Below are 56,821 nucleotides of genomic sequence, written 5' to 3'. Positions count from 1 at the left end.
CAGCAAAAGAACAATAAATCAAAATCACCCCAGTTCTCACAAATTTGGGTAACATTTAATTTTGAGGCAACGGGGCTGGAACACCTGCCACGGCCGTCTGCCGCAGGCGCAGAGCCGGCCGCAGCGCTGTACGGCGGTCAGCAATCTCCCGCGTCGCGAAACCCGGTGGTGCCGTGACCGGAAGTGGCCGGCGCGTTGCCGCGTGCGCTGCCCGCTGAGGCGATGCGGCTCTGAATCTCGTGCGTTTTGAAATGCTGCAACCCCGGCTGAGCCGAGGTTGCTGAAACTTCGAATGTCGTGGAATTTCTGGGAATTTGGATGCAACGGCCAAGCTGTTGCGGGAGCATTTTCTCACAAGTCCGCGATTGCAGCGCTAGGTTTCCGTTTCCAAAACCAGCGGGGTGCGCTCCGCCCGGCGCACGGCCTCGTGGTGCTCACTCCTGCCGTTCTTGCCGGCGTGCTCGCGTTTCATTCCGGGTTGCTGCTTGAACCAGGCCACGGTCTTTTCCAGGCCGTCCGCCAGACTGGCCTTGGGTTCCCAGCCCAAGATACGGCGGGCAAGAGAAATGTCAGGCTGCCGCACTTTGGGGTCATCCACCGGCAGCGGCCGCTCCACAATGGTGCTGGCACTGCCGGTCACCCGCACGATCGTCTCGGCCAGCTCCCGAATCGTCATCTCATGGGGATTGCCGATATTCACCGGCTCATGATAATCCGAGATCAACAAGCGATAGATGCCCTCGATGAGATCATCGACATAGCAGAAGCTGCGGGTTTGCGAGCCGTCGCCGAACACCGTCAACGGCTCGTTGCGCAGCGCTTGCGGAATGAAGGCGGGAATGGCGCGGCCGTCGTTGGGGCGCATGCGCGGGCCGTAGGTGTTGAAGATGCGCACGATCTTGGTGTCCACGCCGTGCGTGCGATGGTAGGCCATGGTCAGGGCTTCGGCAAAGCGTTTGGCTTCATCGTAGACGCCGCGCGGCCCGACGGGATTGACGTGGCCCCAGTAGTCTTCTTTTTGCGGATGCACCAGCGGGTCGCCATACACCTCCGAAGTGGAGGCGAGCAGGAAGGTGGCGCCCGTGTCTTTGGCCAGGCCCAGGGCCTTGTGCGTGCCCAGCGCGCCGACCTTCATGGTTTGAATCGGCAACTGCAGATAGTCCATCGGACTGGCAGGTGAAGCAAAATGGAGGATATAGTCCAAACCACCAGCGAGGTAAATGTACTCGGTGACGTCATGCTTGATGAATTTGAATCGCTCGCCGCGCAAATGTTCGATGTTCTCGGTCGTGCCGGTGAGGAGATTGTCCATCGCGATGACTTCATGCCCCGCGTTCAGGAGGTATTCGCACAAGTGCGATCCCAAAAAGCCCGCCCCGCCTGTGACAAGTGTTCTCGGCATAATTTCGGTCTCCACAACTCAATCATTCATTGAAACAGGATGCACAGCCTCGATGTTGGATGTGATTTACCCTAATACCGTCATGGCAGCCGGTCTGAAGAAGCCGCAGAAAGATTCCCTGCGGCTGCCAGGCTGGAACTTCATGCGCTGGTCAGCCAAACCATCACACACGCCCGTTTGCTTCCCGAGCCGGGAACTGCCCAGCGAGGAAGAGTTCTCCTGCCTGACGCACGGGACGCGTTGCTGCCGGCAGTTTTGCCGGCACTTTCGTGGCCGCGCCCTCAGTGCCGAATGACAAATTGTATACCAGGGCAGGCAATCCGCAACCGTGGGCAAATCACATGGGGATCATGAATGGCAGGACCGTCAAAACGGCAACTTAGGCGGGAGAACCGCAATTCCAGCCGCCCCGGCGCAGAGGCGGGGCGGCTGGGATTGCCCTCGAAATGTGTCTCATGCCGGCATGACTGTTCCATCCTCGCGCAGCCACTGGGGCGCCCACCCCAACGCCAGCAGCCGCACCGCAATGCCGGTTTTCTTTGGGCGCACGGCGAGGGTTTCCAGCGCTTCGGTTTGCGCCGCGCCTGCTCCCAGCGCCGCCACTTCGGCGTCGAACTCCGCGTTCAAATCAGCCACCTGCTGCTGCAGCATTGCGAGTGTCTCTTGCGCGCTTTGCACGTCTTGCGATTCCCGGCTGGCGCGGCTGACACTGCGCATCGCGGCGCCGGCCCGGTTGACGTTGGTGCGGCTGAGGGTTTTGCGGCCCATGAACGCGCCCAGAATGGTCGCACCCACGTCCAGCACGGTATTGATCTGCTGACTGCGCGCCTGCGCTTGCTCGCGCGCCACGCGCTCTTCCGCGCGCCGGATTTTCTCTTCGAGCGCCGCGATCTTGGGAGCATATTTGCGCCGCAATTGTTCCATCTCCGCGTCGCGATCCTGCCGCGTGAGCTGGCTCAAGCGCACGCGAAAGTCACGCTCACTTTCGCCCGGCTTGGAAATCTCCTTGTAGCGTGCACTCTTCCACAGCTCCAGTGCGCAACTGCGCTGCAACTCCGCCACAAATTCCTTTTGCCATTTGCCGTAATTCGCCGCTTGCGCCGCGCCGGCCGGCAGCTCGGCAAATCCCGCTCCGGCCTCGGCCTCGCTGCGCAGCTCCGTTTCCGTGACTTTCGCGTCAACCGCCTCCTGCCATTTCACCGCCAGCACTTCATCGGTAATCGGCATCAGGCGGCTGAGCGTTTGCATCACGTCCACACCCTTTTTCGCGTCGCTGAACTGCACCTGCGCCAATCCGAACAGAAACGGTTGATACAACAGCCGGCTATTCGCCGGGGCCTCGCGGCGCACCGGCAGAAACACTTGCGGAATGGTGTTGGGCACAATCGGCCGGCTCGCGCTGGTCGCCGGCGCGGCCGCGGTCACGCGCACGGCCGGCGCGGCGGCGGCCGGCCGGCGGCGTTCATCCATCAGGGTCTTGATCTGATTTCGCGTCAACGGGCCGGCGAGATACGACATCACCCAGCGCGTCTCGAACACTTCCGGCTGGTCTTCGTGCACGTTGTGCATCAGAAAAACCCGGTTGCCCAGGCCGGCCAGCGTTTGTTCCATCAGATTGCGGTCGAACGCACCGCCGCTGCCTGCGCCCTCCAGGCCTTCGAGCACGCGCGCCTTGTCGCGTTCGGTCTGCAGTCTTCCCAAAAACCACGTGCCGATGTTGGACAGGCCTTTGTAATCGAGATCGACCGGATTCTGCGTCGCCAGCACCACGCCCAAACCGAAGGCGCGCGCTTGCTTGAGCAACGTGAGCAGCGGCGCTTTCGAAGGCGGATTCGCCACCGGTGGCAGATAGCCGAAGATTTCATCCATGTAGAAAAGCGCGCGCAAGCTGGTGGTGCCGGACTGCGCCCGCATCCAGCCCAGCGTCTGATTGAGCAACAGCGACACGAAGAACATGCGCTCGGCATCGGAGAGATGCGCGATCGAAAAAATTGCATGCCGCGGCTTGCCGCTCGGCGAATAAAGCAGGCTCTGAATATCGAGTGCCTCGCCCTCCAGCCACGACTGAAAGCTCGGCGAAGCCAGCAGATTGTTGAGCGCCATGGCCAGTTCCAGCCGCTCTTTGGCGGGATAGAACGAATCGAGATCGAATACGCCGATTTTGCCCACCGGCGGCGTTTGAATCGCATGAATCAACGTGGCGAGTTCGAGATGCACGCCCTGCTGCCAGTAGTGATTGAGAATGGTGGAAATCAAAATGTGCTCGCGGCTCTTGATGGGATCCGCGTCGATACCGAGCAGACCCAACAGACTGGTCGCGGTGGTCGCGATGCGTTCGCGCAAGGCGTCGCTATCCTGGCGCACGGCCGCGCTGGGCGCCGCAAACGACTGCAGAATGGAAACGGGCAAACCGGCCGAGCTGCCGGGCGTGTAGATGACGAACTCTGCGGCCTCATGCAGCCGGCGAATGCGGCCGGCCTCCTGGCCCCAGGAAGCCAGTCCGTTTTTCCACAGCTCGGCCTGCTTGGCGGCAAAAGCCTCCGGCGTCAGACTTTTCTTGCGCGCATCGTCTTCATTGATCCACGGCCGGAAGTCTTCCGGCCGCAATTCCGGAAAAGTGAGCAGCAGGTTGCCGAGATCTCCCTTGGGATCGACGATCAAAGCGGGAATGCCGTCGATCGCGGCCTCTTCCAACAGCCCAATGCACAAACCGGTCTTGCCGCTGCCGGTCATGCCGACGCACATCGCGTGCGTCACCAGGTCTTTGGAGTCATACAGAATGAGATTCTCTTTTGCCTGTTTGGCGGCCAGATCATACGCACGCCCCAAATAAAACACACCGAGCTTTTCGAAATCTGTCATGGCTTGATACTGGATGCTTGATACTGGATGCTTGATGCTTGATGCTTGATGCTTGATGCTGGATACTGGATGCTGGATGCTGGATACTGGATACTGGATACTGGATACTGGTCACTGGACACTGGTTACTGATCAGTGTCCAGTGGTCAGGGCACGGTCTTACGCTACCACGGCGGTGCAATGGCCGCAGCGCTTGGCCTTGAGCGGAATCGTCATCATACATTCCGGGCATTCTTTGGTCGTGGGTGCGGCGGGCGCAGCTTCTTCCTTCTTCTTCAGGCGATTCATGGCCCGCACGATCATGAACATGGCAAAGGCAATGATGACAAAATTGATCACGGCATTGATGAAGACGCCGTACTTGATCGCAACCGCCGGCTCGTTCTGGAGATTGACCGCCAGGTTGCTGAAATCGATGCCGCCGGTGAGCAGACCCACGGGCGGCATGATCACGTCATTCACCAACGAACTGATGATGCCGCCGAAGGCCGCGCCGATGATGATGCCCACGGCCATGTCCACGACATTGCCGCGCATCGCGAATTCCCTGAACTCTTTCAACATTTTGCTCCTCCTCACAGAGAGTGATTGCAACCGCATGGGCGTGGCCGGGAAGTCCCTTGCGTCCGGCCGTTCATTCATGCCGCGCCGGCCGCCCGAGACCAGGCCGCACCGCTTTAGAAGAAGGTATAGGACACGCCGAAGCCCAGCACTTGTTTGAGCTGGCGCTTCTTCGAGAGGTTTTCATCATACAACACGCGCACGTTCATATTGACCGTGAAGAGCTTGCCGAGCTTGGCCGTGAGGGTGTTGTCCCAGTTGACATCCACCTCCTCGAGATGCTCAAACGCGCTGAACATTTCCAGCTTGGTGGTGAATAGAACATTCTCCTCGAGCTTCTGCGAGAAATCCGTCACCGACTCGATACCGGTTTCGACCCGCACGTTCTCATCGAGTGCGTTGCCGTACAGCGGCCGGAATTCTTCCGTGCCGACAATGGTCTCCTTCACCGAAAGGCCCAGACGCGTGACGAAATTGTTGACCGGCTTGTAGCCCATGCCCAGGCTCTGCCGCAGGAAGGTGGGATCAAAAGTGTCGGACACCAGCAAACGCGGCGTTTTCCCGTAGTCATAGCCATTGGCAATCTGCGTCAGTCCGTTGAAGGCAACATAGGGATTGAGATACTTGCCGACTTTGTAGGTCAGCACCGATTCCACCCGCAACTCGTCGTCACTTTTGCGCACTTCCTGATCGCCCTGTTTGACCTGGCCGTAAGCAAGTTTGCCGGTGTTCTTCCAATTGATTGTGGTTTGATTGTTTTCCCAGAGCGTTTCAATGACACCCTTCCAGGCCACCGCGTTTTCGCCGCCTTGCGTCCAGTTGCTGTAGGAATTTTGGGTCAGGGTCAACGCGCCAATGAGATTCTTCTTCCAGCCCATCGGCTCCGGCTTGGGCGCTTCTTGCGCCACCGCCGTCCCGGCCGCCAAGAGGGCAGCCAGAGTAAGGGCATGTGCCACGAGTTTTCGCATCTTGCCTCTCCTCACATGAAAGTCAACTTGATGATGGTTCGGCCCGGCGCCGTGTTGCTGCGCGGGTTTTTGCGCCAATTGTCGGCATGCAATGTACAAGTCTCGCCGCAAAAGTCAAGTCGGCAATCCGGCAGCGCTCTCGCCTGAGTGAAAGGCGAGAGGGCTGACCTCATGCCGGCTGCCCGCGGGACGCCGGTGCCAGGTCGGCCCCGGGCCTGAGGCGATACGCCGGCCGCGGCTTGCGAAAAAATCCATATGCAGCAGCACTCAAAAGGGGAAAGCAGAAAAAAAACGGCGGGCGCGATTGCCGTGGCAATCGCGAGTTGGTTGGGAGGAGGGCAGCGCCGGCGCGCCGGGCGTGCGCCGCCGGGTCAATGCAGGCGATACAGTTCAATGCGACGGTTTTTGGCGCGGCCCTCGGTGCTGCTGTTGGAGGCAATGGCATTCGCTTCGCCAAAGCCGGCGCAACGCATGCGCTCGCGACTAATGCCAGCGGCAGCGAGATAATCGTACACCGCTTGCGCCCGTGCCAGTGAAATCTGCAAATTCTGCGCGGCCTCGCCGGTGTTGTCGGCATAGCCGCGAATCTCGAACGCCAGTTCCGGAAACTCACGCAACGTGCGGCAAACGCCGTCGAGCTGCTCCCTCGACTGCGGCGCCGGCTGCGTCTGGCCCTCGGCAAATGTGACTTGGCTCAGCAGGAAGGATTGCCCAATCTCCACCCAAAAGGCCGGCTGCTCATCCGGGCAGCCATCGTTGTCTTCGTAGCCGTTGGCGGTTTCCAGTTCATTCGGGCACTGATCCAGCTCATCGGCCACGCCGTCCCCATCGCTGTCCGAGGTGAGCGCGTTGGAGAGCAGGCTGCGCACTTCTTCGCCGTCACTGAGGCCGTCACCGTCGCTGTCGCGCCGCCGGGGATCGGTGCGGTATTGCAGCACCTCCTCACCGTCCAGCAGGCCGTCGCGATCGCTGTCGGGCCGCAGCGGATCGGTGCGCGTCTCCAGCAATTCAACGCGATCCTCCAGGCCATCACGGTCGCTGTCGCGCTGGTTGGGATCGGTATGATACTTTTCCACTTCTTCGAAATCCGACAGGCCGTCGCCGTCTGAGTCCGCCTGGGTGGGATTGGTGTGATGGCGGTTGATCTCATCACTGTCGATCAGACCGTCTTTGTCGCTGTCCGGTGATCGGGGGTTGGTGCCCAGCATTTTTTCTTCATGATCCGAGAGGCCGTCGCCATCCTTGTCGACTCGTGGCTTGACTTTCGCCGGCTCAAGGCCCTTGGAGTTGAGACTCATGTTTTGCATCGCGGCAAGCGTGAAATCAAAAGAGGAGAACGGCGCGAGGAAAAAAAGTATTGGCAGGAGCAGCTCCAGACCGGCGGCGCGCACCAGGAGGGTGAATTTCGTTGGCATGACTGGCTCCGTTGTTCAGGTGAGGGCAGCCATAGATTCGTTTCCTTGAGATGCGGTGCGAGGCGTGTGGTGATTTGGTCGATTGAGAATTCGCGGTGTCGGTATCGCAAGGCTTGTGCCGGGCTGCCTGCAGAGGTTGCGCTGCAGGGAGAGGGCGTGGAATCGCAGTCGCCAAGTTGCTGGCAAAAGCGCGGCAGACTCCGCGACGCAAGTAAAATGATTCTCTGCGATTAGCCTGCGAAAATGAAAAAAGATATCTGGCTTCAGAAACTGAAGGACGTGGCGGTGGGAATGAGAGGTTTGATGCCCGGGCTGGACTGAAGTCAGCCCGCCGTTCAGGTGCATAATTGACTCAAAATTGGCCACGCGGGGTGCAACTTGCCGCGTCTGAGACGAACCAAGAATTTGTTCGCGCCAAAATGGAATTGTGCAGTACGCATCACTCTACCTACCCGAAGAAGGTTTTGCCTCTGTAATTGACCCGAAAGACGGCCTGCAGATCACAGGCCGCGAAGTCGGCCGCGCCCAAGCCAGACACCGGCAGCGCGGCAAAGCATAACAAACTTTTGCTTCAATAACAAATCCTTTTTCCCGCACACCCAGCCGCGCTCAGCTTCTGCCGCCTCAGTTCTTGCCGTAGGTGCGCGTGAGGTAGAACACGAGCTGCTCGAATTCCTCGTCGGTGACGTCCAGGCCGTTGTCGATCATACGGTCGAGCAGCGCGGTGGCGTCAGCGGCGCTGGCGGGCGGGCTTTTTTCGATATTGCCCAGGCTGTGGCATTGCGAGCAAGTTTGCTCGAACAGGGTTCGAGCCGCCGAGAGATCGGCCTCCGCCGCAGCTTGCGCGGCGGGAAGCTCCTGGGGCAGCGTTGCTGAAACCGCGGCGATCGCCGCCCGCGCTTCCTCGCGCTTGATTTCCTGCTGGCGAATGGTCATGGCGGATTTCTGCAGCTCCGGCGTAATGGCGATGAGATAGGCCGTAGCAAAGCGCTGCTCGAATTCGTTGAGCGGCTCGGCCAGCACCGCGCGTTCGGCCATGCGCGCGACCGTCTCGCGCCACTGGCCGGGCGTCTTCGGCCGCAGCAGCACGGTGCGGAGATCATGACACTGCACGCATTTCTTCAAAAGAACCGCGCGGCCCTGGCGCAGCGCCGCTGGGGTGGCCAGCGCGGCAACGGGAACCTCGGCAGGGAAACCGGCCTGCGGCAACAGCGCGGCAACGCGCGCGAGATTTTCCCGTTCGAAGGCCGGACCGCCGGCAGCGCGCTGGCTCAAGTAGTGCTCGCGCCAAGCGAAGGGCACCGAAAGTCCGATGAGCAGCGCGGTGCACACCAACAAACCGGTGCCGAGCAGCGGCGCCATTTGCGCTTCGAGGTATTTGAAGAAGCGCACGATCATGACCTTGGCGAGCAGAAGCACGCCGATGGCCATGCCCAGCATCAAATGGGCAACGGTGCGCGCCGGCAGTTCAACTTGATACTGCCAGAGGCGCGGCACCATCTGCGACATCAGATAGAGATAGATCGCGAGATAGAGATAGCCGATGGCGCGGTGCAGCAGCACCAGCGGCCGCGGCGCCGTGCTCTTCTGCTGCTGTTCATCGAAGGGATAGCCCCACAGTTTGTACATCAAGAACGTGCCGGCGAGCGAGAGCGCCAGAAAGACCATCCCGAGAATCGCGTTGCCAAGAGTGTCCATCATCGTTCTCCGTTGCTTGCTGTTGCGTGAGCACCGCGAAAGTCCTCCATCGCCGCGCCGGAGTCCTCCCCGCCGCGCGCAGGTCGGCGCGCAAGATACCCAACCGCTCCGGGAAAGTCAAGGCCGGCCATGCCAGGAGAAGCGAACACTTCCATTCATCACCATTTAATGATGTCCTCATTCTCCCGTAAATTCTTCCCGCTATATTGGCGCCACAAACAACAACCTCGCACTCGCAACTAGGAGAAGAAAAGGCTATGGCATTATTCCATCTGCGGCCGGTAAACCGGCTCAAAGAAGAGGGCAAGAGCTTTCTGCTCAAGCACGCCGGCCTCCGGCGCATTCACATCGTCGGCTGTGCGCGCTCCGGCACGACCATGTTGCATTATGCCATGATCGCCTTCAGCAATACCATTCTCTTCGACAAGGAAACAGCGCCGTGGAGCGCGCCGGGGCTCGGCCTCTGCTATACGCTGTGGCGGCAGGCGAGCGGCCGGTACGACCTCGGTTTCTTCATCACCAAGCGCCACGCCAACTGGTGGCGGCCGGCACAAATCAGCCGGCTGGCGGACTATGCGCGGCGCTATGACGTCTTCCTCATCAATCTCATTCGCGATCCGCGTGATGTGCTCACCAGCCGCCATCCGCTCGATCGCAAGCAATACTACGTCGCACCCGGATTGTGGCGGAGCAGTGTGGCCGCGGCCCGCCGCCTGGAGCAGGAGATGGCGGGATCGCCCAACTTCCTCACCGTCAAATATGAAGACGTGATCCGGCAGTCGCATCGCCTGGAGTTGCTGCTGCAGCACAGGCTGGGGCTGTGCCTGCGCCCGCATTTGCGTTCATGGCGGCGGCTCAAAGAAAACCTGCAAGCGAGCAACGTCTCCGCGCGCATGTTGCCCTATATGCACCGGCTGCGCGATTTTGACGAAAGCGCGATTGGGAGGTGGCAGCGGGATCCTGCCAAAGCCGCCTACCTCGAGCATCTCCTGCAGGCAACGCCGCACGGCGCGAGCCTGCGCGCCTATCTCGCCGAACACGGTTACGCGGATGACCGCGCCCAAGCGCCGGCCGCCCGGCCCCGGCCCCTGCTCGAGTCCGCCTGAGGTGCGCTGTTTCCTACTGATGCTCCCGCGGCGGCCGTTCGAACAGCGCAAGAGCGGCCGCCAGCCGTCTGATCCCCGGCATCATTCTGCCGTCAAATCAAGCTGTCACCAGACTTGCCGAATGTGACTCCAGGTTTGAAAGGCCAATCGCCTCAAGACCCGGCCGGCGGCAACCAGGCGGCCATCCGTCATTTTGCGCTATCCGTTTCCGGCCTTGCATTCTTGCCGGGGGCTTGTTAGATTTGTGCCGCTCTCACCGTCCGGCAGCATGATCGCCGGGCGAATCGAGTTGGCCCCATCAGCGCGCGGGCTTGGCCTGCTGCCGCTCTTTCTCCACCGGAATTCACGCGCACAAAATTTCGCGCCGCACACATTTCGCCGAGAAAGCAAGCCTCTGACCCCCTATGGTTGCAAGGATTGGCTCATGTCTGAATCCACTCGTGAAGAATTGACCCGCGTCGAGCGCGTGGCCCTGACCGCATCGCCCTTTCAGGCGCTCTATCCTCCCACCGAGAAGATCAAAACCATCGTCGTCGCCAACTTCCCCGCGCTCGGCAAGCTGGCGGCGATGCGCTTCCTCGAATGGGTGCAGCACAACCCCGGCGGCGTGATATCCCTGCCCACCGGCAAAACGCCGGAACACTTCATCAAGTGGGTCACACACCTGCTGGGGCATTGGGACAACCGCGATACCCAGGCGGAGTTGGAACGAAACGGTATTGATCCCGCCATGATGCCGGATATGCCAAGCCTGCACTTCGTGCAAATCGACGAGTTCTACCCCATCAATCCCCACCAGCACAACAGCTTCTACCATTACGTGCGCGAATTCTATATAGAAGGCTTCGGGCTTGATCCCAAAAAAGCAATGCTGATCGATTGCTCCAGGATCGGCCTGGAGAAAAACGAGACGCTGGCGAGCGTGTGGCCGGACAACGAGGTCAACCTCGAGCTGCGCTATAAGCAGGGCAAGAGCGCGCGTGAGCGCCAGCAGAAGCGCGTGCTGGAGCGCATTGATCAGTGGTGTCAGGAGTATGAAGCCCGCCTCCGCAGCCTGGGCGGCATCGGCTTTTTCCTCGGTGGCATCGGGCCGGACGGCCACATCGGCTTCAACGTGCGCGGCTCTGATCATTACAGCACCACCCGCCTGACGCCGACCAATTACGAAACCCAGGCCGCGGCGGCCTCGGATTTGGGCGGCATCGAAGTGTCGCGCAAGCGCCTGGTGATTACCATCGGCCTGGGCACGATCACGCACAATCCCGACTGCTCCGCCATCATCATTGCCGCGGGCGAGGCCAAGGCGGAGATCGTTGCCAGCGCGGTGCAGAGCGAAAAGAACATCCTCCATCCCGCCAGCGCGTTGCAGGCGCTGCCGAATGCCCGATTCTATTTGACCATGGGCGCGGCCAAGCTGCTGCAGGAGCGCCAGCACGCCCTGCTCTTGAGCGCGGCCAGCGTCGAGGACGCCGAAGTCGAACACGTAGTGGTCGATCTCGCGGTCAAGCTGCGCAAGCGCGTGATCGATTTGACCGAGAACGATTTCCTCGGTGACCGCACCGCGCACGCCATTCTCGCCAAACGCCAGCAGGAGCATCACGAGCTGACCGCACTGGTGCAACGCAGCCTGATCAGCAAGCTGGAAAAGGGCGCCAAGGCGCTCAGCCACACCCGCTTTCTCCACACTGAGCCGCACCACGATGATTTGATGCTGGGCTATCTGCCCGCCATCGTGCGCCACATGCGCGATGCCAGCAACACCCACTACTTCGTCTGCCTGACCAGCGGCTTTACCGCGGTGACCAATCAATACATGCGGCAACAGCTCGACCGGCTGGGCGAGTTCATCGACATGCCCGAGTTTGCCGCACTGTTGCGCGAAGGCTATTTTGCGCCCGACAATGATGAGGGCCGCAATCGCGATGTCTGGCAATACCTCGACGGCGTGGCCGCCAACCGCAACCGCGTGAAGGATGAAGGCACCGCGCGCCGCCTGTTGCGCAATCTCATCGAGCTGTTCGACGAGCATGATCTCAACAACATCAAAGATCGCATCGCCGAGCTGGCGCACTACTTCGACAAGCAGTATCCCGGCAAGAAGGATCCCGACTACATTCAGCGCCTGAAGGGCATGTGCCGGGAGTGGGAAGCGGAATGCCTGTGGGGTTACTTCGGCTGGGATTGCGCCAACGTCCGGCATTTGCGGCTGGGATTCTACACCGGCGACATCTTCACCGAGGAACCCACGGTCGAGCGCGACGTCGTGCCGGTGCTCCGCACGGTGGAAGACGTGAAGCCTGACGTGGTGAGCGTGGCACTCGACCCCGAAGCCAGCGGCCCGGACACCCATTACAAAGTGTTGCAAGCGATCACCGAAGCGCTCAAGCGCTACGAGAAACACAGCGGCCGCTCCGACCTGCGGGTGTGGGGCTACCGCAACGTCTGGTTCCGTTTTCATCCCAGCGAGGCCAACATCTATGTGCCGGTGTCGCTCAACATGTTCTCGGTGATGCAAAGCGCGTTCATGAACACCTTCATTTCGCAGAAGGATGCTTCGTTCCCGAGCTACGAACACGACGGCCCGTTTTCCGAATTGGCGCAGAAGATTCAAACCGAACAATATCAGCGCATCAAGATTTGCCTGGGCCGGGAGTGGTTTCACGAGCATGAGAGCGCGATGATCCGCGCCACCCGCGGCCTGGTGTTCTTGAAGGAGATGAATTTGCAGGAATTCTATCAGCGCAGCCGCGAGCTCAAGCAGGCCGCCGAGAACCGCTGAGGCGCAACCCTCACAGAAAAGGAATAAGCATGAAATTGAAAAAGATTCTCGTGTGCACCGACTTCTCCGCCAGCGCGCGGCAGGCCGTCAACTATGCGGTGAAGCTGGCTGAAACCAACGCGGCCAAACTGGTGGTGCTCACGGTATTGCCCGACTTGCTGCTTTCGGATGAAGAATTGATCATGGCGCGGGTGAGTGTGGAGAAGGTGAAGCAGGAGAGCCAGGAAAAGATCGCCGAAGCGCATGCTCAATTGGTGAAACAAATCCGCCCCGCCGCGCTGAAGAAACTGCGGCCGCAATTCATCGTGCGCGACGGCAAGCCCTTCGTCGAAATCGTCCGCACCGCAAGAGAACTGAAAGTTGATTTGATCGTTCTGGCGAGCCACGGCCAGAGCCGGATCGCGGAAATGCTGCTGGGCAGCACCACCGAGCGCGTCGTGCAAAAGGCGCCGTGCTCGGTGCTGGTGGTGCGCGCAGAACAGCATGAATTCAAGATGCCGTGAGCGCAACCGGCAGAGCGGTGCGGCGGCGGGGCGCCGCAGCCCGGCCGTGCCCCGGTTCGACCGAAAGCCCCGGGCGCGGCTGATCTTCGAAAATGAAAATACGTGAGCAGTCCGGCGCTTCTTCCGCGGCAGTGAAGATTGTTCAATTCTCCCAAATCACCCCGAGGCTCACCCGCCGGCCGACGTCATACGCCGTCGGATCACCCAGCAAGCCGCCGATCCGTCCCTGTTGATCGCGCCACAGCAAGTTGCGGCTGTCGAGCAGATTGCGCGCTTCGAGCTGCACACCGAGCCGGCCCGGGCCGAATTTGAAATGTCGGCGCAGCTTGAGATCGAGATAGTTCGTCCAGTCCAGCCGGCGATTGTTGGGGGTAATCAACTTGCCGGCGGCATTCACTTGGCCTTCATCCAACGTGTAGGGTTTGGGACTGTTGATGCGCCACACCAAATTGGCCAGCCAGCGGCGAGGCGCGCGGTATTCGAGATTGCAGATGATCGTGTGGCGCTGATCCCAGCTCAAATAGTGTTCTCCCTCCTCCACGATGCCGCCGAATTGCAGCACGTTGGCCCTGTCGCCCACCGCATAGCTCGAGCCTTTGGCTTGCATGAGGGTATAGCTCACCTGCCCGCTCCAGCGCTCGCCCTGCTGCTTTTTGAATAGAAACTCCAGTCCGTTGGCCGTGCCGTACGCCAGGTTCACGAAGCGCGTGTAGACACCGCTGGAATAGATGCCGGTGTCTTCGATCGGAATCTGGAAGAATTGCGCGTCGATGAGGTTGGTGATGTCCTTGTTGAAGCCGGTGACGCTGAACAGCATGTCCGGGCCGATCTTCTTTTCATAGCCCACTTCCAGCGCCACGGTCTTTTCGGGTTTGAGATCGGGATTGCCCACCAGCGGATTGTAGCCGGAGAAATCATATTCGAGATTGGTGTAGAGGTATTCGAACAGCGGCGCCTGGAAGAAATGGCCGTAATTGATATGGAGCTTGTCATTGACGCCCAGCGGAAACGCGATGCCGAAGCGCGGGCTGATCTGTGCTTTGCTCGCCACCGGCACTTTCTTGGTGAAGACTTGGATCTCATTGCTGTTGAGCTTGAGAATGTCTTCGATCACGGGGCGTTCGCCGGCGGGATCGAGATAATCGTAGCGCAGCCCCAGGTTCATCGCAAAGCGCTGCAGGTCGAATTTGTCCTGCAGGTAGAGCGCGGCCATCTTGGGGAAATAGCGGTAGCGCGTGTTGTAAACGTTGAAACGGAACTCCGGCGGCAACTCGGGGTGGAAGTTGGGCGGGAACGGTTCGATCTCGACGTTGTTCATGGCGAGATCGTAGTAGGTCAAATCAATGCCCGCTTTCACCTGATGGCTGTGATGCACCTGGCTGACGAAATCCAGCTTGAGGTTGCTGGTCACCTCCTGCGCGTCCTGCCACCAGGCCTTGTCCCCGCTGAGAATGAACAAGCCCTCTTCATCGAACACGAGATTGAGATTGTACTTCGCTTGCGGCCGGCCGAGGACGGATTTGAGAATGTTGTAGTAGCTCAGTTTGGCGGTGTAGAAGGTTTTGTCGCTCAGCATGTGCGTCCACGTGCCGTTGAGGCGGAAACTATCTTTGGCGCGCGGCGGCAGTCCCTGCAGGTGATGCACCCAGCGATGCTCGTAGGCCCGCCAGTCCGACAGCGACAGCAAGCCCTGCACCACCAGCTTCTGAGTGGGATTGAATGGGATGCTGAGCTTGGCATTCGCGTGCAGATTTTCTTCGATGGGGCCGGACAAAGCCGCCCGAAACGCCCGGCGCCAGCGCGTGTCGCTGGCGTTGTATTGCGCGGAGACATAATACCGCAGCCCCCAAAACAGCGGGCCGCCCAGTGACGTCTCGGCATTGTGCAGGCGGTTGAAGCCGGTCTGGTCCCACGAGCCTGGCACCTCGCCGGCCAAGTCGGTGGTGCCTTCCAGGTAATATTTCTGCTGCGCCGTGCCTTCGCGGGTGATGATGTTGACCACGCCGGACATGGCATTGCCGTATTCGGCATGAAACCCGCCGGTTTGAATCGTCATGTCCTCGATCGAAACGTTCGGCACGGTGATGCCGCGGCCGCCGGCGATGGCCTCCTGCACCGGAATGCCGTCGACGAGATAGAGCACTTCAGTCACGCGGCCGCCGCGGATGTGGCCCTCCACCACGCCCGGTTGCAGATTCACCACTTCCTCGGGCGTGGCGATCGGCAGCGCTTTAATGGCCTCGCCCTGCACAGCGTGCTGCGTGCCGGTCACATCCATCTGAATCAGCTCGCGCTCGGCGGTGACGATCACCTCTTCGCTGAAGCTGAGCGTCGTGGGCGCGAGCTTGAAATCGAGATTGGTGCGCACATCGGCGCGGATGATGACATTGGTCTTGGTGAGTTTGCGGTAGCCCATCATCTGCGCGGTGACGGTGTAAACGCCCGGCCGCAAATTGGTGATGACGTACTGGCCTTTCACGTCGGCGGCCGCGCCGAGCGGCGTGCCTTGCATGAGAATGCTCGCCCCGGGCAGCCGCTCGCCGGTTTCTTGATCAGTCACCGTGCCGGCCAAAGTGCCGGTCACGCCGGCCGTGGCCGGCCGGGCGGTGAGCAGCGCGAGACTCCAAACGAGGATCAGCGTGGCGGCTGAGCGAGAGTTGGCGCGCAGCATCATAAGTGATCCTTCAATGGAATGGTCAATTTAAGGATCTGCTTGAAACTGGTGTTGATCGCCCACATGTTCGTGCCGTCCCAGGCGATTTGATCGAGCGCTTCGCCGGGCAAAATGTAGCGATTGCGGATGCGGGCATCGTGATGCAATTGCAGGAGGCGATTGGCCGCGGAAATCCACAAGTATTTGCCGTCCCATGCCGCGCCCACGGGTTTTGACGCCGGGCTGGGATAAACGGCCAGGGCGGTGAGCGAATCGAATCGGAATTTGGGCAGTGAGTTTTTGAACATGTTCGTCAGCCACAGTACCTGCCCATCCCACGCCAGATCGGTGATCAGGCTGAGGACTTCGATGTCGAGGGTATCGCGCACTGCGCGCACGTCGAGCACTTCCAGGGATTGAGGATCGAGGCGGAAAAACCGCGGCGCGCGCACCGATTTAAAGGGATCGGGCGGGGGGAACTCCAGTGTCCAGAAGGCGCCAATGCCATCTGAGGTATAGATATGGTCCCCAATGCGCACCACCCCATAAAGGCGCTGACTGCAATCGACGAAGACGGAATCGAGCGTTATCGAATCCGGCCGAAACGGGTCAATGGGATCGATACGCTCGTAACATATGCTATCTTTCCAAAAACAAGTGCGGATGCGATAAAAGCAGGTGTCGTGGAACAGCGTGCCGAGGTGGGGCGAAACCTGCAGCACGCGCAGGTTTTCGTCCAGGCGATACATAAAGCCGCCCTTGGTATCGTAGTTGGTCATGAAGAGCTGATTGTTTTCCCACCAAATGCCGGAGGGGTTCGCAAACGGCACGTCGCCGCGCCAGGCGATCCCCAGCGCTTTGGTCAGGGCGACGTCCTGCACCACGTCACGATCCTCATACTGAAATGTGACTGCGATTTGTGCGGTGGCGTAGTTGGCTGCCGAAACCTGCAACGTGCGCGTGCCGACTTTCAATCCGGAAAAAGAATAGACGCCGTTACTGTCCACCTGGGACTTGAGATTCAGGGCTTTGATCTCGACCAGGGCGTCGCGCAAGGGCCGGTTGCTATCGATGTCACTGACGCGCCCGGTGAGGGTGAAGAGCGGATCGCCCGCGCCGGTGATCTCCGTGTCCTGGGTTTTGAAGCAGCCGGCAGCGTTGAGCAGGAGGAGCGGCCAAAGCGCAAGCCGGAGCGCGCGGCGGCGTGGGAAGGTCAGGGAAGCCATATGCTCTTTCCTGTTGCGGTTTGAACCCAAAGGCAGACATAGCAGGAGAGATTTACAGCCGGCGAAAAATCTGAAGAATCACCGAAAAACGCAATCACAATTTCAACCCCGGCGCGCCCCCACCGGCTGCAACCTCATTTCCCCGTCTTCGTAAAGAACGGCGTCCCTTTGGCGAGGAGGCTGTCATGTTTGATCTGGTCGCCCTCTGTGTTCTGATTCTGATCGCCGCCTTGGTTTTGAAAGGCCTGCTCTGGGTCGTCAAAATCGGCTTTTGGACGCTGACTCTGCCGCTGCAAATCATCGGCGGCCTGCTGGCAGTGGTGTTGCTCGCAGTGATTGCCATTCCTTTAGGGCTGCTCGCCGGCATTCTCGGTTTGATCATGATTCCCTTTGCGCTGTTGTCCGTGGGCCTGCCCCTGCTGCTCATCGTTGCCGGCCTCTACCTGCTGCTGCGGCAGTAAAGCGCGCGGCGGGATTGCGCCACCCCGGCCGCAACCCTGCCACTCATTTCTTCTCCTCCTCTGGTCTACCCTCCGGCCGGCCGGCCAGGCCGCAATAACCCAATGTCAGTGTCTCCTGCTCCTTGGGAATGGTGACCGCGCGCCACATCATGCAGTCGCTCGCCAGGCACAGGCAATCAGGATCGGGTTTGCCGCTGCCGATCTTGCGATTGATGGTCAGTGAAGTCGCTTCGTGCCGGCGAAAGCCAGCCCGCGCCATCGGGCACCATTTGTTCCTGGCATCCTTGTCGGCCAGCCACATCGCTCTTTCTCCGCTTGTTGGTGAATACCTTGAATCCTGCCAAAAATTTCCAGAAAACCGCTTGACTCGCACGGTAAACTTCTTCACATTGCCCGGACATTTTGCAAAAGTCTCATCATTTTTTCAAGGAAGTGCCCCATGACCTTTAGCCTCGAGGCAGTAAAATCCAACTGGAACGAAGTCGTAGCAAAATACCAGAAACCCGATTTGAAGAAAAGTATTTGGCAACTGCTCAACACCACCGTGCCGTTTTTCGTGGTGTGGTACCTCATGTATTTGAGCCTGGACTTTTCCTACTGGCTGACGCTGGCGCTGTCACCGATTGCCGCCGGCCTGTTGATTCGCATTTTCATTTTCCAACATGATTGCGGCCACGGCGCATTTTTCAAATCGCAAAAGGCCAATAACGTCGTCGGCTTCCTCTGCGGCGTGCTGACCATGGTGCCGTACCAATACTGGCGCAAGTCCCACGCCATGCACCATGCCGGCGCCAGCAACCTCGACCGCCGCGGCTTTGGCGACGTGACCACGCTGACCGTGCGCGAGTACCTGAAGCTCTCGAAATGGGGCCGGCTGAAATATCGCCTCTATCGCAATCCCCTCATTCTGTTCGTGGTCGGCCCGACGTTCTACTTTCTGGTGTTGAACCGCTTTCCCTCCGCGGCTTCCAAGCAGTGGATTCGCGAGCGCCGCAGTGTCTACTGGACCAACCTCGCCCTGCTCGCCCTGGTTTTGCTGCTCGGCTTCACCATCGGCTTTCGCGAGCTGGTGATGATTCACCTGCCCATCGAAGTCTTTGCCGCCACGGCCGGCACCTGGCTGTTCTACATTCAACACCAATTCGAGGACACGTATTGGGAGCACAATGACGAATGGGAATATGTCATGGCCGCGTTGCAGGGCAGCTCATTTTATCGCCTGCCCAAAGTCCTGCAGTGGTTCACCGGCAACATCGGCTATCATCACATTCATCATCTGAGCAGCCGCATTCCGAACTACAACCTGCAGAAATGCTACGAGGAGAATCCGGTTTTCCATCAAAGCGAAACCTTAACCTTCTGGCAAAGCTTGAAATGCATTCCGCTGAAATTGTGGGATGAGGAACAGCGCAAGTTGGTGGGATACCGGCATCTCAAAACTCTGCGGCAGCCGGTGGCTCGCCGTTTGAATGCCTGAGGCCGCCGGCGCAATAGCGCGCCGCGTTCCAGCCATTGCGGTGCGCGGCCAGCTCAGACGCGCGCGCCAGGGTTGAACCTGCCCTCCGGCTGTGCCGATTGCTTCAGCTCGCCCGGCCCGCGGGCGAGTTCTTGTATGCGATACTCCTTCGCCTGCAATTCCATGAGCAGCGCATGGCCGGCCGCATGCGCATCCCCGCGGCCACAGAAAAAAACATCCGCGGCAAAATAACCCCATTCCGGCCAGGTGTGAATCGTCATATGCGATTCTGCCAGCGTCGCGGTGGCCGTGAGTCCCTGCGGCTGAAACTGATGCACGGTCAGCTCGAGTAAAGTCGCGCCACCTGCTGCCACGGCCCGCTGCAATGCCTGGCGAACATGGGCGGTATCATTGAGCAAATGCGGCGGCACCTGCCAACCGTCGATGATGAGATGAATGCCCACGGGACTCATGCTTCTGCCGCCTGCCGGCATGCGCTGCCGGCGCTGAAATTCGAAACTCCAACCACGCCTGCCTGCTCCCGCGCGCGCGAATGCCGGTGATCCGGGTGAATCAAACAGAACTGCGGAACCAGTTCACCGGCAATGCCGGCGCAGCAAATCAAAAAAGCCGGGGAAGGAAATATCCGCACACTCGGCTTGCCGAATGGTGACCGGTGAAGCCGCGATCAATCCGGCAATCGCAAAGGCCATGGCAATGCGGTGATCGCCATGAGAATCGATTACCGCGCCGCGCAACCGCACCGGCCCGGTGATGATCAAACCATCCGGCAATTCCTCGACCATTGCTCCCATCGCCCGTAAGTTGACCGCCAGCGCCGCGAGGCGATCGCTCTCCTTCACGCGCAATTCCTGCGCGCCGGTGATGATCGTTTGCCCTTCCGCCTGCGTTGCCAGCACGGCCAAAATCGGAATCTCATCGATCAACTGCGGAATCTGCTGCGGCGTCACGTTTGCCGCCTGCAGCGTGCCGTGGCGGGCGCGCACATGCGCCACCGGCTCGCCACCGCTGCCGGGCAGTTCTTCGAGGTCGAGGGCCGCGCCCATCTCCTGCAGCACATGCAGCAAACCAATGCGCGTCGGATTGACGTTGACATTGGCCAGCAGCAAATCGCTGGCGGGCAGCAGCACCGCTGCTGCGATCAAAAACGCCGCCGAGGAAAAATCGCCGGGCACCGTGATCATGGCAGGCCGCAAACGGCCGGGACGGATCGTCACGGCATTGGCGGTAACGCGCAACTCCGCGCCCATGGCGGCCAGCATGCGCTCGCTGTGATCGCGCGTCGGCAGCGGTTCGATTACTGTGGTCTCGCCTTCCGCCTGCAAACCCGCGAACAAAATGCAGCTCTTCACCTGTGCCGAGGCCATCGGCATTTCATAACGAATGCCTTTCAGATTTCCGCCATGAATGGTGAGCGGCGCGGTGCCCTCCGGCAAGGATTCGAGGCGGGCGCCCATGCGCTGCAATGGCGCAATGATTCTCTGCATCGGCCGGCGGTTGAGCGAGGCGTCGCCGTGCATCATGGTGGTGAAGGGACATCCTGCCACAATACCGCTGAGCAAGCGCATCGTGGTGCCGGAGTTTCCCGCGTCGAGCGCTTGCGGCGCCGGTCGCAAACCCAAGAATCCCTTGCCATGAACGAGAATGTTGTTGCCTTCAGCTTGAATTGCAACGCCGAGTTGCCGCAAGCATTGCCGTGTGCTTTGCACATCTGCGCCGGCCGCGAGACCGGTAATGCGGCTTTCGCCCTCCGCCACCGCAGCCAGCATCAATGCGCGATGCGAAATGGATTTGTCGCCGGGAACACTCAGCCGGCCCCAAATGGCGCTGACGGGATTGATGGTCAGATTCATGAGAATGCAAAACTCGCGCGCTTGCGAGTTCCGTCGGTTGCGGTGCGGCTGCGACTCCAGGCGCGCACCGGAGTGCAGCGAATTGTGAATCGATCATTGGGCAACGCGCGCAACATACACAACCCGCCGGTTGCGCGCAAACGCTATTTCAGTTCTCCGTCTGCGGCGCAGCCTGACGGCAATGCCGCGGTTGCGCAGTGCAGATTCCCGGCTGCTAGCGCAGGCGAATGAGCTTGCATTGCCTGATTGAACGTTCGCACTGCAGCCGGCAAATATAGACCCCACTGGCAACCGGCCGGCCCTGTTCATCACAACCGTCCCAGACCTCGCGAAACTGCCCGGCGGGCCGCCGCGCTTTTACCAAAGTGCGCACCGCACGGCCGAGCGGATCGATGATGGTCATTGCAACATTGGCCGGTCGCGACAGGGAATACTCGATGGTTGTGGCGGGATTGAAGGGATTGGGAAAGTTTTGCGACAATGCCATGAGCAGCGCAGGCGTGGTGACCGCGGGAGTCGTCACGCCGGCACGCACCGCGCTGGAATCGGGCCGGTAGGACGGCAGCTCGACGACATAGGTATCCACCGAGCTCCCGCCTTCCCAGTCGCTGCCAAACAGAATGCGAGTTCCGCTCGGACTGGGCACGGCATGCGGCTCAGCCCAATAGCCCATCGGACCCAGCCGGCCGCGCGAGCGATGATGCGCGACGCGACAGACTTTGCCGCCCGGCGCGGTATTGATCAACAGAATTTCATTGTCCAACACCTCGCTACCATCGGCAGCGAATCCGACGATGGACACCACCACCCAGCCGGGGTGCCGAAAAATCAGTGCGGAAATGTACGTGCCGGAGGGCGGATAGGGATAACCGGTTGCGGGACCAACGATGACGCGGTGGCTGCCGTCGGTGAGATCATGTGCAACCAGCGAGCCGACGCCGCTGTGCTTGCCCGCAGTGTAGGCAACGGTGAAATAGGCATCATGCCCATTTGCCAACCGGCCGAGGGCGGCATGCTCGGTGGGATCAAACAGATCGAGCGTGCGTACGGTTTGCATCTCGAAATCGACGACCTCGCCTTCGAAATAGAACAGCTTTCCGCTCGGCGCAGGCGCCGCGGCTCTGCTGCAATTGCCGTGGCGAATGGCGCCCACGCGATTGCGTTGCAGATCATAGGCGAAGGTCAAACGATTTTCCGTATCGGCGAATCCAAAAATCTTGGAATCCCAGCAGGAATAGCCCGGGTCTGAGCCAAAGCTGAAACCATAGCCGGTTTTGACAATGTCAGTGAAGCTGCGCAGCGTGTCGCGCTGTCCGGAAACGACATTGTAGCGGATGAAATCGCGATAGAACGGCCCCAACTTGAAGGCTTGCGGGTAGAACAGCAAATGCGGATCGCTCGCGTGCCAGGCGACGTGTTCGAGATCGCGCGGCCGGATATCGAGCGTGCGCAAAAATCGGTAGGTGCGGCCGTCATGCAGATTGTGCCCCACGCCGCGTTGCCAAAGAATCAACAGGGATTCGTCGGCATTCCAGGCCGGCATGGTGAAATACATGGGCATGATGATGGCATTGTCGCCGGAAGTCGTGGCCTCCACGTCTGAAATGCGCCGCAGCACGGTGTGAAACTGTGGATCCACAACGGCCTGCAGATGGCCGGGCTTGGCCAGTGCCGTCATGGCGTGGGGGGCGCGGTCAAATACCAGGCCCTGCGCCAAATCATCCGCCGTGCCCGAGTCGGGCAAACAGCGGCCACCAACGCTGGCAACCGTCAGCATGCAGACGGCACAGACAGTGAGAACTGCAAATGGCGGCCGATCAAACATGTTCACCTACCTTCGCGCATGAGAAAAAAGCCGGGCTGAAGAACGGTCGTGCAGGATATGAGTGGGCATCTTCTTCAGCAGCAATTGGCAACAGCAGAACGGACGGAATCCGCCGGCGCAGGGAAATACGTCACCATGTCGCATGCTTCCTGTCAAGGAACGAAAACAGCGCGGCGTGCGGCGGCGAGAAACTCAGAATGGGAAAATGGGCGGGGCTTCGATGCTGGCTCGAGGATGGAGGAGCGAAGAAGAGTGAGTCGAGTTGATTCGCGCGACCCCGATGCGCCAATATAATCCTTGCCGGCAGCGGAACAAGAGAATTCTGTCAGCCGGCGGACGGCATCCCCCTTGCAATTGGCGGGGCGAATGGCCATTTTTGTCCGGTTTGGCCTGCTGCCGGTTGCAAGCCGTCAACGCTGCGTTTCCTTTTGGCAACTGAACCACGGTGAAACCATGAACCACTCGGCCGTGATCCTGATCGTCGATGACGATCCCCACCTGCGCGAGAGCGTGCGGGAGATTCTGGAATACCACAAATACGCCTGCCGCGAGGCGCGCGACGGCAAGGAGGCGCTGGATATTTTATCTCACGAAAAGGTGGACGCCGTGCTGCTTGATTTGCAGATGCCGCGCCTGAACGGGCTGGAGGTGCTCAGGCAGAGCATGAGCCTGAAACCGGACCTGCCGGTGATCATGATCAGCCTGCATGGCACGATTGGCAGCGCGGTGGAGGCGACCAAGCTGGGGGCCTATGATTTCATCGAAAAGCCGCTGGAAGCGGAACGCATGCTGTTGACCCTCCGCAACGCGCTACACACCAGCCGGCTGCGCGAGCAGCGCGATCACCTGCTCGCCGAAGTCAAGCAGCGTTACCGCATGATTGGCCGCGACGAAAAAATGCAAAATGTGTTTGCGCTGATCGAGCGCGCCGCGAAAGTCGACAGCAAAGTGCTGATCACCGGTGAGAGCGGCGCCGGCAAGGATTTGGTTGCGCGTGCGATTCACTACAACAGCCGCCGCGCCGAGTTTCCCTTCGCTGCCATGAACTGCTCCGCAATTCCGGAAACGTTGATTGAAAGCGAGTTGTTCGGCTATAAAAAGGGCGCTTTCAGCGGCGCGGATCACGATCATCCCGGCAGGTTGCAGCAGGCGCATCGCGGCACGCTGTTTTTAGACGAGATTGCCGACATGAGTCTGATGATGCAGGCCAAAGTGCTGCGCGTGCTCGAAGACGGCGCCGTCAGCATGCTGGGCAGTGCGGAGACGCGCCAGGTGGATGTCCGTCTCGTTGCCGCGACCAACAAAGATTTGCAGCAGGAAATCGAAAACGGCAATTTCCGCAGTGATTTGTACTATCGCTTGAACGTCATACCCATTCACGTGCCCCCGCTGCGCGAACGCAAGGAGGATATTCAACCGCTGGCGGAGTTCTTTTTGGAGGAGATTTGCCGCGGGCAGGGCCTTTCACAAAAGCGCTTTGCCGGCAATGTTTGGCCGCTGCTGCAAAATCATGATTGGCCGGGAAATGTGCGTGAGCTGAATAACGTGATCGAGCGCGCCGCCGTGCTTTCGTTCGAGCGGACGATCGATGCCACCCTGCTGCGTGAAGCATTAAAAACGCCAATGCCGCAACCGCCCGCAGCAAAATCAACCCCGCGCGAACAAACGTTGGAAGAAGCCCGCGCCGCGTTCGAGCGCGCATTCATCCTGAAGAAGCTGAATGAACATGACTGGGAAATCATGGTAACCGCCGAAGCGCTCGGCATTAACCGGACGTCGCTGTGGAAGAAGATGCAGGTGTTGGGGATAAAAAAGTGAGAATGCAAGCCAGCGTCGTCAGTATCGAAAAAATAGAGGACCCGATGAAGCAGAACAAGAAAGCGCCCCGCATACTTGTGCATTCTCTGGACCAAATTCCAAAATTCGCGTCGGAAGACGAGGAGCGCGAATGGTGGGCGACGCACGACCTGGCCCCCGAATTGGGTGAAGACGTAACGGCGCAGGAGCATGAGTTGATTCAGCGACTCAAAGCAAAATATGGATATGCGTCGCCGCGAGAGGAACACGAAAAAACCGTGTAGAAAGCGCTCTTTCACGCCTCAAACTTGCGAATGCTTTTGCTGCACCAGCATCAAGCTGTCGCGCTGGCTTGCTCCGAGACCGTGAGGCTGATGTGATATCCCAGCCGTGACAAGAAATCCTCGCAATCCCTCCAACTCAGTCCAAACGCCTTGACATCCGCCACTCCCAGACGGCTAACGATATCCCGCAGCGTATTGAAATCGCGCTCATCGAAATCCGCTTCCATGGTCGCCCACTCCGCCCAAGTTACCAAATCAGCCAGGGTCAAGCGATGCTGGAGAAAGGCGATGAGTTTTTCAGCCACTTCGCGGCGTGTGATTATCATGTTCAAGCTCCAGAGGTTCTAATGTGTCCCTTGTCAATCGGATACTTTTCGTGAATTTCGATCAGCCGGCCGAGATGATCATAAATCTCTTGATAGAACTTCATCGTCTCCTCGAAAGCATCCACCTCCTTGACATAGCGCGCGCTCCAACCGTGATGGCCTGCGACTACGAAGAAATAGCGGCGGCCGCCGTCGGGCAACTCATCCCATGCCGTAAATTTGCGCTCATTTTCGGCGCGCTTGCGTTCATCTCGCATGAAGCATCCCACTATTCTCCATGCTTCTGATTTGAACCACCTTCAACCAGATTACTCGCTTATTTTAGTGAATTGCTCACTCTATGTCAACCACTCATTTTGCCGCCACCGCCTTCAGTCACAGCCAATAAAACCGCTTGACTTCCTGCCCAATTGTCCTACTTTGCTCTCCAGTTCAGCCTCCTTGCTGACACCCAGGACTTGCGATCCCACTCGAATTCAATACTACAATCTAGGGCACATCCAAACGGGGTCATCATGGCATGCCGGCGCGCGCGAAGTCTGCTTTTGGCTTTGTGGATCAGCGGTTGCTCGCAAGTTCTTCAGCATTCAGTGGATTCGAACGACTTTCCTTTCAAGCTGGAGAGCGTCGCCGCATATGATCCCTCCGTTATTCTGGAAGATTTGAACGGGGACGGCCACTATGAGATCCTGAAAATCCATAATGCCACAGACGCCGTCACCGGCACACGCTCGAGTTTTCTGCAAATCCGGACCCACGCCGATCTCATCGTTGAACAAGTCAACTTTCCGGCGTTGATTTGGGACGTCAGATGCCTGGATTGGAATCGCGACAACAAGCAAGAATTGGTTGTGACGCTTCTGCGCAATGATTCTCTATTTGTGAGTTTTATTGCCACCGATGGCCGCAAGCTGTTTTCCTTTTTTCTTGTCAACGGCTATCCCCGGCACGAACCGGAGGGTGAACTGGAATGGGATCCTGCGATTACAGATTACCATCTTGCCGATGTCAATCAAGATGGCCGGAATGATCTGGTGACTGTAATCCGTACCGGCTTGGCTCGTGCACCGCGAGGAATACTCGTTCATTCGTTGCCGGAGGGCCAATTGCTGGCACAAAAACTGGTTGGCGCCATGATAATGGACAGTTACTGCGATGATTTCAATAACGATGGCGTCAGCGAGGTTCTGGTGCGAAGCTTTTCGCCCAATAATGGGGCACAAGCTGGAGGATTTGATGATCAACACTCCTACCTGATCGCTTTCAAGCTTGCCATCCCAATTGAGATCGTGTGGTCAAAACAATATGGCAAAACCTGGAGCCTGGTCAGTTTGAATTCTGCTGATTTTGATGGCGATAGCCGGCGTGAATTCATTGTCCGCAGCAGCACGCTTGCCGCCCAAGATCCGCTGAAGTCGAGTTTTGAAATCATTGAAGCCGGAACCTGGCGCAGCCTTCAAAAAATTGAATTCCCCGATCAGTTTCGTGGCCATGTGATCGCAGATTTCGACCGCGATGGCAAGTTCGAGATCGTAGCGCTCCGCCACCCCGACGAAATTTGGGTAATGGATCGCACCTTCCGATTGCTCAAACGCCATCAGCTTGCTTTCGGGGAATTTTCACTGGCCCTCTTGTCCGATTCTGATGGCGACGGGCTGAATGAGATTGTCGCGCATAATGACAAGACGCTCTACGTGCTGGGGCCCGATCTCGAAATCCGCGCGTTCATGAGTGGCGCAAAGTATTTGGGCGGAATGCGAAAGGAAGTCGGGGAACCGTCGTGCCTCCTCGTTGCTTTTGATGACAAGATCACCTTGCTGCGCATGACCAAGAACGAATTTCACCTGTGGTACCGCTATGGCAGGCCTGCTCTGGCAATTACCGCGCTCGTTCTTGCCGTGATGATGACCGGCGCTGTCATCCGAATGCGGGGGCGTTCACGCTTAACGGGGGCTTTACAGGATTTCGTCTTTGCAAACGACTCCCGCGGCTTGCTGTTTCTCCGGCCCGATGGCCGCATCTTGCGGTGCAATCATCGGCTCTTTTCCTGCATGCAGCAGGCTGAACCGAAATCCTTGCAGGATCGCCATTTCACCGAAGTTTTGAATCATGACGAATTGCTGGCCTTTTTGCGGGCCGCGCTGCAAGCACCTTATCATCGCCACGAAACCAAAATCACGTGTCCTCCGGAACAAAGCGAGCGCGTGGTTCATGTGATCGCGGATCCGCTGCCAATCAAAGGCCGTTCCCGGCCGCATTGGCTGGTGCAAGTGCTCGATAAATCCGTTGACTTGGAAATTCACCAGGCCAAAACCTGGGGCAAAATGGCGCAGCGTATCGCGCATGACATCAAGAACCCGCTCACCAGCATTCTGCTCACGCAGCAGCGCCTGCAAATGGAATATCGCGCGCGCTCACCGGAAGCGGCCGCGGTTTACGACGGCTACTCCGCCAGGATCATCGAACGCATCGAAGCGCTGCGGCTGATGACGCGCAATTTCATGAAGCTGGTCAATCTCGAAAAGCTGCACCTGACCGAAACGGAGCTGCATCCCTTCCTGCGCGACACCGTGCAACACCTTTCCAAGAACCTCCCGCCCGACGTTGAACTCGAGCTCAAGCTCAACGGCCAGGATGAGACGGGCAGCATGGATCCGGATCAAATCAAAGTGCTGCTCGAAAATCTCATCTCGAACGCCGTCAATGCCATGCCCCGCGGCGGCAGGATCACGATCAGCGCCAATACCACCAAAGACTTGCACCTCGTCGCCGTGGCGCCTGGGCCGCGCGATTACGCCGTCATCGAGATCAGCGATACCGGCAAAGGCATGCCGCCGGACATGCTCACCAAGATCTTCGCGCCGGAATTCACCGCCACCGAAAACGGCACCGGCCTGGGTCTCGCAATGGTCAAAAAAATCGTCGACGGCCACCACGGGCATATCGAAGTCGAAAGCACGCCTGGGCTGGGGACGGTGTTTAGTGTGTATTTGCCGGTGCGATAAAATGCCGGCGATGATCGGGTGAGGGGTTCGCTGCAAGCGCCTTTTCCCGCCGCGTTCGACTGCATCCCTCGTCATTCACACCCCACCAATGTTTCTTCTTTCCGACTCTGGCGTTGAGAAAAGCCGACATTTCGACACCTTTACTGCCTATACACGATTTCCCGCCCCCAAAACTAAACCCATTGATTTCAGACTGCTGTCGATCGCCGAATCATCGTCGTCAGCCTGGCATAAGGTTTGATTGCTCATGGGCAAGAGTCCCACAGATTGTTTACTCTTCATCAACCGTATGAATTTCGTATCACGGAGGAGCTCATGAAGCGCAACGCATCCGTTCTGGTTTTGATCATTGGGATGTTGGTCAGTTTCATCTCGCCGTCCTTTGCCTGGGACGGGCAGCGCAAGGGCTTCATTCTCGGCATTGGCGCCGGCGGCGGGCTGGCAACCTACAAGCCCTATACCACATTTTCCGATTTCGGCTCGAACTCGGATTCAGAAATGAACCGAGAAAAGAAATTTGCGCTCATGACGGATTTCAAGATCGGCTATGCGCCGAGCAACCAGGTGGCGCTCTTTTGGATAAGCAAAGTGGCCTGGTTCGGCCACACCTATGAATACGCCGACGGATCCAGCCAAAGCTACACGTTTGCCGACGGCATTGGCGGTTTGGGCGTGGCCTACTATTTCCAGCCGCAAGGCCCGTCGCCCTACCTCACTGCGGGTCTGGGATTTTCCACTTTCAGTGCGCCTTTTGAAAAGGATTTCGACGGATTTACCGGCTCGGGCTTGGCGCTCGGCGCGGGCTACGAGTTTTCCAAGCATTGGAGCGTAGAAGGTAATTTCACGTGGGGAAGTCCGAATGAGGAATATTTCGACGGCGAGGCGGGCTTCAAAACCTGGGCGGCGAGGGTGACGATCAATGTGTTGGGATATTAGGTTCAGGAAATGAGGCACCCAAATGAAACTAACCTATTCACCTTTTCCAGCAAGGGAGTATAACATGACTCATATTTCTTTCAAAAACGCCTGCGCAGCTTTTGTGGCGCTCGCTTTCATCTTGACTGTCGCCAGCTCGGAAGCGCAGGCGCAATCGCAGAAAAAGGTCGAGAAAACGAATACAATTAGTAATGTGCTTATCGTCAGCGCCCTTGTGATCACCGCTGTCGCCGTCATTCTCACGGTTACAAAAGGCGATAAAAAAGACGCTGGCAAAAAAGGCGAACAGCAAAACAATCCAGAGAAGCCAGAAGAAGAGCAGAAACCCGAGGGCCAGGCGCGGGTTGAGCCATTGGTGTTGCGCGATAAGGCGGTTGCTTTGGAATCATATGAAACTGGTTGGGGGAACTCGTTACCAGATAACGTCCCGCTCTCTCGTGCTGAAAATCAGCAGAATCTTGGCTGCTGGAGGTTTGCATATGAGGTGGAATAAAAACTCCCATCAGTGAAATGAAGTACAATGATGATGTCATCGATGCAGAAAGACGAAGCTCTTATACGCCAAGCGATGCTCTGTGCGATGGCGAGGGGTTCCAACTTTACTATAAAAGAGCTTCCAACTAACTTCACTAAGTTTCTACAGCGGATTTTCAGGCAAGCTGAAAACCGCAGCCCTTCGGGCGGCCCAACTAATCGCTTAATCAAGGGAGGTACCATGAAGTACTTTACGTACGGTCTCGTCGTCATTTCGCTGCTTAATTTGGCGGAACTTCTGGCTCAAACGACAATATCCGGGCCTATTTCTGGAACTTGGGACACAAGTGGAAGTCCTTACCTTGTAATAGACAACTGTGTTGTGCCCACCAATCAACGCTTGGTAATTATGCCGGGCGTGAAAGTGGTCATCGGACAGAATCTCAGAATCACGGTAAACGGTTGGATTGAAGCCCTTGGAACGTCGACGAATCGTATTCAATTCGTGGCGCCTAACGATACCGTATATTGGGATAAGATGGTGGTCAACTATTCTACGAGCGGGGTGACAAAATTTCGTTACTGTGATTTCATTAATTCCGGTACAGCCTTGCATCTCTTAAATAATGCTCACACAAACGAAGCAATGAAAAACGAGGTGCAGAATTGCGTGTTTCGAAACTGTACCCAAAGTGGAATTCAGGTAGAAGCGGTGGGCACTTTTAGATCAAATGGCATGCTTCCGCCTTCGGCATTTCGGCCCTATGCTAGCCCAATAATCAGCAATAATGTCTTCGACGCTACAACTGATGGTATCACGTTGTATATACAAGGAAGCCGATGGCAGCACACCATGGGGTATTGGTATACGTATGGCAATGCTTCACCAATTATTGCCGGAAACGTGTTCAAGAACCTGAGCGGTTCTGCACTTGGCATGACAAAAGGCAATATTACGGAAAATGCCTCTTTTCCAGTTTTTGTGAACAACACTTTGTGGGAGGTGAGCAGTGGGGTATTTGCGCAAGCGCCTTACGACGCAATCGTGAAAAACAACATCTTTGCCAATACCGAGATCGGTGTCAAAAGAGAAGGGGCGCTGACTTCATCGGTGACTCACAATTGCTTTTATGAGAAAAATTCCAACAACTTCGTGGGATTCCCATCATCCTATGGCACGATCGTTATGAACAATAATAACGGCACGCCATCCGATATCGGTTTCAATATCTTCTTAGACCCGCAATTTGTAAATGGACAGGATCTTTATTTGCCACAATCATCGCCTTGCATTGATGCAGGAACCAGAGATTCAACGACTTTTTTCTTGCCTGATTTCGATATCGCCGGGAATTCTCGTATTTTTGATGGCAATGGCGATGGGAGCAGCGTGGTAGATCTTGGCGCATATGAATACAGTTCACCTACCAACATTACTGAAAAGCGTGAAAGGTTGAATATGCCATCAGAACTTGCTCTCTTCCAAAACTTCCCCAACCCCTTCAACCCCGAAACCGCCATTCTTTACGAATTGCCGCAAACGAGCCAAGTCGAAGTTGCCATTTTCAATCTGCTTGGGGAGAGGATTCGCACTCTCGTCAATGAGCGGCAAGCGGCGGGGCAGCATCGCTTGCACTGGGATGGCCGCAATGAGTTTGGCAGGCAAGTGCCCTCGGGTGTTTATCTCTACCGCTTGCGCGCCGGTGAATTCGTGCAAACGCGCAAGATGATTTTGATGCAGTAGAATTACACTTTCTCGCTACAAACGGGCGGCGGGGGGCCGCCCTTTTGTTTGTCATCTCTCGCATCCTCATTCTCCCGTCCCGCCTGCGCCATGAAACAATGATTGTTTTATTCGAGAAGACGAGGTTGAACCCCGATTACTTCGATATGCTGAAAGCTTTCAAATGATGACGACGCGGGCCTCGCGCGATCATTTCCGGCTGATTATGGCTCACATGCAGCAGCAAACTCAAAAGCCACGAAATCTCTTGCACTTTGCCCCCTGCCCCTTGCTTCATCTCACATCATACCGCAAGAACACCACAAACGCGCCGGCAAATGCACCGATCGGGCAAAGCGCCAGCAATCCCCAATCCATAAGCGTGGGCGCAAGGGCTTCTGCAAAGGAATGGGCAGGCGCTTGAAAGCGCGGCAGCTCACTCAAATCCAGCGAGCCTTTGTCGCGGTCGCCGCTGATCGAAAAGCCCTTCTCAGAATCAACTGTAATGCGAATGCCGCCGAGGCCGCCGGCTTCTTTCTGCTTTTTCTCGGTGAAGGAGGTGAAGGTATTGCGGTAATTTTGCATGGCGTCTTCGTAGCGCGTCTTCAGCGTCAAATCCGTGCCCGCAAGATGCATCGCAGCAAGCTGGTAGGCCGAGGCCGGTGAAAAGCGGGAGAGCGCGAATCCCAGGCGTTCTTGCTGCGCTTTGCGGTTGCGCAAATCCTCATTCAATTTAATGGAAAAATCGTTGATCTCTTTCAGCATGGTTTTGCGCGCCTTATCTTCCTCCTCGAGCCATTCCCACTCGTGTTCGTCGCGATAGGCTTCACGCTGTTCGGGCGACATGCCTTCCATCTGCGCATCGCGGCTGCGCCAGCGCGCGGACATGTCCTTCATGTGTTTGTCCCAGCTTTCTTTCTCGAAGCGATCTTGCTGGCCTTCGATTTCAGCGACGCTGGGCACGGAAACGATTTGCCCGGCAGCCATCACGCCGGCGCGCGGGATAATCAACACAAACAAAACCCACATCACCAGCGCAAGCAGAAATGAGACAGAGGAATTGCGCGTCAAGCTGGACATCAACACGCCGAATGCAATGAAGAAGGTGAAGAATAAAATCGACATGCCAATCAGCGCCGTTACTTTCAGCCAGAAGACGCCGTCCGTGGGAACGCGGTGCAACATGATCAGTAAAATGCCGAGCAGAATCGGAATCAACAGCGGCAGCACCAGGCCGAGCCAGGAGCCGAAAAATTTTGCGAGAATGTATTGCGCGCGCGGAATGGCATTCGAGAACACCAGCTTGAGCGTGCCGCCTTCGCGCTCTCCGTTGACCGCGTCGAAGGTGAAGAGAATGGCGAACAGCGAGAGCACGACTTGTACGATGAAAACAAAATCAATGAAACGAAACACCGCAAAAATGGGATCATCGGAATAACTGCTGTTGCGCAGCTTGATGGCTTCCATCGCATTGACCAGTGACAACCGGCCGATGTCGTTGTTCACGCCGGAAACCAGAATCTGCATGGGATCGGGCTGGCGGTAGACGCGCGAGGAGATGACGCGCCAGGAGGTTTGTTCGCGCATCTCCTGCTCGTTGAGTTGTTGCGCGGCGTCATACTGCCGCACGGCGGCGCGATAATCCTGAATGCCGATAAAAATGCTCAACAGAATCAACGCCGCGCAGGTGGCAAATGTTGCGGCGAACTTCGGACTGAGCAGGATGGCTTTAAGCTCTTTTTGAATGAGGGTTGCAAGCATTTTCATTCCTTGTTTTGTGGTAACGCCTTCAGGCGTTCAACGCAAATTGCGGGCAAGCCCCTGAGGGGCGACTACGAACGAGCTACCGCAAGTCATACCGCAGAAACGACACGAAAGCGCCGGCGAAGAAAACGACATTAAAAAAAATCAACAATCCAATATCTAAAATCGCGGCTTGCAGGGCGCGCGACAGTGGCATCGCCTGATAGACGAAAGCCGGAATGGCGTGCGGATCGATGGGATTGCGTTTCTCTTCTTCACCGTCCGTCGTGCGGAACATCATGACGCGCCCACCCATCAGGCTGCCGCCGGTTTTCTCGCGAATGAACGAGGCGTAGGCCTGCTGGTATTTGCCCGCTTCCTCCAAGTAATGTTGCTTTAACACCAGAGAAGTGCCGACGAGATTCGAAGAGGCCAGCGCGAAGGCCGCCGCGGGTGAAACACGCGCCAAATTGAATGCCACTTGCTCTTGCACCGTCTGCCGGTTGCGGCGTTGTTCATTGAGGCGCACAGAAAACTCCAGCATCTTCTTCTCGCGCTCGTCTGCGATCTTTTGCATGAAGCTGTTGAATTGGTTCAGCAACTGATCGGGCTTGTCGTTGGATTCCGGCTTGAAAGCGCCCATGGCCTTGCGGTCTTGCTCCCACAACTGCGCGTGATACCGGCTCTTCTGCGAGGCAATTTCATCGACCGAAGGCACGTCCACGGCGCGGCCTGCCAGCAACACCGAAGCGCGCGGCACGATCAACACCGCTGCAATCCACACGACGAGCAGCAGCAAAAAGGAATGCGCCGAACGATGCGTGCGCGTGGAAATGAAAACGGACAACGTGAGAAATGCGCCGAAATACAACATCCCGGCGAGCACCACCAGCGTGAGCCGCAGCCAATCTTCGCCGGACATGGGAATACTCATGAGCGGCAAAAGCAACGCGCCTAGGGCAATGGGAATCAACAACGGCACGGCAAGCGCGAGAAATGAGCCGATGATTTTACCGAGAATATACTGCGCGCGGGGAATGGCGTTTGCAAAAGTAAGCTGGAGCGTGCCTCGTTCTTTTTCGCCGTTAATCGCGTCGTACGCGAATAGAATCGCAAAAAGGGAAAGCACGATTTGAAAAATGAAATCCAAATCGAGAAAACGAAACACGGCAAAGACGGGATCGTCGCTGTAGCGGCTGTCTTCGGCGCCGACTTCGCCGCGGCCATGTATCGTTGCCGTGCGGCCGATGTCGTTCGCAACGCCGGTGACCAGCGCGGCCAGCGGATGCGGCGGCAAAAAAATGCGATGATTGCGCACCATCAGCCAGTCGGTGAGGCCCTCCATCTGGCGCAGGTTTTCCGCGACCGCGGCGTCGTATTGCGCTTTGCTCACTTGATAATTCCGGCCGCCAACATAAAATGCGAGCAGAATCAACACCGCGCACACGGCAAAGGTGACGGCGAATTTCGTCGAGCTGATGATTTCGCACAGCTCTTTTATGATGATGAGTTTGAGCATGGGGAGGCCGGTTGTTGGTGGTTGAGGAGCGTTTTGTTCTTGCGCGCTTCACTTTTCGGTCGATTGTCAGTCCACGGCCTCGGCGTGACCGGCCATGTATTCCATGTAGAGATCTTCCAGATTCTCGCCGGCCAGTTCGGCGCGCGTGCGTTGCATCACAAGTTTTCCCTGTTTCATGATGCCCACGACATCCGCGATTTCCTTGGCGCGGAAAATATCGTGTGTCGACATGAGAATCGCCTTGCCCTCCGTCCGCAGCTCATGCAGCAAAGCCATGAACTCAAAACCGGCTTGAGGATCGAGACCGGAGGTCGGCTCGTCGAGTAAAATCGCAGGCGAATTTTTGAGAATGGCGATGGCGATGCCGCATTTTTGGCGCATGCCTTTGGAGAAGCCTTTCAAGCGCTTGTGATGCGCCTCTTCCTGCAAACCGACGCGTAACAGCACCCGGCGATAGTCATCCTTGGTGTAACTCGTCTGGCCGCCCAGGCGCGCAAAGAAATCGAGATTCTGTAACGCAGTGAAATTGGGGTACAGCATCACATTCTCTGAAACAAACGCGACGTTCTGTTTGGCGCGCAACGGCTCGCGATGCGTGATCACGCCCGCAATGCGCGCTTCGCCTTCAGTCGGCTCGATAAAATTGAGAAAGAGATTGATGGTGGTGGTTTTGCCGGCGCCGTTGGCGCCGAGCATGGCATAGATCTCACCGGGCTTCACCGCAAAGGAAACATGATCGAGTGCAAGCACGCCGTCTTCGTAGCGCTTGGTCAGCTTATCCGCTTCGAGCAAGGCGTGCGCACCGTGGGGAGAGGTTTGTAATGCCATCGCATCCTCAAAAGTGATAAAACTTGCTCATCCATCTACTCTTGCTCGCTTCCAAGGAGCTTGAAACGAGTAAGAGTAGGAGTAGGAGTTATTCAGAAGATCAGTCGACTATCTTCGCGACAGCCGGATGCCAAACACCACGATTCCTACCACCAGGCCGAGTATCAACGTCACCACCAAGGCCATTCCCAAAACATTCGTCTCAGATTGAATCTCCACCGTAACGGTTTTGTCTTCGCCATTCACCGGCTGATTGTCGGCGAGTGAAGTGGTGCGCAAACGGATCTCATAGCGTCCTGGTGAAATATCGCGGGGCGGAATGAACTGCAATTGCACACGTTGCTCCGCATCGGTGTTGAGTGCGGCAATCACCAGCGGCTCGATTTGCTTGCTCCAATTCAACGGCACATCGGCTTCGACCTTCACATTGTCCAAACGGCGCGTGCCTTCGTTGACGACGTCGAGATTCATCGCGACAGTTTCGCCGGCTTTGATCGAATAAAAGAGCTGTGGCGCGCGCACCAGCAATTTGCCGACGCCGCGCGGCACCAACTCCAGCCGCACGTAGCCCGCATTCAGCGCTTCGATCTCCTCCTGCGACCATTGTTTGGCGCTGAGATCGCCCAACGTTTCGGCCTGCTCACGCGGAATCACCAGCACGTAAAACGGAATGGGCTTGTCGATGAGCAATCCTTCACTTAGGCGATCCGGCAAAAACACTTGCAACGCTGCGCGCCGCGTATTGGTATTCTCGGTAAATCTGAATTGACTCAAACGCGCTTGATTGCCGGGGTCAATAAAATAACGGTTGATCGCCGCCGGCAAATTGACCACCTCGAGCTTGAAGGTATTGTTCTCACCGCTGAACAACTCCAGCGTGAAATTGAACGAGGCCTTGCCACCCAGCTCCGCCTCCTGCGAGAATTGCTCGGATTGCAGCACGACTTTGTTGACGGTGGCATCTTTTTGCAAAAAAATCTTTGGACTACGCTGTGTGCCGCTGCCGTAAGTCACATTCACCGTGACCGCATCGAGATCCTGCAACAACATGAAATCGAGCGTCACCGGCCGGCCGAATTGCAACTGCTCGATCTTGGCTTCATACGGCTGGCTGATGATGGCATTGCTTTCGTTCAGCAGCGAGACATACACATCGTTGATCATGTCCGGCTGCAGTGAACGAAACAACTCGTCATCGAGATTGAGCAGCTTGCGATATTCCGCGCCGCCGCCGGAGGCGTTCTCCAACGTCAACTTCACATGCTTGCGGCCGTCTTTGCTCTGATACTTCACCGCTTTGGCGACGGCGACATATTGCTTTTCAAAAAGTACGGCAAGCAGGGATTGTTGATAATTCACTTCCGCATCGGCCAGCAGGTTGCGGCTGCGCTCGAGTTCCAACTTCGAAATCAGATTCTTCTCGAAAAGCTGCTGCTTCTGCTCGAATTCCGCGCGGGAATATTCAAATGCTTCCTTCGCGCGCTTGAGGCCGAGTAGGCGATACTGATCGTCGCGTTGATTGAACGGATTCGTTTGCGCTCCGGCAGGAACGGCGTGCGATAAAAGAGCAAGAAGCAATATGCCGGCTGTTCGCAAGAAAGCCTGCTTCAATCGGTAATAGAAAATTTGTGCTGTTGAGAATTCGGATTCCATGACGCTTTAGTTTTCCAAACGTGGCAACCAGGCGCGAATTTGCCGGCCGACTTTTTCCGCGCTGGGCGGATCGTAATTTGACAACACGATCAACGTGTAACCGCTGGCAACGTCCAACTCCAAAATGGCATTGATTCCCGGCGCGCCGCCGGCGATGCCCAAATCGCCCTCGGTAATTGGTACAGTTGATTTTTGTGCGTGCGCTCGCGGCGCGGCCTCCATTCCCGCAAGAAGCCATTTTGTATACTCGCTATTCAACAGCTTCAAATTCTGCAACGCCAGCGTGAACTTGAGTAAGTCTTCCGCCGTTGAGTAGCCGCCGCCGGCAGAGCTGCCGCGCGCCGGTTTCGTGTAAACATTGCTGCGCCGTTCCCCGCTGCCGCCCGCGCGCAAGGTGTAGCCGGTCGCGAGGTTTGGCGTCGCCGCATCGGCTTCATAGGAGTCGGTATTCTCCATGCCCGCGGGTTTGAAAATGTGCGCGCGGACACAATCAAAATAATCTTCACCGGAAACGGCCTCGATGATCGCGCCCAACACGATATAACCGCCGTTTGAATATCGCCGCCGCGCTCCCGGCTCAAATGCCAGAGAATCGCTGGCGAACAACGGCAAATAATCGTTTATCGTGCGCAACCGTTCTTTGGGCAAATTGGCATATTTATCATTGAAAATATCGCCGATGCCGGATGACATGTTGAGGAGATGCAAGATCGTCACTTTTTCGGCGGCATTCTGATTAGGGTAATTTGGCAGATGCTTGCCGAGGGGATCATCGAACGACAGCTTGCCTTGTTCTGCAAGCTGGCAAATCGCGATCTTGGTGAAAATTTTGTTGATCGAACCGAGATTGAATTTTGTGTCGATGCGATTGAAGACTTCATACGCTTGATTCGCGAAGCCGTAGGCTCTTTGAAAAATCGGCATGCCATTTTTTGCCAATAACACCACACCGGAAAACTCATCGGCTTGCACAAGCTTGTCCAGATGCGCGCTTACGGCATTCACCAGCTCGAGCTCTGACTTCGGTGTCGGGGAATCCGAAACAGCCTCATCGCCAACCTCAGTCTGATCGATGCTGAGGCCCGTGATTTTATACTGACCTTCTGCATCAAAGCTAAAATCACAGCGCAGCGATTCACCGTTCGCGGCAGTGACTAGAATCGAGATTGCATCATTCTCGGCCGTCAGCACACGGCGCAGCGTCAACCGGCCGAGATTGCCGTGAATTTGGCGATACATTTGCATGCGCTCGGCTTCCGGGCGGCGCTGCAACAACGCAGAAGCAAAGTTTTTGTCTTGAAACTCACGCACAGTCGCTTCGTTGCCGGAATTGAAAGATTCGATATAAGCGGCCACGCGACGGCCCGCCGCGCTCTCCGGAAGCTTGTTCTGCGGCGTGTCCGTTTGCGCCACGGCCACAACGTTGAGCGCAAAAAAAATCGTCCAGCACGTCATGGTATACGAATTCAAAAAGGAAAACCGCACGCAGAGCCGCAAAGCCGCGGAGAATCGCAAAGAAACGCCCGGTGTGAGTTTTGTGTGCCGGCGCGTTGGCATGAAAGTTTTTGCTGCTTTCGCGCAAAGAAACTTTGTGTTCAGGTTCATCGCATGATCTCAATTTGAAGAAGCTCTCGCGGACGCTGCACTATTGCCGGATTTCTCTTCGAATCGTCGTACCGGCGGGCGCATCCGGCTTGACCAGCGAGGCGGTCATGGCTTTATCGCCGCGACGATAGTGCAGCTCGAGCTTCGCGCCGACAGCGATTTTTTCATACAATTCGCCAAGCTGCACGGCGGATTTGATTTTTTCGCCATTCAATGCCAGAATCACGTCGTCTTTTTTAATGTCAGCGCTGCCGACCGCCTGGCTGGCATTCGGCATCAGGTCAAGCACGCGCACTTCGCCGCCCTCTTTGCTGCCGGCGATGATGCCCAGGCCGGGCAGCGGCGCGACGTCGCCGGAGAACTCCCGGCCGCCCATCACAATGCGGCGGTTGGGACCGGCCTGGCCGCCGGCATTGTCCGTATTCATCACCATCATCATGCGTTGCGGCAAGTCCTTGGGGTCGGCTTTGCTGAATGTAACGATGAAGCGTTCTTCCTTGCGTTTGATGCCGAGTTTGACTTCCTCACCCACTTTGAGTCCGCTATAAATTTCCTCGATTTCTTTGGCGGATTTCACCCGCTTGGCGTTCATCATCAAAATCAAATCGCCGCTCTGCAGATCAATGTCTTTGTAGGCCTTCGGGCGATGCTCCGAGGGCATCACAGCCTCGAACTTGATCTCTTTTTCTCCACCGATGATTACCGCGCCCAACTCCGGCAGATTGAAAATGCCTCCCGGGCCGGCGGCCACGCTGGTGAAGGTGAATGAGCGCCCGCCGGTCGTGTCGCGCACAGCGGTTTTCTCTTGCGCCGCACCGGAGAAGGCAAGCACGAGCATGCTCACTGCCGCCAGCCTTTCGCAGAAGACCAAACGCATGGATTTCTCCTTTCGTCCAGGGATTTTCGTGGTTATATTTGCACGCGCACGGCGCGCCCGCCGCCGCATTCGAATTTGCGCGTCTTGCGTGCGCCGCAATTTTTGACGGCGAAAAGTAGCCAATTGTTTGGCCCGGACATAGTTAAAGAGTGTTAGAAAGTGTTAAGGAGTGTTAAATCAGAAGATTTTTATGGCGGGATGATCTACATTGGCGGCAAGATTTTCTGCGGACCATTTGCTGCGGCCAAGCCGCAGGATGATTATTTCTAAACACGAACAAAGTCACGGCCAAGCCGTGACTGATCAAATATTCGCATGCGACTAAAACAAAAAACCATCGTCGCGATTGCGCTGCTCACCACCCTGGCCTTGCTGGGCCTGGTGTTCGTGCAATTCTACCTGCTGCGCAACGCCGTGCAGTTGAAGGAACAAGCCTTCCGCGAGAACGTGCAAGATGCGCTGAACAAGATTGTCGACAAGCTCGAAACCGGCGAAACGGTGTCGCGGGTGTTCAGTCTCACGCTGCATGCCAGTCCTCCCGGGCAGCAGGGCACGCTCAAGGTGCAGGCGCTGGCGGTTTCCGATTCCACAATCGCGACCGACAGTGTGCAGGTCACCAGCGACGTTCTGCTCCTGCGGCCGCCGGTCAGGCTCGAGGGGAACAGAATCAGCTACACGCTGCCGGCACGGCAACAGGTCAATCTGCGCATTTTCGACGCTCTCGGCCGCGAAGACACCGTGCTGGTGAATGCGACGCAGCCGGCCGGAACTTACACCGTCGTGATCGATTCCTCGCGCTACAACACCGGCGAATTTTTCTACAAGTTCACGGCCGACAGTTCTTCCACCGTCTTGCGCTTCAAGGACGGCACAGCCGGCGGCGCGCTGCCGGGCAAGCTCGCCTTTGAAAAAAGGGAAGAGATGGTCTGGCGCGTACTCAATCGATTGGCGCCGGCGCACCGCGATCCCCGCGCAACACGCCTGACGCCGGCAACGCTGGACTCGATTATCGCCTTTCAGCTCAAGGAGAACGGCATTGCGCTCGATTACGCCTATGGCGTGCTGACCGCGCCTGACAGCATGAGTTTGGCGACGCCGGCGCATCACCGAAAAAACTTGCTGGCCTCGCCCTTCAAGCGCCGCCTGTTCCCGCATGATCTGTTCACGCCGCGCAGCGATCTGGTCTTGTATTTTCCGGGGCAGCGTTTTTATTTACTGCAACAAGTCAGCGCGCCGCTGGCCGCCACCGTGATTCTGATGGCAATCATCGTGTTCTGCTTCGTTTTCACCCTGCGCACGGTTTTCCGGCAAAAACGCTTCACCACGCAGGTCACGGACTTCATCAACAACATGACGCACGAATTCAAGACCCCGATCGCGACCATCGCGCTGGCGAGCGAGGCGTTGCAGAAACCGGAGATGGCGCAACAGCCCGGGCGGCTGCTGCGTTACGGCCGCATCATTCACGATGAAAATCTGCGCATGCGCCATCAGGTCGACAAAATTCTGCAAATGGCAATTTTGGAGGAAGGTGATTTTGAATTGCATCTGGCGCCGGTGGCGGTGAACAAGATCGTGGCGCAGGCCGTGGAGAATATCGCCCTGCAGGTCGAGAGCCGCCAAGGCCGGATCGAATGCCGGCTGGAAGCGGAGCCGGACGTAATCGCAGCCGATGCCGTGCATCTCGCGAACATCGTGCACAACTTGCTGGAGAACGCCAACAAATATTCGCCGGCAGCGCCCCGCCTCCGGGTTGCGACGCACAACCAGGAGGGCGGAATCCTCCTCGAGATTGCCGATCAGGGCATCGGCATCCGGCCCGAGGACCAAAAGATGGTTTTTGAAAAATACTATCGCGTGCACACCGGCAACCGTCACGACGTGAAGGGCTTCGGCTTGGGCCTGAGCTATGTGAAACTGCTGGTGGCCGCGCACGGCGGCCGCGTCAGCCTGGAGAGTGAGCTGCACCAAGGCACGACGATCAGGGTCTTCCTGCCCCTCCAGCCGGGAGGCCGTGGCCGGGAGGGTGCGGCCAACCGGCAGTGAATTTCTCGAGCGATCGCGATCAGTGCAGGCAAGGACATTCCATGGAGCAAAAAAAGATTCTGCTGTTGGAAGACGATCCCAATCTCGGATTTCTGCTGCAGGAAAACCTGGAGCTGCAGGGCTTTCAGGTGCGGCGTTGCGCCAACGGCCTGGAGGGCGCGGCTGCCTGCCGCGAGACTGCGTTCGATCTCTGCCTGGTGGACGTGATGATGCCGCGGCAGGACGGATTCACCTTCGCCGCCGAGTTGCGCCAGCGCGATCAGCGCACGCCCCTCATCTTTCTCACCGCCAAATCGCTCAAGGAAGACAAGATCACCGGCTTCAAACTCGGCTGTGATGACTATATCACCAAGCCGTTCAGCCTGGAAGAGCTGGTGTTGCGCATCCAAGCCGTGCTGAAACGCGCCGCCCCCGGCCCGGCCGCACCGCCGAACGATCGCTTCACCCTCGGCCGCTGCAATTTTGACAGCGTGAGCCAAACGCTGGAGCTCGACGGCCGGCAGCACAAGCTCACGCAGAAGGAGTCGGCGCTGCTGCGCCTGTTGTGCCTGCACCGCAACGAGGTGCTGGAGCGGGAAACGGCACTGCGGTTGATTTGGGGCGAGGACAGTTACTTCAACGGCCGCAGCATGGACGTGTACATTTCCAAATTGCGCAAGTATCTCAGCGCGGATCCGAATCTCGCCATCCTCAACGTCCACGGCCGGGGGTTCAAGCTGGTGGTGCGTTGAAACCCGCCGCTGGATTTTCTGTTGTCTCTTTTCACAAAATTTGATAGATTGCCGCTCCCCAACGCGATCAGGAGGACGATGCCGTTCGCAGGCGGGTTGGGGGATCAAATCATCGTATGACTCTGGAAAGACCGGCGCGACTGCGAAGTTTTTTCCAGCTTGGTTCATTGGCAGTCGGGCAGACTGCGCTATGGGATAATCCGGAAATTTATGCAGGCAAACGTTCGCAATTTCTGCATCATTGCACATATCGATCACGGCAAATCCACGCTGGCTGACCGCTTTCTCGAACTCACCGGAGCGCTGCGCAAGGAGGAAATTGTTTCGCAAACGCTCGACAGCATGGACTTGGAGCGCGAGCGCGGCATTACCATCAAGCTGCACGCGGTCACGATGAACTATCATGCGCCTGACGGCCGCGAGTATCTGCTCAATCTCATCGACACGCCCGGCCACGTGGACTTCAGCTACGAGGTGTCGCGCAGCCTGGCGGCGTGCGAGGGTGCGATTCTGGTGGTGGATGCCTCGCAGGGCGTGGAGGCGCAGACCATCTCCAACCTTTATCTCGCCCTGGAACACAATCTCACCATCATTCCCGTGATCAACAAGATCGACCTGCAGGGCGCGCAGATCGAAATGGTGAAACACCAAATCACCGAAGTGCTGGGCATCGACGAAAGCGAGATTATTCTGGCGAGCGCCAAGCAGGGCGTCGGCATGAGTGACATCATGCAGGCGGTGATCGACCGCGTGCCGCCGCCTGCCGGCAAAGCAGACGATCCGCTGCGCGCGCTCATTTTCGATTCGATGTTCGACAGCTATCGCGGCGCCGTGGCGTACATTCGCGTGTTCGACGGCACCATCAAGCCGGGGATGAAAATCCGCTTCTTTTCCACCGGCAAGGAATTCGAAGTGGCGGAAGTGGGCACCATGTGCCTGCGCAAATTTCCCCAGGCGCAACTGCAGCCGGGCGAGGTCGGCTATTGCATTGCCGGCGTGAAAGAGGTGAAGGACACCAAAGTGGGCGACACCATCACGGCGGTGGATCAGCCTGCGGCCGAGCCGCTGCCCGGCTATCGCGAAGTCAAACCCATGGTGTTCAGCGGCATCTTTCCCACCGTCTCCGAGCAGTACGAGGTCTTGCGCGCCGCGCTCGACAAGCTCAAGCTCAACGATTCTTCGCTCATCTACGAACCGGAAAGCTCGGTGGCGCTGGGCTTCGGCTTTCGCTGCGGCTTTCTCGGCCTGCTGCATCTCGAAATCGTGCAGGAACGGCTGGAGCGCGAATACGATCTCGACATTCTCACCACCGTGCCCAACGTGGAATACTGGGTGTTCAAGACCAACGGTACGAAAGTGGTGGTGGACAATCCCGCGCTCATGCCCAATGCCGGCGAGATCAGCCACGTGGAAGAACCGTACATTCGCGCGCAAATCATCACGCCGGCGGAGTTCATCGGCAACATCATGAAGCTGGCGCAGGAACGCCGCGGCGTGCACAAGAACACGCATTATCTCGACACCAGCCGGGTGGATCTCACCTATGAATTCCCGCTGGCGGAGATCATCTTCGATTTCTACGACAAGCTCAAGTCCTTCACCCGCGGCTATGCCTCGCTCGACTATGACTTTCTCGGCTATCGCGACGGCAATCTTGCCAAGCTGGATATTTTGATCAACGGCGACCCGGTGGACGCGCTCTCGCACATCGTGCACCGCGACAAGGCCTACGAATGGGGCAAGAAGATCTGCGAGAAGCTGCGCGAGCTGATTCCACGCCAAATGTTCGAAGTCGCGATTCAGGCCGCCATCGGCTCGAAGATCATCGCGCGCGAGACGGTGAAGGCGATGCGCAAGAACGTTACCGCGAAATGCTACGGCGGCGACATCACGCGCAAACGCAAGCTGCTCGAGCGCCAGAAGGAAGGCAAGAAGCGCATGAAACAGCTCGGCCAGGTGGAAATTCCGCAGGAGGCCTTTCTGGCGGTGCTCAAGGTCGAGCATTGACCTGCCGCGCCGTTGGCCGGGCGCAGCCGCTCAGGCTTCGGCGGCACGCACAGTCTTTCCGGATGCTTCGCGGAAATGAATCTCTGAGAAATTATCATTGCATCCCTCGCGGGACTTATCAAGCTCCAAGGTAGTCAACACTATGCCCCAAGCAACCCTGAAAATGACCAAGCCCAAAGGCGAGACGCCGGAACATCCCACCAAGAGCAAGCCGCGGGAATACACCGAGGCGATTCTGGTCGCGCTCTTCTTCGCATTGCTGCTGCGCACCTTCGTGGTGCAGGCGTTTCGCATTCCCACCGGCTCGATGAAGGATACCCTGCTCGTCGGCGACTTTCTGCTGGTCAACAAATTCATCTACGGCGCGCGCACGCCCGACGGCATCCCGTTCACCGACATCACGTTTCCGGTGTGGCGTTTGCCCTCCCTGCGCGAACCGCAAGCCGGCGACATCGTGGTGTTCAAGTATCCGCGCGATCCCATGCTCGACTATATCAAGCGCTGCATCGCCGTGGGCGGGCAAACCGTCGAGGTGCGCGCGGGCGTGGTTTACATCGACAACCGGCCGGAAGGGGAAAGGGTTTTTCTCAAAGAAGAATATGACGCCGCGGAAAATCACAGCGTGCGTTACTACCGCATCACCACGCCTGCCGGCCAGAGCTACACCATCCGGCACTATGCCGACCGCAACGAGGCCAACGACAACTACGGCCCGATCATCGTGCCGCCCGGCCAGTTCTTCATGATGGGCGACAACCGCGACAACAGTCAAGACAGCCGCTACTGGGATTGCCTGCCGCGCGAAAACGTCGTGGGGCAGGCGCTGGTGATCTACTTCTCGCTCGACACCGACAAGCCCTGGCTCACCTGGCTCAAGAACATTCGCTGGGGCCGCATCGGAAATTCCATCAAATAACTGCCATGGCGGAAGCCGGCCTTTACATTCACATTCCGTTTTGCGAAAAGCGTTGCCGCTATTGCGATTTCTACACCCTCGCCGGCAGCCGCGGGCGAATACCTGACTATCTTGCCGCGCTGCAACGCGAGCTGGCGCTGCGCGCCGCGGAGCCGTTTTGGCAGCGCCAGCGCTTTGCCACCCTCTTCTTCGGCGGCGGTACCCCCTCCCTGCTCTCGCCCCAACAGATTGCCGAAATTCTCGACAGTTGTTTTGCGCAGCTTCGTTTCGCCGAACGCGTCGAAGTGACGCTGGAGGCCAATCCCGGCACGATTGACGGCACGCAGATGGCAAAGTATCGCGCCGTGGGGGTCAATCGCTTGAGCCTGGGCGTGCAGTCGTTTGACGCGGCGGAATTGACGCTGCTGGAGCGCGTCCACTCGCCGCAGCAGGCGCTGGTGGCGGCGCAAAACGCGCGCTACGCCGGCTTCGAGAATCTCAATCTCGACTTCATGTTCGCGCTGCCGAATCAAACTCTGGCGCACTGGCAGCAAACGCTGCAGCAGGCAGTGGCGCTGGCGCCGGATCATCTCTCCGCTTACAATCTCACCATCGAACCCGGCACGCCGATTCATGCCGCGATTCAACGCGGCGAGCTTAAACCGCTGACGCCGGAAGAAGAACGCGAGTTTTTTGCCTTCACCATCGGCTTCCTCGAGCAGCACGGCTACCGGCATTATGAGATTTCCAACTTTGCCAAGCCCGGTTTTGCCGCGCGCCACAATCTCAAGTATTGGGACGGCAGCCCCTATTTGGGACTCGGCGCTTCGGCGCATTCGTTCGACGGCAAGCGGCGCTTTTGGAACGTGGCCAATTTGCGCAAATATCTCGAGCGCTTGGCCCAGGGCAAGCTGGCCGAGGAGGGCGAGGAGAAACTCACCCTGCAGCAGCGCATGTTCGAGTTTGCGTTTTTGGGATTGCGTCAGCGCCGCGGCATTCCGCTGGCCGAGTTTTCGCAGAAATTCAAGATGCCGCTGGCGCAGGCATTCAACGGCGAGTTGCGCCGGCTGGAAGCGCAGGGTTTGGTGATCCACGAGGGCGAGTATTTGCGATTGAGCCGCGAAGGCGTGTTTCTTTGTGATGAAATCTGCGGCCGGCTGGCGGGGTGAGGGGTGGGGAAACGGTCAAATAAGTTAGCGGCAAACACAAACCCTCGCCAACGAAAAACGTCTAGCCGCATTGCCATTGACCTTCGCCTGTTGTATATGAGAGCTACCGCCGCAGAGTCATGCGGCGTTTTTCATACTCGCTTCAGGAACGAGAATCACAGAGTCCGTTCCTGCCCGCCGCTCACCCTCCACCAGGAGACCCTGCCATGCCCATGCGTCTCTGGGGTTTCGCCATGTTGGTTCTGGGATTGTTGGTCATTGCCGAAGGCAGCTTCCGCCTGCTGCAGCGTGACACCGGCCTGCCTCGCTGGATTTACGTGGCGTTGGGTGTGCTGCTGGTGGTGCGCGGCCTTTATCTCACCTGGCCGTTTCGCAAACAGCCGCCTGCTGACGGCGCGGCGTAAGCGTCTTTCGCTCCACCCGCTTATCCCCGGCCCGCCGGCCGTGCTGCCCGAATTTGCCGCAAGCCCGCCTGCCGCAACCGCCCGCTTTGCTGGTACTATCCTGACACAATTGAATCTCCATCATCAGGACGAGGCATGGCGGCTTTCGAACACTACAGCGACTGGCTTGAGATTCTGGGGAGCATGTTTCCGGAAGTCGGCTACACGGCGATTTTGGTGTTCGTGCTCTATCTGGCGCGGCAAAGCTGGAAAACCCGCGAAGACTGGCAGATCGGACCGCCCTGGAGTGCCTACACCCAATACCTGAAAAAATTCCACCAGGAATTCGGCCACCTTCAACGCCACGGCTACGGCCAGCAAGTTTCCTTCTACATCCTGAAAGCCCAGCCCGCCACCGCCAAGCGCCTGGATGAACACGAGGCGCACGATATCGAAAGCATCATGCAATTGCTGGCGATGGAAAAGCGCGCGCTGCTCATCACCGGCGGCGCCAGCTCGGGCAAGACCACCTTTTTGCAGGCACTTGCCCTGCGCGCCAGCTCGCCGCAGGAGCACCGCAAGCTGGGCTTTCGCAAACCGCGCATTCCCATCTACCTGCCGCTCAAGCTCATCGATACCTCGCTGCCGTTTCCCAAAGCGCTGCGCCGGGCGTTGGCGGGCCTGGGTTTGCGCCTGAAGACCGTATACCTGCATCGGGCGTTGAAGAGCGGCCGCGCGCTGCTACTCTTCGACGGCCTCGATGAAATCCCGGCGGGTGAACCGCGCGAGCGCATGTGCCGCTGGCTCGACAGCGTCGCCAAAGTGGCGGGGTCGATCATCATTGCTTGCAAGGCCGAGGCCCTGCTGCAAAATGTGCGCTTCGCGTTCCCGCATTTCACCGTGGCGCTGCGCAACTATGCCCTGCTGCAGTACCGCTCGCTGCGGGCGGTTTCCGAAACCCGCATGCCCGCGCTCTACCGCAATCCCGTGGAGCTGGAGGCCGAATACATTCTGCTCTCCCCACCCGGCCTGCCGCTGATGTTGAAGGGCGCGAAAAAACCGGCGCCGCTGTATTTCTATCATCTCGCGAAATATCCGGTGACCAATCAGCGCTATCGCGCCTTTGTGCAGGCCACCGGCCACCGGCCGCCCAGCCTGTGGCAGCAGCCTGATTTTGCCGGCGACCATTTGCCGGTGGTGGGCGTGGATTGGGAGGAGGCCGAGGCCTACTGCGCCTGGCTCACCGCGATGGTGGCGAAGCTCACCAATACCGCGGCGCTGGGCAAGTTCGTTTTTCGCCTGCCGGCGGAGGAGGAATGGGAGTGGGCAGCGGGCAACGGTGAGCGCACTTATCCCTGGGGCTTTGAATCGCCGCGACCGGAGCATGCCAACTTTGCGGATGATTTGTGCCGGCTGCAGCCTGTCGATGCGCATCCCGCGGGCGCCACGCCGTTGGGCATCCACGATCTTGCCGGCAATGTGTGGGAATGGACTGCGACCAAGGAAAGCGAGAAACCCGAAAAGCGCGTGGTGCGGGGCGGCGCGGCCTTCAACGATGCCGGCGCCCTGCTCTGCACCGCGCGCGATGCCCACGTCAAGCAACTTTCCCGTTTCATTGGCTTCCGCGTGGCGCGCCTGCCGGTGGAGTGAGGCGGCCGCTTCGTTCCTCCGGGGCGCGTTGGACATGGCCGGAGTGCGCACGCCGTGCTATTTCAGCAGAATCGATTTTGACGACTGCGTAAATCCCTCGGCAACAATTCTGTAAAGATAGAGGCCGTTCGGCAACGGTTGCCCGTGATTGTTCTTGCCATCCCAAACTACAGACTTGACTCCTTGCTGCTGGAGCTCGTTTACCAAGGTTTTCACCTCCCGGCCGAGCATATCGTAAATCACAAGCTTCACCAGTGTGGGCTTGGGAAGGGTGTATTTGATCGTTGTTTCGGGGGTGAAAGGGTTGGGATAATTTTGCAGGAGTTGAAACTGGGAGGGGATTTCCAAGTTAGCTTCGTCAACTTTCACGACTGGAACGTTCAGGCACTGAGTGAAGTCTATACTCCGATCAGAACAAATTGCAAAAGCACCGGGCGGGCATTCACCCCAATAGTTATGTTGCGCATTGATGAGGCGGCCGGAGCCCTGGCAATAAATTTGTATGCAATCAGCGGCACTGTTCGCGTGAATATCATTAGCGTTCTCCAAGCTCCCACCGATCATAGGATTGGAAGTTGAATCAATCCAAATTCCTCCTCCAAAATACAGTAAATGTGCGCATGGTCCAATGATATCGTTTGCAGTAATAGCATTCCTCACAATGAGGGGATTGGATGAATCCATAATCGCGATCCCGCCGCCAAACCCGAAACATGCCGGCCATGTGGAGTTGCGTGTGATCAAATTGCTTCTTATCACAGGGCTCGCGCCGCGAATTAAGATGCCGGCGCCACCCACGAAATCTCTGCGGGTAGAATCGATCACTGTTCCTGTGCCGCCGGTGATAGTAAATCCGCAAAGCAGCGCATTCTGAGTCTCGCGATTAACAAAAGTAACGACGCTTCCGCTATCGGCGTCGATTACGGTAGTTTGGAGGTATCTCTTGTCTTTCGTTGTCAAGAAGAGAGAGCCGAGTACAATATCCTTCCCTACAAAATCGATATTTTCACGATAAATTCCGGCTGAGACCAAAATGGTGTCGCCGACAACGGCAGCTTCTATGGCGGACTGGATATTGGAATAATCCTGTGGAACGCGAATAACGTTGGCCCAAGCTTCTCCTGCAAGCAAGAAAACGATGGCGGCTGCAATGAGTTTCTTTTTTGTATACATACTCATCTCAACAACAACGATTTGTATGATTTTGTAAAACCATCTGTGGTGAGTCGATAGAAATATTGACCACTTGGAACGAGTTGACCGTGATTATTTCTGCCATCCCAAACCGCAGATTTAGTTCCCGATTGTTGAAATTCGTTTACCAAAGTTCTTACCTCTTGAGCAAGTATGTCAAAGAGCTTAAGGATCACGAAACTCGGTTGAGGCAGCGTATATTCAATCGTTGTTTCTGGATTGAACGGATTGGGGTAGTTTTGGGAAAGGCTATATTCCTTCGATGTCGATTCTTTAGGGGAATCTTTTTGATCAGTACCAGAACCGCCTTCAGCAATTTTGGGCGGCGGTGTTGGGCCGATCGTAACGTTTCCAACTGGCGCAACGATCGTCATGGCTGTATTGATGGTTATGCTTTCGTTATATGCCCCACGGACAATACTTACGATGCCACCCGCTGGCACGGCTGCAACTGCTCCAGCTACGGTGTTATAAGGTCGAAATACAGTGCCACTTCCAGTAGCAAAAGGATGACCGTTGTCCGCATAAACGATGTTGGCCCCGGGAAACGTATTAACCTCATTTTCCAAAGCATCGCAATCAAATGAAGTGGCGAGATTGTTATTGTCGGGATTGAATAAATCTGGACAGACATAGGAACCACACGTTTGAATGCCAACGGCCAAGCTAGTACCCTCGGGGATCATTGGGCTTCCAGAATTGCCATTTCTTATGTCGACGGCATAATTCCAATGAACATAATTGCCACTTCCTACTTCTCCGTAATTGGGTCCCGTACTGGTTTGCTGGGTATTGCTACTGGAATTCCTTAGCGTAGCGGTACCCGTCCCAGGTGGGCATTCATCAAGACCAAAACCGGTAACGCGGAATGTAGTTGGATTGTTGTCGAGGGATAAACGGTAGAAGGCATCTTGCGCTTGCACTGGTACTAACCCTGTATTGGGGTTAGGAAAGCAATGGAACACACCCCAATCCCGCCCGCAATATTGATCGTAAAGGTATTCCCACATAGCATTGATCATATCAATAGCATATTGATCATTTGGATGGGCGAAATGCGGTGTGCCATCAGGGTCAGAAGCTGGCACATTAAATTCAAGCCATTCTGAGTGAGTATAGTTCGTAACATCAGCAAGAACATGTCCAGCAGTTATATAAGCTCCATTTGAAGCTATCCATCCAGTTCCTACAGTTGCTGAGAGACCATCGGAAGTTCTTATTCCACTTATTCGACCCACAGCGTGATCAAGTGGGCTTGTGGGTACGCGATCATCGAAGCCACCGCATATCCCAAGCGGGCCACTGCATGGATCACTTGTAACTTGAGAAGCTCCTCCATTCTTACTCAAACTTCCCAAACGTTCGCCCACGACCACTTCCACAACCTCAAAGAAAATCCCTTTATCCTCGGGGTCAACAGGAAGCTCCACGTCAACAGCATCGCCGTTAAAATAAGCCGAAGTATTTTGCCATTGCTTCAAGCTGATGGCGTTGAGGCGTTGATAGCCGCCGTCGTCCAGCGAGATCATTTTGATATAGCTGTTTTGCCCCAGCTCGCAATTGCCAAAATAAATTTTCACCCATGGTGCATTGGCAATTTGGACCGTTCCTCGAAAAGCTGGCGTGGGCGAACTTAAAGAAATTTTGCTACCTTCATGAATGCCGGAGTTCAAAGAAAAAATTTCCTTGCGGCATTTTAAAGTATCCGGTTGTCCCTTGGCTAGGTTTACCAAGCCCAACAAGGCTGCCAACACCGTCAACTTTGCAATCATCATCATGCGCGCATTCATCTCGCCCTCACTTTTGGCTCAAGCTGTTCACTTGCGCTTTGAGATCATCGATCATCTTCTGCTGCTCTTTAATCGCTTCGACCAAAATGGGAATGAGCGCAATCAAGTTGACGGACTTGTACACGAGGGGATCTCCGCCCGAGCCGCCTTCCTGCTCTTCTGCGGAGGGATGGCTCTCCGTTTTCACCAAATCCGGAAACAGCGCTTCCAAATCTTGCGCAACAAAGCCATATTGCGTGCCGGAAGGCAAATTCATGTGCTGATATTGGGGATCTTTTTTGTAAGTGAAGGTTATGGGATTGAGCTTCGCCACCAACGGCAACACGGCGCGCAAAGAATCGACGTCATCCTTCAAATTTTCATCCGAGGGATTTGAAAAGGCGCCGGTGACCGTCACATTGCCGCTGAAATAACCGGCGTAATTGGTCGAGCCGCCCGATCCCGAGGCGAGAACGCCGTAAATAACGGAACTGCCGCCGCCGGCGGTTGCAATAACGGCTGCTCTGTTGCCACTGCCTGCGGCCGTTGCGGTGCCGACTATGCCAATATACCCTCCAATAAATTCCCCTCCGTATCCTTTGCCTGCCACCGGCACGGACCTTCCATAGACTGCGCGCGCATCATAAGAACCGCTGCCGGTGTATTCCGCGCGCAGCACTTTGGCGGTTGTGCTGTTTACGTTGCTCGTAAAATAGCCTGCATAGAGGTTGTTGTGCACGACATGGAGCTTTGTATTCACCTCGGGCGTGGTGACGCCGATCCCGATCTGCCCGCTGGTTGTAATGGTGAGTTGGGCGTGCGCAATTTCGCTTGTCAACGCGAAGCCCACAAAAACGGTGAGCAAAAATTTTCCCTTCCTCATCTTGACCTCCTGCTTCAGAAACCCATGTTACGCATTTGGCGTGCAATCAACAGCCACAAGATACGCCTTTTCATATTTCCTCAAAATCCAAACAGGCACTTTTGATTCCAAACGAGCACTCATTTTTTATCACGGAACAATTTTTCCGGACGTTGGGTGGCGAGGCGCAGGCGCGCCGCAGTGGGAGAGCACCCCAACTCTTTGCGAAAATCGCGGGCGAGATTGCTGGCTTCGCTGTAATTGAGCTGAAGCGCGATTTCCCCATTATCAAGATTGGTATGCTGCATGAGGCGCAAGGCGTGATAGACCCAAATGCGACGCAGCAATTGCTTGAAAGAGAGATCGAAAAATCGCCGGCAGAGCTTCTGCAACCAGCTTCGGCTGATTCCTAAACGCCGCGCAATATCATATTCACTCAACCGATGCGGAAAGGAGTGCACGATTTCGTCAATCATTTTATGCGTATGCGGAGAAGAAGAAAGGCTGCCGGGGTGGCGCGCTTCTAAAAACGCTTTCAACCCACCGTGGCGAATGGCTTCGTATATAATGTCTCTGATTTTTTCCGGAGCCATATCGCACAGCACAAAACGGTCTATGCCATGTTGTGCTGCCTGTTGAATGAAATCCGGGTCAAGGGACTCTGAGCAGGATATGACCGGCACCAGGCTGTCCAACCTTCCCAGCGTGAGCAGTTCCGGCGCTTGTTCGGCTCGCGCAGAGCAAAAGCAAACGACTGCGGCGTCCGCGCCCACCGCGTGTATTTTCTTGTGAAAACTCGCGGCGGAAAGAGCAATGTGACATTCGAAGGCAGCGGCGAAAACGCGAAAGCGGCAAGTACAGCGTGGCGGCGCTGGCGAATAGAGTACCAACTGGGGCGGAGGCATCAAAAATTTTCCTTCAGCAAGGCAGCCTTTCCCCGTTCCGGAAGAACGACAAACGGTGCAGCAGGCGGGAGGAAGCAGCCAGCTGTCGTTCACAATCGGAAGGATTGTTGCCCTTTTCAACAATTTAACCCGCACCCTCGATTTCATCAAGAGAAAGCTCGATCTCTCCCCGCTGCGGACGCTTTGCTGAAGCGTTCAAGATCAGAATGCAAACAAAGAGAAAGGGAAAACGGGAGCATTCAATGTCAGGTGGGAAATGCTGAGCGGATTTCCAGTGCCGGGCGCCCCGTGCCTGCTCGCCCCTACCTCCAAAAAGATTCCGTCCGCTGCGCGTAACCTTGACTCTCCCCCGTGCGTATTGCATGCCCGCAGTGCAATTGCAGGAATCCCGCTGGTATCGTCTCAATCAAGAGCATAAGAATTCTTCCAACAGATAGAAACAACCCAACTGATAAAAAGCTTTGCCATCTGTTGGCGATCTTCCTTGCCTTGCGGTTGCTCCAAGCGGCAAGGTGGAGATTCGACTCAGCAATGGCCGGGGCTGTAAATGTTTAGCCAGTTGAAGAAACCCACCGCCCGGGCGGTTCTTTAAATGACTAAATTCTTGCCCGGGGCTTTATCTGCGACCGGCTTCGCGCTTGACTCTGGCAATTTCTGCCGCTATATTCGCGGGCGTGACACCAGGACGCCAATGGCTCATTCTTCTGCTTTATTTGAGCTGTGCAGTCGCAATGTCATTCAGACTCATTTTCTCGAGCATTGAAATAGTGTCTTTGCCGGGCAGATGTGTCCAGCATAACGGGACGATGACACCGGCTTCCTCCGCAGAAGACGACTGCAGGACTACTGAACGTCCGAAACGCCACCGCCCGGGCGGTTTCAACAATTCTGGACAGAGACCAGCTCAGGTTTTCTCCGCCGATCTTGCACACATCTAACGCCCCCAATTCCGAAAGGCAGGCCGCATGGGGCTGCGTGATTTCTTCAACAGCAAAAAGTCAAACAGCGGTTTTGATCCGCTCACCGATCTCGTGCTCGCCAAGCTGCGCCCGGGCTATCTCGTCGATTACGCCGGCCACACCTGGCAGGTGACCGGCTATGCCCGCAATGATTTCGGCGAAGGCTACCTCTCCGAGGAATGGGAGCTCAACTCAGGATCCGAAACCCGCTGGCTCGAACGCGAAGATTTGCAGCGCGAAGTGGTATGGTACTGGTCGCAGCGGCTGCCGCTCGGCGAGCTGGGCAGCAGCATTCGCCAGCATATCCGCCAGCACGAGGATCCGCCCGACACCCTCACCTTCGCAGACAAAGAGTATTATCTCGAGGAATCCGGGCCGGGCTACTGCTATGAGCACGGCCGTGAACCGGCACAGGAATTCATCTATTGGAGCTACGTCAACGAGCAGGACGACACGGTGGTGACGGTGGAACAATGGAGTGAGACCGAATTCGCCGCCTGGCTGAGCCAGCCCGTGCACGAATACGAATTCACCAACATTTTGCCGGGCGCAGACACCTCACTCTCCTGAACGCCCTCCTGAAAGGATCGTCCCGTGCAGCGCAACACCCTGCTGGTCCCGGCCGCCGCCCTGCTGTTGGCGTGCAGCCCGAGTTCCCATCTGGAGCGCCTGGCGCGCGAGCTTGACCGCTATCCGGAGTATTCCATCATTCTCGAAGACATGAAGCAGGAGGGCAATTTCTTCGATGATCATTTTCACCGCTACAAGCTCATTCATGCCGAGCCAGGCGCCGCCGCGGACAGCCTGCGCTACAAAACCGAAGTGACCGGCTGGCTGCGTGTCGGCCGCGGTGAGTACGAAAAGTACGACGAATACTTGGGCATGGCCCTCGCCAGCAAAACGCCGGAGACCACCGCGGCCGGGCTGCCGGCGCCGCCCGGCTATGACTATGTCGGCGACCCGCGCTACGGCACCTGGCAAACCGATGCCGGCGGCAATTCCTTCTGGGAATTCTACGGCAAGTATGCTCTGCTCAGCCATCTTTTCGGCATGATGAGCCGGCCGGTCTTCTTCAACGATTGGCAGGACTATCGCGAGCAGCGCGCCGGCGGCCGGCCCTATTTCGGCCGTAACCGTGAGTTCGGCACCAACGGCACGCAGACCCGCGAAACCCACAAGACGTTTTTCGAACGGCGGCTGGAGCGCGATCGTCTGGCCAAGGAACGCTTCTCGAAAAAAGTGCAGGAACGCGTGCGGCGCAGCAACATGAGCCGCGTGCGCAGCCGCAGCAGCCGTGGTTTTGGCAAATAACTGAGGGAGCATTGCATGTCACTCGATCAATTTCTTTCCGGCCTGGTCTATCTCGGCTCGGCCTTCGTGCTTTTCTTTCTCGGAAAATGGGTGTACAGCGGCCTGCACCGCCATTTCGTTTTGCGCGAAGAACTGTTGGAACGCGATAATTTCGCCCTGGCCCTGGTGATGATCGGCTATCATCTCGGCTTGGTCTTCGCCATCGGCGGCGTGCTGTCCGGCACCGCCACCAGCCTGCGCGAGGATCTCATCGGCATTTTTCTCTACGGCGGCATTTCCATCGTGCTGCTCAATTTCGCCAGCTTCCTGAACGATTGGCTGATTCTGCCCAAGTTCGATGACGAGCAGGAGATCATTCGCGACCGCAATGCCGGCACCGGCATCATCGTGGCGGCCAACCACATCGCCACCGGTTTGATCATTGCCGGCGCGCTTTCCGGCAGCGGCGATTTGCTCACCGCCGCGGTGTTCTGGCTGCTGGGCCAGGCCGCGCTGATTTTGGCGAGCCGCGTGTACGGCTGGCTGCTGCCTTATGACGTTCATGCCAATCTCGAAAAAGACAACGTCGCGGTCGGGGTGTCCTTTGCCGGCATGTTGGTCGCGGTGGGCAATATCGTGCGTGTCAGCGTCAGCGGCGATTTCATCTCGTGGCGGGAGGCGCTGCTCAAGTTCGGCGGCTTTCTCGCTTTTGGTTTGATCTTGCTGCCGCTCATCCGCCTGATCACCGATCAGGTGCTGCTGCCGGGCAAACGCCTGACCGCGGAGCTGGTCAAGCAAGCCACGCCCAATATCGGCGCCGGCGCGATCGAGGCATTCTCCTACATCGCGGCTTCACTGCTGCTCGGCTGGGTGGTGTGAGAAGTACCCGGCATGAGGCCCGCGAATTCACACGATGGCGGCGGGGCGAAGGTGGTTGACTACTTCGTGGTGACGAGGCGCTTGCAAATCAGGTGCGAATCACCTCGCCTGAACTATTCGTGATTCTCCGAAAGGCCAGCCTTTAAGAAAATATTCCTGCAGCTGCTGACCGAGGCATCAAAATCCTCAGAGTTTCCACGGTGCTCAAAGTTTCGGAAAACCCGGCTCAGCCGAGGTTGAAACATTTTCGCACGGCACTGCCACAACGCGGACGAGCCGCAACCAAAAAAGAAAAACAACAGCGCACGCAAAGACGCAAAGATACGCAAAGAAAATCTTGACTTCAGACTTTCATGAAGAGAACAAATGATTGAAAAACCTTTGCGGGCCTTTGCGGCTCTTCGTCTTTGCGTGAATTCTTTTAGCAAGAATCTCAAAAGTTGGAGATTTGAAAAAGTGTTACGAAACCCTTATAAACACAGATCAAAATGGCACTCCTTGAAAGAATCTTTGCTTTTTTTGC

The 56,821-nt window shown here is 57.2% G+C and carries 45 protein-coding genes; 21 read left to right on the top strand and 24 right to left on the bottom strand.

Features of this window, described 5'->3' with window-relative positions; all coding sequences use genetic code 11:
- Positions 1 to 373 precede the first annotated feature (373 nt).
- From L6R21_15870 to L6R21_15845, 6 genes are all read right to left on the bottom strand, one after another.
- The gene (locus L6R21_15870) at positions 374 to 1,402 is read right to left on the bottom strand and encodes an SDR family oxidoreductase (GenBank protein ID MCK6560671.1); all 1,029 of its coding nucleotides are present in this window, start codon (positions 1,400 to 1,402) and stop codon (positions 374 to 376) included.
- A 453-nt stretch (positions 1,403 to 1,855) separates the two neighbouring features.
- The gene (locus tag L6R21_15865; GenBank protein ID MCK6560670.1) at positions 1,856 to 4,264 is read right to left on the bottom strand and encodes an ATP-binding protein; all 2,409 of its coding nucleotides are present in this window, start codon (positions 4,262 to 4,264) and stop codon (positions 1,856 to 1,858) included.
- Between the two features lie 159 nt (positions 4,265 to 4,423).
- Complete coding sequence (gene mscL / locus L6R21_15860; GenBank protein MCK6560669.1) at positions 4,424 to 4,828, bottom strand: large-conductance mechanosensitive channel protein MscL; 405 nt, start codon at positions 4,826 to 4,828, stop codon at positions 4,424 to 4,426.
- A 113-nt stretch (positions 4,829 to 4,941) separates the two neighbouring features.
- Positions 4,942 to 5,793: a DUF3078 domain-containing protein gene (locus L6R21_15855; protein ID MCK6560668.1), complete on the bottom strand. Its 852-nt coding sequence runs from the start codon at positions 5,791 to 5,793 to the stop codon at positions 4,942 to 4,944.
- Between the two features lie 371 nt (positions 5,794 to 6,164).
- Complete coding sequence (locus L6R21_15850; protein ID MCK6560667.1) at positions 6,165 to 7,208, bottom strand: OmpA family protein; 1,044 nt, start codon at positions 7,206 to 7,208, stop codon at positions 6,165 to 6,167.
- Positions 7,209 to 7,832: 624 nt separating this feature from the next.
- Complete coding sequence (locus L6R21_15845; protein MCK6560666.1) at positions 7,833 to 8,909, bottom strand: cytochrome c; 1,077 nt, start codon at positions 8,907 to 8,909, stop codon at positions 7,833 to 7,835.
- Positions 8,910 to 9,163: 254 nt separating this feature from the next.
- On the opposite strand from L6R21_15845, the gene L6R21_15840 reads away from it, so the two are divergent.
- The 3 genes from L6R21_15840 (at position 9,164) to L6R21_15830 (ending at position 13,294) form a co-directional block, all read left to right on the top strand.
- Complete coding sequence (locus L6R21_15840) at positions 9,164 to 10,012, top strand: hypothetical protein (GenBank protein MCK6560665.1); 849 nt, start codon at positions 9,164 to 9,166, stop codon at positions 10,010 to 10,012.
- A 424-nt stretch (positions 10,013 to 10,436) separates the two neighbouring features.
- Positions 10,437 to 12,791 carry a glucosamine-6-phosphate deaminase gene (locus L6R21_15835; protein ID MCK6560664.1) on the top strand — a complete coding sequence of 785 codons (2,355 nt, stop codon included), beginning with the start codon at positions 10,437 to 10,439 and terminating at the stop codon, positions 12,789 to 12,791.
- A 29-nt stretch (positions 12,792 to 12,820) separates the two neighbouring features.
- Positions 12,821 to 13,294 carry a universal stress protein gene (locus L6R21_15830; GenBank protein MCK6560663.1) on the top strand — a complete coding sequence of 158 codons (474 nt, stop codon included), beginning with the start codon at positions 12,821 to 12,823 and terminating at the stop codon, positions 13,292 to 13,294.
- A 142-nt stretch (positions 13,295 to 13,436) separates the two neighbouring features.
- On the opposite strand, the gene L6R21_15825 is transcribed toward L6R21_15830, so the two are convergent.
- The gene (locus L6R21_15825; protein ID MCK6560662.1) at positions 13,437 to 15,968 is read right to left on the bottom strand and encodes a TonB-dependent receptor; all 2,532 of its coding nucleotides are present in this window, start codon (positions 15,966 to 15,968) and stop codon (positions 13,437 to 13,439) included.
- Positions 15,965 to 17,173, bottom strand: coding sequence for a carboxypeptidase-like regulatory domain-containing protein (locus L6R21_15820; protein MCK6560661.1), 1,209 nt, complete (start codon positions 17,171 to 17,173; stop codon positions 15,965 to 15,967). The genes L6R21_15825 and L6R21_15820 overlap by 4 nt, the downstream gene beginning before the upstream one ends.
- 185 nt (positions 17,174 to 17,358) lie before the next feature.
- Between L6R21_15820 and L6R21_15815 the strand changes: the two genes are divergently transcribed.
- A complete protein-coding gene (locus L6R21_15815; GenBank protein MCK6560660.1) occupies positions 17,359 to 17,634 on the top strand; it encodes a hypothetical protein in 276 nt (91 codons plus the stop codon).
- 43 nt (positions 17,635 to 17,677) lie between these two features.
- Here the strand turns inward: L6R21_15815 and L6R21_15810 are convergent, their stop codons facing one another.
- On the bottom strand, positions 17,678 to 17,935 hold the full coding sequence (locus L6R21_15810) for a hypothetical protein (GenBank protein MCK6560659.1): 258 nt from the start codon (positions 17,933 to 17,935) through the stop codon (positions 17,678 to 17,680).
- A gap of 138 nt (positions 17,936 to 18,073) precedes the next feature.
- Between L6R21_15810 and L6R21_15805 the strand changes: the two genes are divergently transcribed.
- A complete protein-coding gene (locus L6R21_15805; protein ID MCK6560658.1) occupies positions 18,074 to 19,111 on the top strand; it encodes a fatty acid desaturase in 1,038 nt (345 codons plus the stop codon).
- 53 nt (positions 19,112 to 19,164) lie between these two features.
- Here L6R21_15805 and speD read toward each other — a convergent pair whose 3' ends face one another.
- The 3 genes from speD to L6R21_15790 all read right to left on the bottom strand — a co-directional run bounded on the left by speD (position 19,165) and on the right by L6R21_15790 (position 22,741).
- Positions 19,165 to 19,563 carry an adenosylmethionine decarboxylase gene (gene speD, locus L6R21_15800; GenBank protein ID MCK6560657.1) on the bottom strand — a complete coding sequence of 133 codons (399 nt, stop codon included), beginning with the start codon at positions 19,561 to 19,563 and terminating at the stop codon, positions 19,165 to 19,167.
- Between the two features lie 123 nt (positions 19,564 to 19,686).
- Positions 19,687 to 20,964: a 3-phosphoshikimate 1-carboxyvinyltransferase gene (aroA, locus tag L6R21_15795; protein ID MCK6560656.1), complete on the bottom strand. Its 1,278-nt coding sequence runs from the start codon at positions 20,962 to 20,964 to the stop codon at positions 19,687 to 19,689.
- Between the two features lie 214 nt (positions 20,965 to 21,178).
- The gene (locus L6R21_15790) at positions 21,179 to 22,741 is read right to left on the bottom strand and encodes a hypothetical protein (GenBank protein MCK6560655.1); all 1,563 of its coding nucleotides are present in this window, start codon (positions 22,739 to 22,741) and stop codon (positions 21,179 to 21,181) included.
- Positions 22,742 to 23,242: 501 nt separating this feature from the next.
- Between L6R21_15790 and L6R21_15785 the strand changes: the two genes are divergently transcribed.
- The gene (locus tag L6R21_15785) at positions 23,243 to 24,607 is read left to right on the top strand and encodes a sigma-54 dependent transcriptional regulator (GenBank protein ID MCK6560654.1); all 1,365 of its coding nucleotides are present in this window, start codon (positions 23,243 to 23,245) and stop codon (positions 24,605 to 24,607) included.
- Complete coding sequence (locus tag L6R21_15780; GenBank protein ID MCK6560653.1) at positions 24,571 to 24,870, top strand: BrnA antitoxin family protein; 300 nt, start codon at positions 24,571 to 24,573, stop codon at positions 24,868 to 24,870. The genes L6R21_15785 and L6R21_15780 overlap by 37 nt, the downstream gene beginning before the upstream one ends.
- A gap of 50 nt (positions 24,871 to 24,920) precedes the next feature.
- Here L6R21_15780 and L6R21_15775 read toward each other — a convergent pair whose 3' ends face one another.
- Together L6R21_15775 and L6R21_15770 are read right to left on the bottom strand one after the other, a co-directional pair.
- Positions 24,921 to 25,196: a hypothetical protein gene (locus L6R21_15775; protein ID MCK6560652.1), complete on the bottom strand. Its 276-nt coding sequence runs from the start codon at positions 25,194 to 25,196 to the stop codon at positions 24,921 to 24,923.
- Between the two features lie 2 nt (positions 25,197 to 25,198).
- Entirely contained in the window at positions 25,199 to 25,453 is a 255-nt protein-coding gene (locus L6R21_15770) for a hypothetical protein (GenBank protein ID MCK6560651.1), read from the bottom strand.
- A 333-nt stretch (positions 25,454 to 25,786) separates the two neighbouring features.
- On the opposite strand from L6R21_15770, the gene L6R21_15765 reads away from it, so the two are divergent.
- From L6R21_15765 to L6R21_15750, 4 genes are all read left to right on the top strand, one after another.
- On the top strand, positions 25,787 to 28,201 hold the full coding sequence (locus L6R21_15765; protein MCK6560650.1) for an ATP-binding protein: 2,415 nt from the start codon (positions 25,787 to 25,789) through the stop codon (positions 28,199 to 28,201).
- Between the two features lie 315 nt (positions 28,202 to 28,516).
- Complete coding sequence (locus L6R21_15760; GenBank protein ID MCK6560649.1) at positions 28,517 to 29,137, top strand: porin family protein; 621 nt, start codon at positions 28,517 to 28,519, stop codon at positions 29,135 to 29,137.
- A gap of 22 nt (positions 29,138 to 29,159) precedes the next feature.
- The gene (locus tag L6R21_15755; GenBank protein ID MCK6560648.1) at positions 29,160 to 29,630 is read left to right on the top strand and encodes a hypothetical protein; all 471 of its coding nucleotides are present in this window, start codon (positions 29,160 to 29,162) and stop codon (positions 29,628 to 29,630) included.
- A gap of 42 nt (positions 29,631 to 29,672) precedes the next feature.
- Positions 29,673 to 31,355, top strand: coding sequence for a T9SS type A sorting domain-containing protein (locus tag L6R21_15750; protein MCK6560647.1), 1,683 nt, complete (start codon positions 29,673 to 29,675; stop codon positions 31,353 to 31,355).
- 273 nt (positions 31,356 to 31,628) lie between these two features.
- On the opposite strand, the gene L6R21_15745 is transcribed toward L6R21_15750, so the two are convergent.
- From L6R21_15745 to L6R21_15720, 6 genes are all read right to left on the bottom strand, one after another.
- Positions 31,629 to 33,095, bottom strand: a complete 1,467-nt coding sequence (locus tag L6R21_15745) for an ABC transporter permease subunit (protein MCK6560646.1) — start codon at positions 33,093 to 33,095, stop codon at positions 31,629 to 31,631.
- Between the two features lie 82 nt (positions 33,096 to 33,177).
- Positions 33,178 to 34,596, bottom strand: coding sequence for an ABC transporter permease (locus tag L6R21_15740; protein ID MCK6560645.1), 1,419 nt, complete (start codon positions 34,594 to 34,596; stop codon positions 33,178 to 33,180).
- 66 nt (positions 34,597 to 34,662) lie between these two features.
- Positions 34,663 to 35,388, bottom strand: coding sequence for an ABC transporter ATP-binding protein (locus tag L6R21_15735; protein ID MCK6560644.1), 726 nt, complete (start codon positions 35,386 to 35,388; stop codon positions 34,663 to 34,665).
- A gap of 144 nt (positions 35,389 to 35,532) precedes the next feature.
- Positions 35,533 to 37,002: an NEW3 domain-containing protein gene (locus tag L6R21_15730; GenBank protein MCK6560643.1), complete on the bottom strand. Its 1,470-nt coding sequence runs from the start codon at positions 37,000 to 37,002 to the stop codon at positions 35,533 to 35,535.
- A gap of 81 nt (positions 37,003 to 37,083) precedes the next feature.
- Entirely contained in the window at positions 37,084 to 38,532 is a 1,449-nt protein-coding gene (locus L6R21_15725) for a beta-lactamase family protein (protein MCK6560642.1), read from the bottom strand.
- Positions 38,533 to 38,722: 190 nt separating this feature from the next.
- The gene (locus L6R21_15720; GenBank protein MCK6560641.1) at positions 38,723 to 39,559 is read right to left on the bottom strand and encodes a PDZ domain-containing protein; all 837 of its coding nucleotides are present in this window, start codon (positions 39,557 to 39,559) and stop codon (positions 38,723 to 38,725) included.
- A 315-nt stretch (positions 39,560 to 39,874) separates the two neighbouring features.
- Here L6R21_15720 and L6R21_15715 point away from each other — a divergent pair, with 315 nt between their 5' ends.
- From L6R21_15715 to L6R21_15685, 7 genes are all read left to right on the top strand, one after another.
- Positions 39,875 to 41,605, top strand: a complete 1,731-nt coding sequence (locus L6R21_15715) for a HAMP domain-containing histidine kinase (protein ID MCK6560640.1) — start codon at positions 39,875 to 39,877, stop codon at positions 41,603 to 41,605.
- 41 nt (positions 41,606 to 41,646) lie between these two features.
- On the top strand, positions 41,647 to 42,336 hold the full coding sequence (locus L6R21_15710; GenBank protein ID MCK6560639.1) for a response regulator transcription factor: 690 nt from the start codon (positions 41,647 to 41,649) through the stop codon (positions 42,334 to 42,336).
- A gap of 210 nt (positions 42,337 to 42,546) precedes the next feature.
- Positions 42,547 to 44,343 carry a translation elongation factor 4 gene (gene lepA / locus L6R21_15705; protein MCK6560638.1) on the top strand — a complete coding sequence of 599 codons (1,797 nt, stop codon included), beginning with the start codon at positions 42,547 to 42,549 and terminating at the stop codon, positions 44,341 to 44,343.
- Positions 44,344 to 44,506: 163 nt separating this feature from the next.
- Entirely contained in the window at positions 44,507 to 45,259 is a 753-nt protein-coding gene (lepB, locus tag L6R21_15700) for a signal peptidase I (protein MCK6560637.1), read from the top strand.
- Between the two features lie 5 nt (positions 45,260 to 45,264).
- On the top strand, positions 45,265 to 46,407 hold the full coding sequence (hemW, locus tag L6R21_15695; protein ID MCK6560636.1) for a radical SAM family heme chaperone HemW: 1,143 nt from the start codon (positions 45,265 to 45,267) through the stop codon (positions 46,405 to 46,407).
- A gap of 206 nt (positions 46,408 to 46,613) precedes the next feature.
- Positions 46,614 to 46,811, top strand: a complete 198-nt coding sequence (locus L6R21_15690; protein ID MCK6560635.1) for a hypothetical protein — start codon at positions 46,614 to 46,616, stop codon at positions 46,809 to 46,811.
- Between the two features lie 135 nt (positions 46,812 to 46,946).
- On the top strand, positions 46,947 to 48,440 hold the full coding sequence (locus L6R21_15685; GenBank protein MCK6560634.1) for an SUMF1/EgtB/PvdO family nonheme iron enzyme: 1,494 nt from the start codon (positions 46,947 to 46,949) through the stop codon (positions 48,438 to 48,440).
- Positions 48,441 to 48,497: 57 nt separating this feature from the next.
- Here the strand turns inward: L6R21_15685 and L6R21_15680 are convergent, their stop codons facing one another.
- The 4 genes from L6R21_15680 to L6R21_15665 all read right to left on the bottom strand — a co-directional run bounded on the left by L6R21_15680 (position 48,498) and on the right by L6R21_15665 (position 53,317).
- Entirely contained in the window at positions 48,498 to 49,613 is a 1,116-nt protein-coding gene (locus tag L6R21_15680; GenBank protein ID MCK6560633.1) for a right-handed parallel beta-helix repeat-containing protein, read from the bottom strand.
- 2 nt (positions 49,614 to 49,615) lie between these two features.
- Complete coding sequence (locus tag L6R21_15675; GenBank protein MCK6560632.1) at positions 49,616 to 51,424, bottom strand: T9SS type A sorting domain-containing protein; 1,809 nt, start codon at positions 51,422 to 51,424, stop codon at positions 49,616 to 49,618.
- 7 nt (positions 51,425 to 51,431) lie between these two features.
- Entirely contained in the window at positions 51,432 to 52,286 is an 855-nt protein-coding gene (locus L6R21_15670) for a tail fiber domain-containing protein (GenBank protein MCK6560631.1), read from the bottom strand.
- A gap of 119 nt (positions 52,287 to 52,405) precedes the next feature.
- Positions 52,406 to 53,317, bottom strand: a complete 912-nt coding sequence (locus L6R21_15665) for a helix-turn-helix domain-containing protein (protein ID MCK6560630.1) — start codon at positions 53,315 to 53,317, stop codon at positions 52,406 to 52,408.
- A gap of 818 nt (positions 53,318 to 54,135) precedes the next feature.
- On the opposite strand from L6R21_15665, the gene L6R21_15660 reads away from it, so the two are divergent.
- Genes L6R21_15660 through L6R21_15650 form a run of 3 tightly spaced genes read left to right on the top strand, consistent with a single transcriptional unit; the run spans position 54,136 to position 56,298 of the window.
- Positions 54,136 to 54,699 carry a DUF4178 domain-containing protein gene (locus L6R21_15660; GenBank protein ID MCK6560629.1) on the top strand — a complete coding sequence of 188 codons (564 nt, stop codon included), beginning with the start codon at positions 54,136 to 54,138 and terminating at the stop codon, positions 54,697 to 54,699.
- 24 nt (positions 54,700 to 54,723) lie between these two features.
- Entirely contained in the window at positions 54,724 to 55,440 is a 717-nt protein-coding gene (locus L6R21_15655) for a hypothetical protein (protein ID MCK6560628.1), read from the top strand.
- Between the two features lie 15 nt (positions 55,441 to 55,455).
- Entirely contained in the window at positions 55,456 to 56,298 is an 843-nt protein-coding gene (locus L6R21_15650) for a DUF350 domain-containing protein (GenBank protein ID MCK6560627.1), read from the top strand.
- The last annotated feature ends 523 nt before the right edge of the window (positions 56,299 to 56,821 follow it).

This window comes from bacterium (assembly GCA_023150945.1).
GTDB lineage: Bacteria > Zhuqueibacterota > Zhuqueibacteria > Zhuqueibacterales > Zhuqueibacteraceae > Coneutiohabitans.
This window is presented reverse-complemented; position numbering and strand designations above follow the sequence as displayed.

Excerpts from the sequence above, each read along its gene's own strand:
- L6R21_15870 (MCK6560671.1), bottom strand. The coding sequence starts at position 1,402 with ATGCCGAGAACACTTGTCACAGGCGGGGCGGGCTTTTTGGGATCGCAC.
- L6R21_15865 (MCK6560670.1), bottom strand. The coding sequence starts at position 4,264 with ATGACAGATTTCGAAAAGCTCGGTGTGTTTTATTTGGGGCGTGCGTAT.
- mscL (MCK6560669.1), bottom strand. The coding sequence starts at position 4,828 with ATGTTGAAAGAGTTCAGGGAATTCGCGATGCGCGGCAATGTCGTGGAC.
- L6R21_15855 (MCK6560668.1), bottom strand. The coding sequence starts at position 5,793 with ATGCGAAAACTCGTGGCACATGCCCTTACTCTGGCTGCCCTCTTGGCG.
- L6R21_15850 (MCK6560667.1), bottom strand. The coding sequence starts at position 7,208 with ATGCCAACGAAATTCACCCTCCTGGTGCGCGCCGCCGGTCTGGAGCTG.
- L6R21_15845 (MCK6560666.1), bottom strand. The coding sequence starts at position 8,909 with ATGATGGACACTCTTGGCAACGCGATTCTCGGGATGGTCTTTCTGGCG.
- L6R21_15840 (MCK6560665.1), top strand. The coding sequence starts at position 9,164 with ATGGCATTATTCCATCTGCGGCCGGTAAACCGGCTCAAAGAAGAGGGC.
- L6R21_15835 (MCK6560664.1), top strand. The coding sequence starts at position 10,437 with ATGTCTGAATCCACTCGTGAAGAATTGACCCGCGTCGAGCGCGTGGCC.
- L6R21_15830 (MCK6560663.1), top strand. The coding sequence starts at position 12,821 with ATGAAATTGAAAAAGATTCTCGTGTGCACCGACTTCTCCGCCAGCGCG.
- L6R21_15825 (MCK6560662.1), bottom strand. The coding sequence starts at position 15,968 with ATGATGCTGCGCGCCAACTCTCGCTCAGCCGCCACGCTGATCCTCGTT.
- L6R21_15820 (MCK6560661.1), bottom strand. The coding sequence starts at position 17,173 with ATGGCTTCCCTGACCTTCCCACGCCGCCGCGCGCTCCGGCTTGCGCTT.
- L6R21_15815 (MCK6560660.1), top strand. The coding sequence starts at position 17,359 with ATGTTTGATCTGGTCGCCCTCTGTGTTCTGATTCTGATCGCCGCCTTG.
- L6R21_15810 (MCK6560659.1), bottom strand. The coding sequence starts at position 17,935 with ATGTGGCTGGCCGACAAGGATGCCAGGAACAAATGGTGCCCGATGGCG.
- L6R21_15805 (MCK6560658.1), top strand. The coding sequence starts at position 18,074 with ATGACCTTTAGCCTCGAGGCAGTAAAATCCAACTGGAACGAAGTCGTA.
- speD (MCK6560657.1), bottom strand. The coding sequence starts at position 19,563 with ATGAGTCCCGTGGGCATTCATCTCATCATCGACGGTTGGCAGGTGCCG.
- aroA (MCK6560656.1), bottom strand. The coding sequence starts at position 20,964 with ATGAATCTGACCATCAATCCCGTCAGCGCCATTTGGGGCCGGCTGAGT.
- L6R21_15790 (MCK6560655.1), bottom strand. The coding sequence starts at position 22,741 with ATGCTGACGGTTGCCAGCGTTGGTGGCCGCTGTTTGCCCGACTCGGGC.
- L6R21_15785 (MCK6560654.1), top strand. The coding sequence starts at position 23,243 with ATGAACCACTCGGCCGTGATCCTGATCGTCGATGACGATCCCCACCTG.
- L6R21_15775 (MCK6560652.1), bottom strand. The coding sequence starts at position 25,196 with ATGATAATCACACGCCGCGAAGTGGCTGAAAAACTCATCGCCTTTCTC.
- L6R21_15770 (MCK6560651.1), bottom strand. The coding sequence starts at position 25,453 with ATGCGAGATGAACGCAAGCGCGCCGAAAATGAGCGCAAATTTACGGCA.
- L6R21_15760 (MCK6560649.1), top strand. The coding sequence starts at position 28,517 with ATGAAGCGCAACGCATCCGTTCTGGTTTTGATCATTGGGATGTTGGTC.
- L6R21_15755 (MCK6560648.1), top strand. The coding sequence starts at position 29,160 with ATGAAACTAACCTATTCACCTTTTCCAGCAAGGGAGTATAACATGACT.
- L6R21_15750 (MCK6560647.1), top strand. The coding sequence starts at position 29,673 with ATGCAGAAAGACGAAGCTCTTATACGCCAAGCGATGCTCTGTGCGATG.
- L6R21_15745 (MCK6560646.1), bottom strand. The coding sequence starts at position 33,095 with ATGCTTGCAACCCTCATTCAAAAAGAGCTTAAAGCCATCCTGCTCAGT.
- L6R21_15740 (MCK6560645.1), bottom strand. The coding sequence starts at position 34,596 with ATGCTCAAACTCATCATCATAAAAGAGCTGTGCGAAATCATCAGCTCG.
- L6R21_15725 (MCK6560642.1), bottom strand. The coding sequence starts at position 38,532 with ATGACGTGCTGGACGATTTTTTTTGCGCTCAACGTTGTGGCCGTGGCG.
- L6R21_15720 (MCK6560641.1), bottom strand. The coding sequence starts at position 39,559 with ATGCGTTTGGTCTTCTGCGAAAGGCTGGCGGCAGTGAGCATGCTCGTG.
- L6R21_15715 (MCK6560640.1), top strand. The coding sequence starts at position 39,875 with ATGCGACTAAAACAAAAAACCATCGTCGCGATTGCGCTGCTCACCACC.
- L6R21_15710 (MCK6560639.1), top strand. The coding sequence starts at position 41,647 with ATGGAGCAAAAAAAGATTCTGCTGTTGGAAGACGATCCCAATCTCGGA.
- lepA (MCK6560638.1), top strand. The coding sequence starts at position 42,547 with ATGCAGGCAAACGTTCGCAATTTCTGCATCATTGCACATATCGATCAC.
- lepB (MCK6560637.1), top strand. The coding sequence starts at position 44,507 with ATGACCAAGCCCAAAGGCGAGACGCCGGAACATCCCACCAAGAGCAAG.
- hemW (MCK6560636.1), top strand. The coding sequence starts at position 45,265 with ATGGCGGAAGCCGGCCTTTACATTCACATTCCGTTTTGCGAAAAGCGT.
- L6R21_15690 (MCK6560635.1), top strand. The coding sequence starts at position 46,614 with ATGCCCATGCGTCTCTGGGGTTTCGCCATGTTGGTTCTGGGATTGTTG.
- L6R21_15685 (MCK6560634.1), top strand. The coding sequence starts at position 46,947 with ATGGCGGCTTTCGAACACTACAGCGACTGGCTTGAGATTCTGGGGAGC.
- L6R21_15680 (MCK6560633.1), bottom strand. The coding sequence starts at position 49,613 with ATGTATACAAAAAAGAAACTCATTGCAGCCGCCATCGTTTTCTTGCTT.
- L6R21_15675 (MCK6560632.1), bottom strand. The coding sequence starts at position 51,424 with ATGAATGCGCGCATGATGATGATTGCAAAGTTGACGGTGTTGGCAGCC.
- L6R21_15670 (MCK6560631.1), bottom strand. The coding sequence starts at position 52,286 with ATGAGGAAGGGAAAATTTTTGCTCACCGTTTTTGTGGGCTTCGCGTTG.
- L6R21_15665 (MCK6560630.1), bottom strand. The coding sequence starts at position 53,317 with ATGAAATCGAGGGTGCGGGTTAAATTGTTGAAAAGGGCAACAATCCTT.
- L6R21_15660 (MCK6560629.1), top strand. The coding sequence starts at position 54,136 with ATGGGGCTGCGTGATTTCTTCAACAGCAAAAAGTCAAACAGCGGTTTT.
- L6R21_15650 (MCK6560627.1), top strand. The coding sequence starts at position 55,456 with ATGTCACTCGATCAATTTCTTTCCGGCCTGGTCTATCTCGGCTCGGCC.